Source organism: Rhizomicrobium sp. (genome assembly GCA_037200045.1).
In the GTDB taxonomy this organism is placed as follows: Bacteria; Pseudomonadota; Alphaproteobacteria; order Micropepsales; family Micropepsaceae; genus Rhizomicrobium.
In genome coordinates this window covers 57,157-114,827 of the sequence record JBBCHM010000002.1, presented here as the reverse complement: position 1 = coordinate 114,827, position 57,671 = coordinate 57,157, and the positions used below count along the sequence as shown (strand labels likewise).

Annotated in this window: 55 protein-coding genes and 1 pseudogene (2 of these 56 only partly in view); 38 read left to right on the top strand and 18 right to left on the bottom strand. The window is 61.4% G+C overall.

What is annotated here, in order from left to right:
- The 4 genes from ssb to WDM86_15830 all read left to right on the top strand — a co-directional run.
- On the top strand, window positions 1-27 hold the end of the coding sequence (gene ssb / locus WDM86_15845) for a single-stranded DNA-binding protein (protein ID MEI9991502.1). 423 nt of this gene lie to the left of the window's left edge; only the last 27 of its 450 coding nucleotides appear in the window; its start codon lies off the left edge, out of view; it ends in the stop codon at window positions 25-27.
- 13 nt (window positions 28-40) lie between these two features.
- Window positions 41-682: a hypothetical protein gene (locus WDM86_15840; protein MEI9991501.1), complete on the top strand. Its 642-nt coding sequence runs from the start codon at window positions 41-43 to the stop codon at window positions 680-682.
- Between the two features lie 65 nt (window positions 683-747).
- Complete coding sequence (locus WDM86_15835; protein ID MEI9991500.1) at window positions 748-1,779, top strand: acyltransferase; 1,032 nt, start codon at window positions 748-750, stop codon at window positions 1,777-1,779.
- A 58-nt stretch (window positions 1,780-1,837) separates the two neighbouring features.
- On the top strand, window positions 1,838-2,290 hold the full coding sequence (locus WDM86_15830) for a DUF192 domain-containing protein (protein ID MEI9991499.1): 453 nt from the start codon (window positions 1,838-1,840) through the stop codon (window positions 2,288-2,290).
- 15 nt (window positions 2,291-2,305) lie between these two features.
- On the opposite strand, the gene WDM86_15825 is transcribed toward WDM86_15830, so the two are convergent.
- Window positions 2,306-4,069, bottom strand: coding sequence for an ABC transporter ATP-binding protein (locus WDM86_15825; protein MEI9991498.1), 1,764 nt, complete (start codon window positions 4,067-4,069; stop codon window positions 2,306-2,308).
- A 138-nt stretch (window positions 4,070-4,207) separates the two neighbouring features.
- Here WDM86_15825 and queA point away from each other — a divergent pair, with 138 nt between their 5' ends.
- Window positions 4,208-5,281: a tRNA preQ1(34) S-adenosylmethionine ribosyltransferase-isomerase QueA gene (gene queA / locus WDM86_15820; GenBank protein MEI9991497.1), complete on the top strand. Its 1,074-nt coding sequence runs from the start codon at window positions 4,208-4,210 to the stop codon at window positions 5,279-5,281.
- A gap of 255 nt (window positions 5,282-5,536) precedes the next feature.
- Window positions 5,537-6,399, top strand: a pseudogene (gene tgt, locus WDM86_15815) (tRNA guanosine(34) transglycosylase Tgt).
- 30 nt (window positions 6,400-6,429) lie between these two features.
- Here tgt and WDM86_15810 read toward each other — a convergent pair.
- Entirely contained in the window at window positions 6,430-6,570 is a 141-nt protein-coding gene (locus WDM86_15810; protein ID MEI9991496.1) for a hypothetical protein, read from the bottom strand.
- 328 nt (window positions 6,571-6,898) lie between these two features.
- The gene (locus WDM86_15805; protein ID MEI9991495.1) at window positions 6,899-7,678 is read right to left on the bottom strand and encodes a hypothetical protein; all 780 of its coding nucleotides are present in this window, start codon (window positions 7,676-7,678) and stop codon (window positions 6,899-6,901) included.
- On the opposite strand from WDM86_15805, the gene WDM86_15800 reads away from it, so the two are divergent.
- The 6 genes from WDM86_15800 to WDM86_15775 all read left to right on the top strand — a co-directional run bounded on the left by WDM86_15800 (window position 7,677) and on the right by WDM86_15775 (window position 13,470).
- The gene (locus WDM86_15800; GenBank protein ID MEI9991494.1) at window positions 7,677-8,231 is read left to right on the top strand and encodes a hypothetical protein; all 555 of its coding nucleotides are present in this window, start codon (window positions 7,677-7,679) and stop codon (window positions 8,229-8,231) included. The genes WDM86_15805 and WDM86_15800 overlap by 2 nt on opposite strands.
- Before the next feature lie 346 nt (window positions 8,232-8,577).
- A complete protein-coding gene (locus WDM86_15795; protein MEI9991493.1) occupies window positions 8,578-9,486 on the top strand; it encodes a DNA gyrase subunit A in 909 nt (302 codons plus the stop codon).
- Window positions 9,487-9,535: 49 nt separating this feature from the next.
- Complete coding sequence (locus WDM86_15790) at window positions 9,536-11,101, top strand: DNA gyrase C-terminal beta-propeller domain-containing protein (GenBank protein ID MEI9991492.1); 1,566 nt, start codon at window positions 9,536-9,538, stop codon at window positions 11,099-11,101.
- A 1-nt stretch (window position 11,102) separates the two neighbouring features.
- Entirely contained in the window at window positions 11,103-11,645 is a 543-nt protein-coding gene (gene coaD / locus WDM86_15785) for a pantetheine-phosphate adenylyltransferase (GenBank protein ID MEI9991491.1), read from the top strand.
- Window positions 11,645-12,130, top strand: coding sequence for a peptidylprolyl isomerase (locus tag WDM86_15780; GenBank protein ID MEI9991490.1), 486 nt, complete (start codon window positions 11,645-11,647; stop codon window positions 12,128-12,130). Before coaD ends, WDM86_15780 begins: the two co-directional genes overlap by 1 nt.
- Before the next feature lie 209 nt (window positions 12,131-12,339).
- On the top strand, window positions 12,340-13,470 hold the full coding sequence (locus WDM86_15775; protein MEI9991489.1) for a DegT/DnrJ/EryC1/StrS family aminotransferase: 1,131 nt from the start codon (window positions 12,340-12,342) through the stop codon (window positions 13,468-13,470).
- Between the two features lie 31 nt (window positions 13,471-13,501).
- Here the strand turns inward: WDM86_15775 and wbaP are convergent, their stop codons facing one another.
- From wbaP to WDM86_15745, 6 genes are all read right to left on the bottom strand, one after another.
- Window positions 13,502-14,974 carry an undecaprenyl-phosphate galactose phosphotransferase WbaP gene (gene wbaP / locus WDM86_15770; GenBank protein ID MEI9991488.1) on the bottom strand — a complete coding sequence of 491 codons (1,473 nt, stop codon included), beginning with the start codon at window positions 14,972-14,974 and terminating at the stop codon, window positions 13,502-13,504.
- A gap of 707 nt (window positions 14,975-15,681) precedes the next feature.
- Window positions 15,682-16,563 carry an NAD(P)-dependent oxidoreductase gene (locus WDM86_15765; protein ID MEI9991487.1) on the bottom strand — a complete coding sequence of 294 codons (882 nt, stop codon included), beginning with the start codon at window positions 16,561-16,563 and terminating at the stop codon, window positions 15,682-15,684.
- Between the two features lie 22 nt (window positions 16,564-16,585).
- A complete protein-coding gene (locus WDM86_15760) occupies window positions 16,586-17,338 on the bottom strand; it encodes an aldolase/citrate lyase family protein (GenBank protein MEI9991486.1) in 753 nt (250 codons plus the stop codon).
- A 4-nt stretch (window positions 17,339-17,342) separates the two neighbouring features.
- Window positions 17,343-18,341: a phosphoglycerate dehydrogenase gene (locus tag WDM86_15755; protein MEI9991485.1), complete on the bottom strand. Its 999-nt coding sequence runs from the start codon at window positions 18,339-18,341 to the stop codon at window positions 17,343-17,345.
- 67 nt (window positions 18,342-18,408) lie between these two features.
- Window positions 18,409-20,160 (bottom strand): ABC transporter ATP-binding protein, encoded by a 1,752-nt coding sequence (locus tag WDM86_15750; GenBank protein MEI9991484.1) that lies wholly within the window; start codon window positions 20,158-20,160, stop codon window positions 18,409-18,411.
- Between the two features lie 89 nt (window positions 20,161-20,249).
- Window positions 20,250-20,900 (bottom strand): acylneuraminate cytidylyltransferase family protein, encoded by a 651-nt coding sequence (locus WDM86_15745; GenBank protein ID MEI9991483.1) that lies wholly within the window; start codon window positions 20,898-20,900, stop codon window positions 20,250-20,252.
- Here WDM86_15745 and WDM86_15740 point away from each other — a divergent pair.
- From WDM86_15740 to WDM86_15725, 4 genes are read left to right on the top strand one after another with little or no spacing between them, the layout of a single operon-like run.
- Window positions 20,869-22,005 carry a glycosyltransferase family 8 protein gene (locus tag WDM86_15740; GenBank protein ID MEI9991482.1) on the top strand — a complete coding sequence of 379 codons (1,137 nt, stop codon included), beginning with the start codon at window positions 20,869-20,871 and terminating at the stop codon, window positions 22,003-22,005. The genes WDM86_15745 and WDM86_15740 overlap by 32 nt on opposite strands.
- The gene (locus WDM86_15735) at window positions 21,999-22,889 is read left to right on the top strand and encodes a glycosyltransferase family A protein (protein MEI9991481.1); all 891 of its coding nucleotides are present in this window, start codon (window positions 21,999-22,001) and stop codon (window positions 22,887-22,889) included. Before WDM86_15740 ends, WDM86_15735 begins: the two co-directional genes overlap by 7 nt.
- Window positions 22,886-23,671 (top strand): 6-hydroxymethylpterin diphosphokinase MptE-like protein, encoded by a 786-nt coding sequence (locus WDM86_15730; protein ID MEI9991480.1) that lies wholly within the window; start codon window positions 22,886-22,888, stop codon window positions 23,669-23,671. The genes WDM86_15735 and WDM86_15730 overlap by 4 nt, the downstream gene beginning before the upstream one ends.
- Before the next feature lie 57 nt (window positions 23,672-23,728).
- Window positions 23,729-24,622, top strand: a complete 894-nt coding sequence (locus tag WDM86_15725; GenBank protein MEI9991479.1) for a 6-hydroxymethylpterin diphosphokinase MptE-like protein — start codon at window positions 23,729-23,731, stop codon at window positions 24,620-24,622.
- A 209-nt stretch (window positions 24,623-24,831) separates the two neighbouring features.
- Here the strand turns inward: WDM86_15725 and WDM86_15720 are convergent, their stop codons facing one another.
- A complete protein-coding gene (locus tag WDM86_15720) occupies window positions 24,832-26,025 on the bottom strand; it encodes a glycosyltransferase family 4 protein (protein ID MEI9991478.1) in 1,194 nt (397 codons plus the stop codon).
- 694 nt (window positions 26,026-26,719) lie between these two features.
- On the opposite strand from WDM86_15720, the gene WDM86_15715 reads away from it, so the two are divergent.
- The 3 genes from WDM86_15715 (at window position 26,720) to WDM86_15705 (ending at window position 29,876) form a co-directional block, all read left to right on the top strand.
- Window positions 26,720-27,814, top strand: coding sequence for a hypothetical protein (locus WDM86_15715; protein ID MEI9991477.1), 1,095 nt, complete (start codon window positions 26,720-26,722; stop codon window positions 27,812-27,814).
- A 65-nt stretch (window positions 27,815-27,879) separates the two neighbouring features.
- The gene (locus WDM86_15710) at window positions 27,880-29,163 is read left to right on the top strand and encodes a hypothetical protein (protein MEI9991476.1); all 1,284 of its coding nucleotides are present in this window, start codon (window positions 27,880-27,882) and stop codon (window positions 29,161-29,163) included.
- Between the two features lie 53 nt (window positions 29,164-29,216).
- Window positions 29,217-29,876, top strand: a complete 660-nt coding sequence (locus WDM86_15705; protein MEI9991475.1) for an HAD-IIIA family hydrolase — start codon at window positions 29,217-29,219, stop codon at window positions 29,874-29,876.
- 29 nt (window positions 29,877-29,905) lie between these two features.
- On the opposite strand, the gene WDM86_15700 is transcribed toward WDM86_15705, so the two are convergent.
- The 5 genes from WDM86_15700 to WDM86_15680 form a co-directional block, all read right to left on the bottom strand.
- Window positions 29,906-30,847 carry a UDP-glucuronic acid decarboxylase family protein gene (locus tag WDM86_15700; protein ID MEI9991474.1) on the bottom strand — a complete coding sequence of 314 codons (942 nt, stop codon included), beginning with the start codon at window positions 30,845-30,847 and terminating at the stop codon, window positions 29,906-29,908.
- Window positions 30,848-30,953: 106 nt separating this feature from the next.
- Entirely contained in the window at window positions 30,954-31,820 is an 867-nt protein-coding gene (locus tag WDM86_15695) for a hypothetical protein (GenBank protein MEI9991473.1), read from the bottom strand.
- Complete coding sequence (locus tag WDM86_15690) at window positions 31,817-32,572, bottom strand: FkbM family methyltransferase (GenBank protein MEI9991472.1); 756 nt, start codon at window positions 32,570-32,572, stop codon at window positions 31,817-31,819. The genes WDM86_15695 and WDM86_15690 overlap by 4 nt, the downstream gene beginning before the upstream one ends.
- A 147-nt stretch (window positions 32,573-32,719) precedes the next feature.
- On the bottom strand, window positions 32,720-33,934 hold the full coding sequence (locus WDM86_15685; protein ID MEI9991471.1) for a glycosyltransferase: 1,215 nt from the start codon (window positions 33,932-33,934) through the stop codon (window positions 32,720-32,722).
- 178 nt (window positions 33,935-34,112) lie between these two features.
- The gene (locus WDM86_15680) at window positions 34,113-34,328 is read right to left on the bottom strand and encodes a hypothetical protein (GenBank protein MEI9991470.1); all 216 of its coding nucleotides are present in this window, start codon (window positions 34,326-34,328) and stop codon (window positions 34,113-34,115) included.
- A 681-nt stretch (window positions 34,329-35,009) separates the two neighbouring features.
- Here WDM86_15680 and WDM86_15675 point away from each other — a divergent pair.
- The 16 genes from WDM86_15675 (at window position 35,010) to WDM86_15600 (ending at window position 50,008) form a co-directional block, all read left to right on the top strand.
- A complete protein-coding gene (locus tag WDM86_15675; GenBank protein ID MEI9991469.1) occupies window positions 35,010-36,053 on the top strand; it encodes an SDR family oxidoreductase in 1,044 nt (347 codons plus the stop codon).
- Window positions 36,043-37,626 carry a PfkB family carbohydrate kinase gene (locus WDM86_15670; protein MEI9991468.1) on the top strand — a complete coding sequence of 528 codons (1,584 nt, stop codon included), beginning with the start codon at window positions 36,043-36,045 and terminating at the stop codon, window positions 37,624-37,626. The genes WDM86_15675 and WDM86_15670 overlap by 11 nt, the downstream gene beginning before the upstream one ends.
- An 11-nt stretch (window positions 37,627-37,637) precedes the next feature.
- Window positions 37,638-38,243, top strand: a complete 606-nt coding sequence (locus tag WDM86_15665; protein ID MEI9991467.1) for an SIS domain-containing protein — start codon at window positions 37,638-37,640, stop codon at window positions 38,241-38,243.
- Between the two features lie 18 nt (window positions 38,244-38,261).
- Entirely contained in the window at window positions 38,262-39,260 is a 999-nt protein-coding gene (locus tag WDM86_15660; GenBank protein MEI9991466.1) for an SDR family oxidoreductase, read from the top strand.
- Window positions 39,261-39,284: 24 nt separating this feature from the next.
- Window positions 39,285-40,121 carry a transketolase gene (locus WDM86_15655; GenBank protein ID MEI9991465.1) on the top strand — a complete coding sequence of 279 codons (837 nt, stop codon included), beginning with the start codon at window positions 39,285-39,287 and terminating at the stop codon, window positions 40,119-40,121.
- Window positions 40,118-41,068: a transketolase C-terminal domain-containing protein gene (locus WDM86_15650; protein MEI9991464.1), complete on the top strand. Its 951-nt coding sequence runs from the start codon at window positions 40,118-40,120 to the stop codon at window positions 41,066-41,068. Before WDM86_15655 ends, WDM86_15650 begins: the two co-directional genes overlap by 4 nt.
- Window positions 41,065-42,105: a zinc-binding dehydrogenase gene (locus WDM86_15645; protein MEI9991463.1), complete on the top strand. Its 1,041-nt coding sequence runs from the start codon at window positions 41,065-41,067 to the stop codon at window positions 42,103-42,105. The genes WDM86_15650 and WDM86_15645 overlap by 4 nt, the downstream gene beginning before the upstream one ends.
- A gap of 13 nt (window positions 42,106-42,118) precedes the next feature.
- Entirely contained in the window at window positions 42,119-42,748 is a 630-nt protein-coding gene (locus tag WDM86_15640; protein MEI9991462.1) for a hypothetical protein, read from the top strand.
- A complete protein-coding gene (locus WDM86_15635) occupies window positions 42,745-43,794 on the top strand; it encodes a phosphotransferase (protein MEI9991461.1) in 1,050 nt (349 codons plus the stop codon). Before WDM86_15640 ends, WDM86_15635 begins: the two co-directional genes overlap by 4 nt.
- Before the next feature lie 12 nt (window positions 43,795-43,806).
- The gene (locus WDM86_15630; protein MEI9991460.1) at window positions 43,807-44,799 is read left to right on the top strand and encodes a GDP-mannose 4,6-dehydratase; all 993 of its coding nucleotides are present in this window, start codon (window positions 43,807-43,809) and stop codon (window positions 44,797-44,799) included.
- A 14-nt stretch (window positions 44,800-44,813) separates the two neighbouring features.
- Window positions 44,814-45,473: a class I SAM-dependent methyltransferase gene (locus WDM86_15625; protein MEI9991459.1), complete on the top strand. Its 660-nt coding sequence runs from the start codon at window positions 44,814-44,816 to the stop codon at window positions 45,471-45,473.
- Between the two features lie 154 nt (window positions 45,474-45,627).
- Window positions 45,628-46,158, top strand: coding sequence for a class I SAM-dependent methyltransferase (locus WDM86_15620; protein MEI9991458.1), 531 nt, complete (start codon window positions 45,628-45,630; stop codon window positions 46,156-46,158).
- 1 nt (window position 46,159) lies between these two features.
- Window positions 46,160-46,993: a sugar nucleotide-binding protein gene (locus WDM86_15615; GenBank protein ID MEI9991457.1), complete on the top strand. Its 834-nt coding sequence runs from the start codon at window positions 46,160-46,162 to the stop codon at window positions 46,991-46,993.
- A gap of 56 nt (window positions 46,994-47,049) precedes the next feature.
- Window positions 47,050-48,147 carry a class I SAM-dependent methyltransferase gene (locus WDM86_15610; protein MEI9991456.1) on the top strand — a complete coding sequence of 366 codons (1,098 nt, stop codon included), beginning with the start codon at window positions 47,050-47,052 and terminating at the stop codon, window positions 48,145-48,147.
- A 29-nt stretch (window positions 48,148-48,176) separates the two neighbouring features.
- Window positions 48,177-49,130 carry a glycosyltransferase family A protein gene (locus WDM86_15605; protein MEI9991455.1) on the top strand — a complete coding sequence of 318 codons (954 nt, stop codon included), beginning with the start codon at window positions 48,177-48,179 and terminating at the stop codon, window positions 49,128-49,130.
- 47 nt (window positions 49,131-49,177) lie between these two features.
- A complete protein-coding gene (locus tag WDM86_15600; GenBank protein MEI9991454.1) occupies window positions 49,178-50,008 on the top strand; it encodes a methyltransferase domain-containing protein in 831 nt (276 codons plus the stop codon).
- Window positions 50,009-50,031: 23 nt separating this feature from the next.
- Here the strand turns inward: WDM86_15600 and WDM86_15595 are convergent, their stop codons facing one another.
- Window positions 50,032-50,784 (bottom strand): TylF/MycF/NovP-related O-methyltransferase, encoded by a 753-nt coding sequence (locus WDM86_15595; GenBank protein ID MEI9991453.1) that lies wholly within the window; start codon window positions 50,782-50,784, stop codon window positions 50,032-50,034.
- A 170-nt stretch (window positions 50,785-50,954) separates the two neighbouring features.
- Here WDM86_15595 and WDM86_15590 point away from each other — a divergent pair, with 170 nt between their 5' ends.
- From WDM86_15590 to WDM86_15580, 3 genes are all read left to right on the top strand, one after another.
- Window positions 50,955-52,466 carry a hypothetical protein gene (locus WDM86_15590; protein ID MEI9991452.1) on the top strand — a complete coding sequence of 504 codons (1,512 nt, stop codon included), beginning with the start codon at window positions 50,955-50,957 and terminating at the stop codon, window positions 52,464-52,466.
- Between the two features lie 8 nt (window positions 52,467-52,474).
- On the top strand, window positions 52,475-53,701 hold the full coding sequence (locus tag WDM86_15585) for a glycosyltransferase (GenBank protein ID MEI9991451.1): 1,227 nt from the start codon (window positions 52,475-52,477) through the stop codon (window positions 53,699-53,701).
- 211 nt (window positions 53,702-53,912) lie between these two features.
- Window positions 53,913-55,105 (top strand): IS3 family transposase gene (locus WDM86_15580; protein MEI9991450.1). Its coding sequence is split into 2 segments (ribosomal slippage): window positions 53,913-54,162 and window positions 54,162-55,105, totalling 1,194 coding nucleotides; the frame shifts between segments, so codons are not numbered across the junction.
- Between the two features lie 163 nt (window positions 55,106-55,268).
- Here the strand turns inward: WDM86_15580 and WDM86_15575 are convergent.
- Both WDM86_15575 and WDM86_15570 read right to left on the bottom strand, forming a co-directional pair.
- A complete protein-coding gene (locus WDM86_15575) occupies window positions 55,269-55,907 on the bottom strand; it encodes a YjbF family lipoprotein (protein ID MEI9991449.1) in 639 nt (212 codons plus the stop codon).
- A gap of 22 nt (window positions 55,908-55,929) precedes the next feature.
- Window positions 55,930-57,671: the 3' portion of a YjbH domain-containing protein gene (locus WDM86_15570; protein MEI9991448.1), read on the bottom strand. 709 nt of this gene lie beyond the right edge of the window; only the last 1,742 of its 2,451 coding nucleotides appear in the window; the start codon falls outside the window, past its right edge; it ends in the stop codon at window positions 55,930-55,932.

Below are 57,671 nucleotides of genomic sequence, written 5' to 3'. Positions count from 1 at the left end.
GAGATGGACGACGAGATTCCGTTCTAGCCCGGTCCGTCGCATGCGATTTGCACCGGCGGCCCTGCTTGCGCTTGCGCTCGGCGGCTGCGCCACGGCGTCGGGCGAGCCGTCGGCGAGCTTCGTGAATTCCGAAGTGGCGCGCTCTTACATACCGCTCGAAGGCCGCACCTATGCGGTGATGGAGAACCGGGGCGCCGCGTTCGTCCTGGCGCCGGGCATCGCGGTTACCAACGCTCACAATGGCGATTTTCTCGGCGACGCCGCGGTCATCGGGACCTCGCGCAATTACGATCTGCTGTTCTTCCGCGTCGATCGCGCGGCCTCGCCGGTCTATGGCCAGCCCATAGTCGGCGAGCGCGTCATCGCCTACGGCCAGGGCCCGCATGGCGAGGTGCGCGAGGCGCGCGGCGTGGTCAGCCTGCTCGACCGCGCGGTCGAGGCGCGCTGCGAAACTTGTATCGTGCAGGGCGCCTTTATATACGAGGGCAATGCCGGTCCGGGCTTCAGCGGCGGGCCGGTCGTCGACGCGATCAGTGGCGCGATCGTCGGCGTCACCTTCGGCTACAATGACGAGAACGGTCATCGCTTGATGTACGCCTATCCCATGAGCCGCGTGCGCAACGAGCTGGCGGCGATCCAGGGCCGGCTTCCCACCGAGATCGACGGCGGCGGAGCCAGGTGATGGGTCGCGCGTTGCCGGGTCGCGGCTGATTGTCCATGGCGCAGATGCGGACAGGAACCACGACAGTGGCCGGCGCGTCCAGCGCGCTCAGCCTGTTCCGTTTCTCGCTCGCTTTGATGGTGATGTCGGAACATCTGTCGGGCCTCGTCCCTCCACAGACCGGCCGGCTGGCGGTGGAGGCGTTCTTCTGCATCAGCGGGTTCCTGATCTCCATGGTCGCGACGACGCGCTATGCCGGCCGGCCGGCGGCGTTCCTGGCCAACCGGTTCCTGCGCATCTATCCGACCTATTGGGCCTGCCTCGCCGTCGGCGTCATCGTGGTGCTGCTGGTGCCCACCAGCACGGCGCTGCATCCCTCGCTCCTGCTGCCGGCCACGGCCGCCGACTGGATGGCCAATCTCGCGGTGTTCGGACTGACGCAGCAGACCGTCAGCCGGCTTTTGCCGGCGGCGTGGTCGCTGCACACCGAATTGTGGTTCTATCTCGTGGTCGGGCTGCTGACGGCGGCGCGGCCCAGGCTCACCTATTTCCTGCTGCCGGTGTCGCTCGCCGTCTCGGCCTATTGCGCCTTCTGGTGGTCGCCGGTGTCGTTCTACGGCACGCCGATCGGCAACGCGGACGCCTTCTTCATCGGCTCGACGGTGTTTCTGCTGCGCGACCGGTTGCGGCCGGTCCGCCCCCTGCTGGTCGCGGGGATCGGTTTCGGCCTGTTCGAAGTCCTCGCCTGGGGCCCGTTTATCGGGTCGCAGACCGTGAACGAGTTTCTCGGCGCGCCGGCGGCCGGCATCCTCATGCTCGGCCTGTGGAACAGCCGGCTGGACGAGGCGCTGCGGCCCGCCAAGGCCCTGGCCGGTGCGCTGGGCCGGCTCTCCTATCCGCTCTTTCTGCTGCACTGGCCGCTGGGGGCGCTGGCGATCCGGATCGCCGGGGTCGGGCAGAGCCTGGAATTGCTGCTGATCGCCGGTGTGTTGTCGCTTCTTGCGTCCCTGGCGGTGCTGCGGTTCGTCGAGGACCCGCTGGTGCGCGTTCGCGCCACGATCCGCAAGCCCCGGCCCGAGGCCGCCCTCGGCGAAGCCATGTCGGCGATCAGCGACTGACCGTTCCGCGCGAACGCTGGTATACAGGCATGCCCATGCGAAGATGTGAAAGGCCCTCATGCGTCGCGCCGCAGTCCTGATCGCCTTCGTTTTGCTGGCGCTTACTCCGGCCGGCGCGGCGGCGCTTCCGACCGAAGCCATCGCCATCCAGGCCCACAACGGCCGGCATGTCTTTCATGTGGAGCTTGCGGCCGACGATGCCGCGCGCGCGCTGGGTCTGATGCACCGGACCCATCTGGCGCCGGACGCCGGCATGCTGTTCGACTTCGGCGCGCCGGTGATGACGGCGTTCTGGATGAAGGACACGCCCTTGCCGCTCGACATGCTCTTCGTCCGGCAGGACGGGACGATTTCGACCATCGCCGCCAACGCCGTCCCTTATTCGACCGCCGAGATCTTGGCCGCCGAGCCGGTGCGGGCGGTCATCGAGATCAATGGCGGGCTTGCGAAGAAGTTGGGAATTGTGCCGGGCGACCGCGTCCGGGCCTCGATCTTTCCGAAGCTTCGGTAATCCCGCGCGGCCTATCTATTGGGTCGGCGCATCGTCGGCCAATGATCCATCCGTCATGCGAACGACACGGTCGCACAGCGCGAGCGTTTCGGCGCGGTGTGCGATCATGACGATGGTGGGTCGCGGCTGCATCTCAAGCAGGCGCTGCAAAAGCGTACGTTCGCCGTCGATGTCGATCGCATTCGTCGCTTCGTCCAGGACGAGCAGCCGCGGCTCGCGCAGGAGCGCGCGGGCGAGCGCGATGCGCTGGCGCTCGCCGCCGGAGACCAGCGTGCCGCGCTCCCCGACGACGGCGTCCAGCGCGCCGTCCATGCGTTTGACGATCCCGTCGGCGCCCGCGAGCGCAAGCGCCTCCCACATGTCGCTCTCGCTCGCGTCGGGCTTTGCCCAGAGAAGATTGCGCCGGACGGTATCGTGAAAGAGAAACGGGTCCTGGGAGACATAGCTGAGGCGCGACCGCCAGGCCGCGAGCGTGGCGTCGTCGAGCGCGACGCCCCCCACCAGGACACGGCCCGCCTGCGGCCGGAGCAGCCCGACCAGCAGATCGGCGAAGGTCGTCTTCCCGGCGCCGGACGAACCGGCGATGCCGAGCACCGTGCCGGGCGCGATCGTCAGGTTCACCGCCCGCACGCCCTGCGCCTTGAGATCGTCCGCCTGGGGATGGCGGTAGGTCACGGCCTCGAACACGATCTCTCCCTCCAGCGGCCGCCGCGTCGCCGCGATTTGCGGGCGCGGCGGCGGCCGCAACTCGGCGAGAAGCTCGGTGATGGATTCGAAGGCCGGCAGTCCGTGCGCGAGCTGCTGGAATCCCTGCTGGATCTGCATCGCCGGGCCGCTCATGCGTCCGATCACCAGCACGAATGTGATGAGCACCGGCGCCGGCAGGTTCAGCACGGCAAATCCGACCAGCACGACGATCATGCCGACCAGCGCGGACAGCGTGACGAGCGCGGAACGCGTCGCCGATTGCCGGCCGAAATATTCGAGCTGAACGGACGAGAGATCGGCCAGCGTCGTGCGAAACTCCGATACGAACCCGCCTTGCAGATCCTGGCTGACGGCCAGCTTGAGGCCGTCCAGGAACTGGCTGGCATTGTCGATCAGGGTCAGATTGGTGGCGCCGACGAAGCGGCCCAGCGCGCGGGCGCGGCGCAGGACCGGCACCATCGCAATCGCGCCGGCGACGAGGAGCGCGAAGGAAAACAGCGCCAGCAGCGGCGACAGCGCGAACGAAATCGCGCACTGCGCCAGCAGGATCACGCTGGCGATGACGGCCTGCAGCAGAAAGTTCATGGCCGCGGAAATGCGCTGGATGTCGTTGCTCATGATGGTCAGGACCCGGGCATGGCGCAGCCGCAGGACCTGGTCCCAGCCGGCTCCGGCCAGGGCCTCGGCGACCGCGCCGCGCAGATGCTCGACGAAGCCGATCTGCAGGGACATGACGGTCCGGTCGCGCAGCGCGATCACGACGCCGCGCACGACCATCAGGATCGCGAATCCGCTCATCAGGATCGCGAGCCGTCCCGAGGCCGTGGCGGTGCCCAGGACGGCGAATAGGTCCGCGACCGCGCGCTGAAACCCGCCGGCCGCGCCGCCCATGCCCATGACCAGCGCCAGGAACGGAATGATGAGCAGAAGCCCGACGCCCTCGAACACCGCGCCCAAGCCGATGTAGAGCAAAGCGAGCAAACCCCGCGACCCGGCGAAGTCGGCGATCGCGCGGACGAGCGACAGAAACGCGCGGCTGCCGGCGCGTGCCGATGCAGGGTCTGTTTTCATGGCTCTGGCGGTTAGAGGTCGCGGCGGGACACTATAGAGCGGAGATTGCTCGCGAAAGCGCCGGGCCGCCCTTTGACACCGAGAGACCGGCTGGCGTAGGTCGAGCCGCCGATCCCTGCCGCCCTTGGTTCGTCGAGAATGGATGTCGCCCAGTTCGATTTCGACCTTCCGCCCGAGCGCATCGCGCTTCGCCCGGCGGCGCCGCGCGATTCCGCGCGCCTGCTGGTGGTCCATCGCGACGGCCGGCTCGAGCATGCGCGGGTCCGCGACCTGCCGGCCTATCTGCGCGCGCCCGACGTTCTGGTGGTCAACGACACCAAGGTGGTTCGCGCGCGGTTGCGCGGCCATCGCAAGGGCCGCGGCGAGGCCGAGCCGAAGATCGAGATCATGCTGCACAAGCGTGTCGCGCCCGATGGTTTCCTCGCCTTCGCGCGCCCGGCGCGCAAGCTCGCGGTTTCCGATCTGCTGCTGCTCGGAACGGATCTGGTGGCGAGGATCAAAGCGCGCGGGCCGGGCGGCGAAATCGAACTCGGCTTCGAAAAATCCGGCGCGGCGCTGGACCTGGCGATCGCGGCGCAGGGCGAAATGCCGCTGCCGCCCTACATCGCCGGCAAGCGGCCGGCCGACCGGCTGGACGATGCGGACTATCAGACGATGTTCGCCGCGCAGGAAGGATCGGTTGCCGCGCCGACCGCCGGACTGCACTTCACGCCGCAGCTCATCGCCGGCCTCGAGGCCAAGGGGATTTCGCGAGAGGCCGTGACGCTCCATGTCGGGGCGGGGACGTTCCTGTCGGTCAGCGCCGACGACACCGCCGATCACCGCATGCATTCCGAATGGGCGTCGCTCGACGTCGACACGGCCAGCCGCCTCAATCGGGCGCGCGCGGAGGGCGGCCGCATCGTGGCCGTCGGCACGACGTCCTTGCGGACGCTCGAAAGCGCGGCTGATATCGATGGCGCGATCCATCCGTTCGCAGGCGAGACCGACATTTTCATCACGCCCGGCTATCGCTTCAGGACCGCCGAGGTCCTTCTCACCAATTTTCACCTGCCGCGCTCGACCCTGTTCATGCTGGTGAGCGCCTTTTGCGGCCTGGACAGGATGCGGGCCGCCTATGCCGAGGCGATCCGCGAGGGCTATCGCTTCTATTCCTATGGCGACGCCTGCCTGCTTTTCCGCTCGGCGGACGGTGACCATGCCGCAGACTGACGATGCGTCCGTGACGGATTTTTCCTTCGCGCTGCAGGCGACATCCGGCGCCGCCAGGCTGGGCGTCATCCGCACGCCGCGCGGCGAGATCCGCACGCCGGCCTTCATGCCGGTCGGCACGGCGGGCACGGTGAAGGCGATGCTGCCGCAAAGCGTGCGGGAAACCGGCGCCGATATTCTTCTGGGCAACACCTATCATCTGATGCTGCGGCCTGGCGCCGAGCGCATCGCCCGGCTCGGCGGCCTGCACAATTCATGGACTGGAACCGACCGATCCTCACGGATTCGGGCGGCTTCCAGGTCATGTCGCTCTCCAAGCTGCGGAAGATCACCGAAGAGGGCGTGCGCTTCGCCTCGCATATCGACGGCCATGCGGAGTTTCTTTCGCCCGAGCGCGCCATGGAGATCCAGCGCCTGCTCGGCTCGGACATCCAGATGGTGCTGGACGAATGCCCCGCGCTGCCGGCCGCCCATGCGGACATCGAAAAGTCGCTGGCGCTCTCGATGCGCTGGGCGCGGCGATCCAAGGCGGTGTTCGGCGAGCAGCCGGGGCGGGCCTGTTTCGGGATCGTGCAAGGCGGCACCTTCGCCGACCTGCGCGCGCGCTCGGCGCAGGAACTGACGACGATCGGCTTCGACGGCTATGCGATCGGCGGACTGGCCGTCGGCGAGCCGCAAGCGGAGATGTTCGAAACCCTCGAAGCGACGGCGCCGCTTTTGCCGCGGGATCGGCCGCGCTATCTCATGGGGGTGGGAAAGCCGGACGATATCGTCGGGGCAGTCCTGCGCGGGGTCGATATGTTCGATTGCGTGATCCCGACACGCTCGGGCCGCAACGGCCAGCCTTCACACGCGAGGGGACGTTGAACTTACGCAATGCGCGGCATGCGGACGATCCGGCGCCGCTCGATGCGCGTTGCACATGCCCGGCCTGCCGCCAGTTCAGCCGCGCCTATCTGCATCACACGGTCAAGGCGAACGAGATCATCGCCTCGATGCTGCTCACCTGGCACAATCTGACGTTCTATCAGGACTTGATGCAGGGCTTGCGCGACGCCATCGCGCGCAACGATGCCGCCGGCTTCGCGGCGCGGTTTCTGGGCGAATATGCGGACTGAAAACGCGCCGGCTCGGACCGCGTCCGCCGCTCAACCGGCGTCGTGCCGCGTCTCAGCCTCCAGGCCGATCTCGAAGGAAACGGCTGCCTGCATCTCTTGGCCGTCCTCGAGCCAGGCATCGGTCGCGCCCCAAAAAATGAAGTTCGCCGCATTCGCTGCATCCCACGGCATTCTTCCCGGCCAGGACGGTGCCGAAATCGATCGGCGACGCGAAGCGGCCGGTGAAGATGGATTTCATCGATTGAGGACACCTGATCATGACGCGTTTTATCGGTCGGTTCCCCATGTCATTCCCCATTTGACGCACTGCAAAAGTCTAGCAGGCCTGGCGATAGCGGGTGTGCCCCTAGGGCAACTTTGGGGACTTTTGTACAGTTTTGTTTCCGAACCGGGTCGGAACCGACAGGCGGCAATCACGCTTCCGTTGTGCCCGCTGATGCTGCATGACACGATGATCCTCCCTGATCGTGAGCCGGAGCATGCGCAAGCGGGGAGGCCATTAACCGGTAAACCATGGCCAACGCCGTTGCGCGCGCGTGCCGCCAGGGGATGGAACGGGGAGCCGCCATAGATGGCGCAGGACGACCTCGCTTTCGGCCGAATTCCGTCTGGTCGCCGCATGCTGCATCTGGCCGCCTTCGCCGAGGCGGGCGGATGCGATCGCGCAAACGATGTCCGCCGGCATCGATTGGCCGAAGCTTGTCGGATCTCGAACCGTCAGCGAGTCGAGGGGCTGGTCGCCGACGGCCTGAGAGGCGTTCAACAGGCCGTTCCGGAGTCGATCAAATCCGCCTTGAACGCAAGCGCCACGGCCAATACCCGCCTCAGCCTGCTGCAAGCCGCCGAATCCCTTCGCCTGCAGCAGCTTTTCGACGCGGCCGGTATCGAGCTTACCTTCGTCAAGGGCACGGCGCTGGCGATCCTCGCCTATGGCAATATCGGCATCAAGCATTCCTGGGACATCGATATCCTGGTGGATCATGCCGACATCTTTTCCGCTGCGGCGCTGCTGCGAGAGGCCGGCTATGTCCGCGAGAGTCCCGACGAAAGCGTCGACGACCGGCAATTCCTGGAATGGTCGTCCTTCGCCCATGAGTGCGTGTGGCGGCATCCTGGCCGGGGCCTGTTTGTGGAACTGCATTGGCGGTTGTCGCGAAACCCTTCCCAGCTTTCGCGACTCTCGCCCTCGCGCCGCGTGGCGGTCTCGGCCGGACAGGCCATCAGCACCCTCGGCGACGAGGATCTCTTTGCCTATCTTTGTCTCCACGGCGCGCGCCATGGCTGGTCGCGGCTCAAATGGCTCGCCGACCCTCGCGGCCTGGCTCGCCCCCATGCCGCCGCGGGACGTGGAGCGCCTCTATCGGTCGGCGCAAGCGGCCAAGGTCGGCCGGGCGGCGGCGCAAGCGCTGCTCCTGTGCGAGCGCCTGCTGAAATTGCCGCTCGCGCCGGCCCTGGCCGACGAGCTTCGGTCGGACCGATCCACGCGCTGGCTCGTCGCAATCGCGCTTCACGCCATGGCCGGCGACGACAGGATGCGCCAGACCGAGGACAGGCCGGAGGGCGATCTGACGATCCAGATCTCGCATTTCCTGCTCGCGCCCACGCCCGGCGCCTGGTTCGCGGAATTGCAGTCGAAATCGATCGGCTGGACCGATTTCAGCCGCATAAGGCTGCCGCGGCCTCTGTACATCCTCTATCCGCTGATGCGCATTCCATCCTGGCTTTGGCGCCGCGTCGCGCACGTCGTCGGTCGGGGCGTGAAGGCGTCGGCGCTTGGTCCTTGGTCGCCGCAATCGGCTGGACGCGCCGCGAGCGGGGCTTTGCGGAAATGAGCGGGCCAACGGTCCTTAAGTGCCTATCGCGTAAGGGAAATTTCGGGCGCGCAGGGGCGAGGTTTTCCTAGCCGAATCGCGGCGCAAATGCTACCTAGCGCCCCAGGAGTGGGACCCTTCAGGTCCCCTCGTCAAGGAACCGGTTTTTGAGCGATACAGTCCCGCCAAGCGGCGCGCAGCCGGGCGGCTCCAACATCAACCCGATCGCGATCGAGGAGGAGCTGAAACGCTCCTATCTCGACTATGCGATGAGCGTCATCGTGCAGCGCGCGCTGCCCGACGTGCGCGACGGGCTGAAGCCGGTGCACCGGCGCATCCTCTTTTCGATGCACGAGAACGGCTATGACTGGAACAAGCCGTACCGCAAATCCGCGCGCGTCGTCGGCGATGTGATCGGCAAGTACCATCCGCACGGCGACCAGTCGATCTACGACGCGCTGGTGCGCATGGCGCAGGACTTTTCGATGCGGGTCCCGCTGATCGACGGGCAGGGCAATTTCGGCTCGGTCGACGGCGATTCGCGGCCCAGATGCGCTACACCGAGGTGCGCCGCTCCAAGATCGCGCACCAGCTCACCGAGGACATCGAGCAGGACACGGTCGAGTGGAAGGACAATTACGATTCGTCCGAGCGCGAGCCGACCGTCCTTCCGGCGCGGTTTCCCAACATCCTCGTCAACGGCGCCGGCGGCATCGCGGTCGGCATGGCGACCAATATCCCGCCGCACAATCTGGGCGAGGTGATCGACGCCTGCCTCAAATTCCTCGACGATCCGTCGATCGGCCTGGAGGAGTTGACGGAAATCGTGCCGGGACCGGATTTCCCGACCGGTGCGCTGCTGATCGGCAAGCAGAACGCCCGCGCCGCGCTGGCGCGCGGCCGCGGCTCGCTGCTGATGCGCGCGCGCTGCCATGTCGAGGAGCTGCGCAAGGACCGCGAGGCGATCATCGTCACCGAGCTGCCCTATCAGGTGAACAAGGCGCGACTGCAGGAGAAGATCGGCGAACTGGTCCGCGACAAGCGCGTCGAAGGCGTCAGCGACATCCGCGACGAAAGCGACCGCCACGGCATGCGGGTCGTGATCGAGCTCAAGCGCGATGCGTCCTCGGAAGTCGTGCTGAACCAGCTCTACCGCTTCTCCGAACTGCAGACGACCTTCGGCGTCAACATGCTGGCGCTGAACGGCGGCCGTCCGGAGCTGATGAACCTCAAGGCGATGATCGGCGCCTTCACCGCCTCCGCGAGGAAGTCGTGACCCGGCGCACGCGCTTCCAGCTCGGCAAGGCGCGCGACCGCGGCCACACTTGGTCGGCCTCGCCATCGCCGTCGCCAATATCGACGAGGTCATCGCGCTGATCCGCGGCGCCGCCGACGCCGCGACGGCGCGCGAGCAGTTGATGGCGCGCAACTGGCCGGCGATGGACGTCGAGCCGCTCATCAAGCTGATCGCCGATCCGCGCCATCTCATCCAGGAAGACGGCACGATCCGGCTGTCGGAAGAGCAGGCCAAGGCCATCCTCGACCTGCGCCTGCAGCGCCTGACGGCGCTGGGACGCGACGAGATCGGCGACGAAGTGAAAAAGCTCGCCGAAGCGATCGCCGACTATCTCGACATCCTGCGCTCGCGTCCGCGCGTGCTGGAGATCGTGCGGAACGAGCTTCGGGCCATCCGCGAGGAATTCGCCACGCCGCGCAAGACCGAGCTGGTCGATGCCGACGTCGAGGTCGAGGACGAGGCGCTGATCGAGCGCGAGGACGTCGCGGTCACGGTCACCCATGGCGGCTACATCAAGCGCACGCCGCTCGACGAGTATCGCGTGCAGGGCCGCGGCGGCAAGGGCCGCTCCGGCATGGCGACGCGGGAGGAGGATTTCGTCACCTCCCTGTTCGTGGCCAGCACCCATGCCTGGCTGGTGTTCTTCTCCTCCACCGGCATGGCCTACAAGCTGAAGGTCTGGCGCCTGCCGGAGGCCCGCATCCAGGGCAAGGGCAAGGCGATGGTGAATCTCTTGCCGCTGGCGGAAGGCGAACGCATCACCACCATCCTGCCGCTGCCGGAAGACGAGACCCAGTGGGACAAGCTCAACATCGTGTTCGCCACCAAGTCCGGCGACGTGCGGCGCAACGAGCTGTCGGATTTCGCCAGCATCAACCGCAACGGCAAGATCGCCATGAAGCTGGAACCGGGCGACGGGATCGTCGGCGTGCAGACCTGCACCGACGGCGACGACGTTCTGCTGACCACCCACAACGGCAAGTGCATCCGCTTCGGCATGTCGGACCTGCGCGTCTTCGCGAGCAGGGCCTCCACGGGCGTGCGCGGCATCAAGCTGGCGCCGAGCGACGAGGTCGTGAGCCTCGCGCTGCTGCGCCATACCGACATCACGCCGGCCGAGGCCGCCGCCTATCTGAAGCAGTCGCGCGCCGCGCGGCGGGCCGCGCTGGGCGATGACGGCGACACCGACGCGCCCATCGAGGATGCCGAGGACAGCGAGGAGAGCCGGGAAGAAATCGCGCTCACTACGGAACGCTATTCCGAACTCGGCGCGCGCGAGCAATTCGTCCTGGCCGTATCCGAAAGCGGCTTCGGCAAGCGCACCAGTTCCTACGAGTACCGCGTCATGGGCCGCGGCGCGCAGGGCATCTGGGCGATGAAGAAGAACACCGCCATCGTCGCCGGCTTCCCGGTCGAGGAGAGCGACGATCTGATGCTGATCTCCAACCAGGGCCAGACGATCCGCGTGCCGGTGTCGTCGATCAGCGTCCAGGGCCGGGGATCGGGCGGCGTCACCGTGTTCCGCGTGGACGAGGGCGAGCGCGTCGTCTCGGTCGAACGGATCGAGGACGTCTCGGGCGAAGGGGGCGAGTGACGTGGCTGAGGTGGGCAAGAACGATATCGCGCGGCGTTTCCGCGTCGGCCTTTATCCGGGCACCTTCGATCCGGTCACGCTCGGCCATCTGGACATCGTCAAGCGCGCGCTGAAGCTGGTCGACCGGCTGGTGATCGGCCTGGCGACCGGCACCGGCAAGGCGCCGCTCTTCTCGCTGGACGAACGCGTGGCGATGTGGCGCCACGAGGCCCAGAACATGACCAAGGACGGCTCCACGATCGACGTGGTTCCGTTCAGCGACAAGCTGCAGGTCGAATTCGCCCGCGAGGTCGGAGCCACCGTGATCGTGCGCGGCCTTCGGGCCGTGTCGGACTTCGAATACGAATTCCAGATGGCGGCGATGAACCAGCGCCTGGCGCAGGACATCGAAACCGTCTTTCTCATGGCCGATCCGCGGAACCAGGCGATCGCCTCGCGGCTGGTCAAGGAAATCGCCATGCTCGGCGGCGACGTGAGGGCCTTCACCAGCCCGCACGTGGCCGAGCTTCTCGTGAAACGCTGCAAGGAACAGGCAAAACGCTGATGGCCCGCGACAAGGAAAATACCCTGATCATGGAATTGAAGACCGGCCCGGTCGTGATCGCGCTCAGGCCCGACCTGGCGCCCGGCCATGTCGCCCGCATCAAGGAGCTGACCCGCAAGGGCTTCTACGACGGCGTCGTCTTCCACCGCGTCATCCCGGATTTCATGGCGCAGACCGGCGATCCGACCGGCACCGGCTCGGGCGGCTCGGACCTACCCGACCTGAAGGCGGAATTCTCCAACGAGAAGCACAAGCGCGGCACGGTCTCCGCCGCGCGCACCAACAATCCCCACAGCGCCAACAGCCAGTTCTTCATCTGCTTCGCCGACGCGCCCTGGCTCGACCGGCAATATTCGATCTGGGGCGAGGTGGTCGAAGGCTTGGAACACGTCGACGCGATCAAGAAGGGCGGCGACCACAACAACGGCCAGATCAGCGGCGCGCCGGACAAGATCCTGCGTATGCGCGTCGAGGCCGACGTCTAGCCTTGCCGTTCGGTCGGCGGTCTGCCCTCGCATCGACAGCGGTGACGGACGTCGACATCCGCCTGTTCGGACATGCGCGTTTCCGATTGCTCGTTCGCGCCTGCTTGCGGCGATGCCTTGACGCATTCCGCAATATATTTTGTCTCGCGCCGCCGCGGCTTGCCCGCCTACAAGGCGGGCTCCCGATATTTGGCTTTGTGGAGTGAGCTTTGGCCGAACCGATCGCCTTCATCGACCTGCAGGCCCAGCGCAAACGTCTCGGCGAGCCTCTGAATCGCGCCATCATGGCCGCGGTCGAGGGCGGGCAGTGGGTCCTGGGGCCCCAGGTCGCGGAACTGGAGCAGAAGCTCGCCGCGTTCGCCGGCGTGAAGCACTGCGTCGCCTGCGCCAACGGCACCGATGCGATCGTCATCGTGCTGCGCGCCTGGAACATCGGGCCGGGCGACGCGGTGTTCGTTCCCGCCTTTACCTTCGCGGCGACCGCCGAGGTCGTGGCGCTGGTCGGCGCCACGCCGGTCTTCGTCGACGTGCTGGCCGACACCTACAACATGGATCCCGCCAGCCTCGAAGCGGCCGTCGCGATGATCGAGCGCGAGGGCAAGCTGGCGCCGCGCGTCGTGATACCGGTCGATCTGTTCGGCCAGCCCGCGGACTATCGCATCCTGGCGCCGATCGTCGAACGCCATGGGCTCAAGATGCTGTGCGACACGGCGCAGGCATTCGGCGCCACGCTGGACGGCAAGCGTACCGGCGCGATCGGCGACGCCGCGACCACGAGCTTTTTCCCGGCCAAGCCGCTGGGTTGCTATGGTGACGGCGGCGCGATGTTCACCGACGACGACGCGCTGGCCGCGCTATTGCGCTCCATTCGGGTCCATGGCGAGGGAAGCCATCGCTACGAAAACGTCCGGATCGGCATGAACTCGCGCCTCGACACCATCCAGGCCGCGGTCCTGATCGAAAAGCTGAAGATATTTCCGGACGAGATCGCGGCGCGCGATGTGATCGCCAAGCGCTACAACGCCGCGCTGGCCCGTTCCAACAGGATTCGCGTGCCGCATGTCATCGACGGCGCGCTATCGACCTGGGCGCAGTACACGATCCAGGTGCCGGATCGCGCCAAGCTGCAGGGCGAGCTGAAGGCGGAAGGAATCCCGACCGCCGTCTATTATCCGATCCCGCTGTCGCGGCAGAAGGGCTACGCCGCCTATCCGTCGGCGCCCACGCCCAACAGCGAGCATCTGAGCGGGACGGTCGTCAGCCTGCCGATGCATCCCTATCTCGACGAAGCGGCGCAGGACCGCATTGTCGAAAGCGTCCTGCGGGCGACGGCGTCCTGATCGCGGTTCCTTCGCCAGGTGGTGGGGCGGGTTAGTAGGCGCCCCGGCCGGTCAGCATGATGCCGGCGGTCTGGATGAGGATCACGATGTCGTACCAGAACGACCAGTTGAGCACATACCATTCGTCGAAGATCACGCGCTCTTCATAGCTCGTGTCGCTGCGTCCGCTGACCTGCCACAGGCCGGTGAGGCCGGGCCGCACGCGAACGTAGAGCTGCGCCGCCGATCCGTAATAGTCGCGCAGTTCCTGCTCCACGACCGGCCTGGGGCCGACCAGGCTCATTTCGCCGCGCAGCACGTTCACGAGCTGCGGCAGTTCGTCGAGACTGGTCTTCCTCAGCCATTTGCCCGGCGCGGTGATGCGCGGGTCGTCGCGCAGCTTGAAGGTCTTGGCGTACTCTTCATAGAGTTCCGGCTGCTCGCGCCGCCATTTTTGCAGGCGCTCCTCGGCGTCGGGCGCCATGGTGCGAAACTTGATGATGCGAAAGGTCTGGCCGTTCTGTCCGACGCGCTTCTGGCTGTAGGTCACCCGGCCGCCGTCATGGCGCTTGATCGCCGTCGCGATGAAGAGGAACAGCGGCGAGAACAGGATGAGCAGGGAGAGCGCGCCGACGATGTCGAATACCCGCTTCTCGAGCTTCTGCGGGAAGCGGCGCAGATTGCTGCGCACCTGCAGCAGCAGGACGTCGTGGCCGAAGAAGTAGTTGGTCGTGGCCCCGACCAGCGGTAGGCGCTGGAACGACGGGACGATCGCCACCGCGATACCCGCTTCCATCAGGCGGCGCACCACCTCGGTGTATTCCGTCGAATTGTTGGACTCCGTCGCGACCACCGCTTGGGCGCATTCCGCCCGCAAAAGCTGCTCGGCGATCTCGCGCGGCTCCATCGTGCCCGACCGGATGACTTTCGGCAGGTCGTGCGCGGTGTCGTTGCAGACGTCGGACACGCTCCAGCGGACCTCGAACCCAAGCGAAAGCGACCGCGCCAGCGCGTTGTAGATCGTCGTGATGCGCGCGCTCGAGCCGATCAGGGCGGTGGGGATGTACCACACGCCGGCCTTCGCCAGCAGCTTGCGCGCCAATTGCCGGCCGAGCGGAATGGCGACGATGAGGAATATCCAGCTGGCGACGATGTTCGCGACGGCGAAGACGCGAAAATTCAACGACGTCAGGAACAGATCGGGCAGCGCGGCGATGGCCAGCGCGACCGTCGACTGCCGCGTATTGTCCCAGAACAGCTGCCGGCGGCTGTAGTCCCCCGAGAGATAGCGGAACACGATGAACACGACGGCGATCAGCGCAAAGACATCGATCGACGTGGCGCCGTCGAATGACGGCCGTCCGCCGGCCAGGATGATGGTGGGGACGGCGCGCCCCATCCGGAAAATGATATTCGCCAAAGTGAAGACAAGAACATCGGCGAACGCGAGGCCGGCTAGACAGGTCCAGTGCGAGTTGGATCGCAGATAGGACACTGCATGAGCAGCCTCTGCGCGTTCGGCCATTGATGTAATCGTCATGCGTCCCCACCGCGCCCCACGGCGCTCTTTTTCTCGACTATTCGGATGGTTAATGCAATATCTTGCGGTCCGCCGTCAGCGAAGGACTAACTTTTGCCGGTGGCTGTGAAGCCCTCGTGACTGCCCAGCGAATGCTCAGACCGGATAGTGTCAACAATCTAAACGACGATTCGTGCCGCGTCTGTCTCTGAATTCGCTCGCCATGCCTGCGGCAAATTCCGGCTGTTGATCTTCCGGCGCTGCCTATGGCACGCGGCATCCTGGCGCCGCCACGCCTGGGCGACCCAATTGCCTCCAGCCGCCGGAATCGGCGAGGGCTTTGCGTAGCTTTTCCGGCGGGACGCGTGATCCGAATGTTTCGGAGCGGCGGCCACGCCCCATAAGCCGTTGAATAGGCGGCGTTACTCGACCGGCCGATCTGTTCACCCCGGCCGTGGCCGCATTTGATGCATCCAGTAGTAACATGCTGGCGTGTGATAGATCAAAAAAAGGCGGTCGGCTGCATTTCGCGCGAAGCTGTGCGCGCCCGTGTTGGGGCATTTCGCCGCGAGCCGCCGAAGACGCGGCGAAACGCACGCGATATAGGCATGGCTGATTTCAAAAACGGCAATGCGGCGGCTGTCGCGTGAAGCGTGATCGAAACGGAATTATTGCCGCATGCATCGGCGAAAACGCGCAGCGCTCGCGACCGGCTATTCCTCGACGGTCGAAGCATCGATCGACAGTTCTTCGACCTTCATCAACAGACCCTGGCCGAGATCGATGTGAAGCTGCGGCGCATATTTCATTCCGATCCGCGAATCGAAAGAATATGGCGTCGTGACATAGTGGGGAACGCCGCTATCGGCGACGTAGTCGAACGCCACCGGCTTGCCGACGATCTCGGAGATCATCTGGAACAGGTCCGCGACGCGGACGCTCTGGCTGCCGGCAAGCACGATGCTGCGGTTCTCGAACCGGGGGTGCAGGATATCGACGCTCGCCTGCGCGGCGTCGCTGACGTGAATATAGTCGCGCAGCGCCCTGGGGTTTCCGAAGTAGGTGATGCGGCCCTTGGCCATCGCCTCATGGATGAAGCGATGTATGCCGTTCGTCATCCCCGACCGCGGACCGTAGAGCGAGCCGTAGCGCAGGATCGTGCAGCGAAGCCCGCGCGTCGCCTGATAGTGAAAGATGTAGTCCTCGCAGGCGCGCTTGCTGCAGCGGTAGGCGCCGCCGACGCGGCTGTGGACGTAAAGCGAGCTCGCGAACACATAGCGGTTCACGCCGTGGCGCACGCAGGACTCGCAGACGTTGAGATTGCCGATGATGTTGATCGTGGCCGACCGCACCGGCGCGGCGTCGGCGTCGTCGAGATCCGCCACGCCGGCGAAATTGAAGACGGCCTCGCAACCCTCGGCCGCCCGGGACACCGCCTCGCCGTCGAGGATGTCGCCGATCATCATCTCCTGGTCGGGCCTCAGCCATTCCGACGGCGCGCGGTCGAACACGATCACCGAATGTCCCGCGGCGCTGAGCGCGTCCGCGACGTGCGAGCCGAGAAATCCCGAGCCTCCGAATACCGCGACGCGCACGTGTGAAATCCTTGCGATGACCTCAGGCGATGTCCGGGCGAACGGCGCTTTTCCAGAGAAAGACGGCGTCGGTTCCATAGGCAATGAACCGGTGCCCCTCCGCGACGGCGGCGCGCAGGCGCTCCGGTTCGGGCAGGACGATGTGCACGCCCGAGGCAATGCCGTGCCGGCGGCAGGCCGCGGCGACGGTCGTCATGGCGCGGCGGAATTCCGGATGATCGAACTCGCCCGTCACGCCGAGCGACGCCGACAGATCGTAGGGGCCCAGCATCACGGCATCGAGCCCAGGCGTTTCGAGAAGCGCGTCGATGCACGCGACGGCCTTCGCGTGCTCGATCTGGGCCACGACGAGCGGGCCGGTCCCGTCGAGGTCGCGCTGCAGTTCCTTTCCGAACAGGTTCGCCGCCGCGTATCCGACGCCGCGGGTGCCGCGCGGCGGATAATTCGCCCAGGCGATCGCCTCGCGAAGCATCTGCGCCGTCTCGATCATCGGCAGGATCACGCCGGAGGCGCCGCCGTCGAGCGCGGCCTTGATCGCATAGGCCGTCACCTGGCCTACCCGCGCCAGGGCGACCGTGCCGCGGGCAGCGACAGCGCGGAACAGCGAAGGCAGTTGCGCCTCGGAAAACCTACCATGCTCCAGATCCAGCGCGACCCAGTCGAAGCCGGCCGCGCCCATGATGGTGGCGACGCCGTCGTCGGGGATTTGCATCCATCCGCCGATCGACGTCTGGCCTCCGGTCAGCGCGGTCCTGATCTGCTCTGCGTGCGTCATCGTCTCAAGCTTGGTTGGCGTATTCGTCGTCGGGCACCGGATAGGCCAGGGCGTCGCCGGAGAAGAACCGCACGATTTCGGCCGTGGCGTCGCGTTCCATCCTGGAACGGCAATCGATGGAACAGGATCCCATATGGGCCGTCAGCACCACGCGGTCGAGTTCCCGCAAGGGCCCGGTATAGGGTTCGCGCCCGAACACATCCACGGCGGCGCCGCCGAGATGGCCCGACCGCAGCGCGTCGTACAGCGCATCTTCGTCGACGATGCCGCCGCGCGCCGTGTTGATCAGATAGCTTCCGCCGCGCATGCGCCGCAACTCCCTGGCGCCGATCAGGCCGCGCGTCGATTGCCGCAACGGCACATGCAGCGAAACGATATCACAGGTTTCCAATATCTCATTCAGGCTCGCCTGCCGGGCCGCGGCGCCGGCCGGGAGCGCCGCGATGTCGGCCCGCTTGTCGAGCACGTCATGGACCAGAAGCGCCGCCGGCGCGAAGCCGGCCAGGAGCCGTCCCACCGTGCTGCCGATCCGTCCGAACCCGACGATTCCGATCCTGGATTCGCCGATGCGGATGCCCTGCGTGCGGCGCCAGCCGCCACCGCGCATGTTCCTGTCGGCTCCGGGGATATCGCGGCAGGCCGCGATCATGGCTCCGACGGCGAATTCCGCCACCGCGGGGGTCACCGCATCGGGCGTATAGGCCACCGCGATATTGCGTTCGCGGCACCGTTCGAGCGGCACCGAGTCCAGGCCCACGCCGACACGCGCGATGATCTTGAGGCGACGGTTGGCGTCGAGGAGCGCGTTGAGATCTTCGGTGCCGGCAATGATGGCCTCGCAGTCGCGCGCCCGCTCGGCGACTTCCTGGGAGGTCAGCTTGCGCCGCGTGTCGTTCACGCAAACGCGCCAGCCGGCCGCGTTCATCCATTGTGTCGGCGTGCGGTCGTGCTCCGCGAACGGTGTCGTGGAAACGAAAACCGAAATTCCGCGCGAATTGCCCATGAAGCGCGTCTCCCCAGGCCGCGCACGAGATTATGCTACGGAGGCGCGGCCCATCCTGCAATCGAATCTAGTGCGAAGCGACGGCGTTGGCCCAAGCCGTTTGACCGTGGCTCGCCTCGATGACGCTGCCATGCTCGACCGCGAAACGACGTTCCAGGTGCCGGGTGGCGGACATCCGGTGGGTCACCATGACGAGGGTCAAATCGGGATTGCGTTCCATCAGGTCCGCCAGGATGGCGTCCTCGGTCGGCGCGTCGAGTTGCGATGTCGCCTCGTCGAGAACCAGCATGGCGGGGTTTTGATAGAAGGCGCGCGCCAGCGCCAGGCGCTGCCTTTCGCCGCCCGACAGGGCGATGCCGTTCTGGCCGATGCTGGTGTCCAGACCGTTGGGGAATTTGCGCACGGTCTTGTCGAGATGCGCGCAGCGCAACGCCTCCCATACGCGCGGATAGTCGATTTCCGTGGCGGCGATCGCGAAAGCGACGTTTTCCGCGACGCTGCCATCGAGCAGGAACGTATCCTGCTGAACATAGGCGACGCTGCTTTGGCGCAGCAGCACGAGAGGCTCGACTTCGACGCCGTCGAACAGGATACGGCCCGAGGTCGGCCGGATCACGCCCAGCATGACGTTCAGGAACGTGGTCTTTCCCGCTCCCGTCTTGCCGATGATCGCGATCTTTTCGCCGCGGCCGATCCGGAGCGAGACGTCGTGCAATATCGGGGCGCCGCGCGAATAGTCCACGCCGACACGATCGAAGACGAGCGTGTGCTCGAAGGGCGGTCCGGCCGGCGCATGGGCACGGTCGGGCAGGACCTCGACCTGCTGTTCGAAATCGGCCGCGATGGCGGCAAGGCCGGGATAGTCGAACGCCAGCACGTGAAGTTGCCCGATGATGCGCTGGGCGGCGGGAAGGAGACGCACGGCGGCGGCGGCATAGAGCGTGAGATCGGCCAGGGTGCGCGCCTGCGTTGCATGGCTCCCGATCAGGATCAGGTAAAGCACGAGCAAGCCGCCGATGAGCACGGGTTCGAACACGAAGCGCGGCAGCTGAACCATCAGGCGATCGTCGGCCAGATAGCGCGCGAGGGCGAAGACGTTGCGGCGGAAAAGTTCGACGAAGAAGTCCTCGCTCGCCGACAATTTGATCGACTTGAAGCTCCCGAAGGAGTCGTGCGTGAGGCGCAGGATCCGCTGCGAATCGGTGTCGCGATTCTTTCCGGCCAGGCGCGAAGTGCGCGCGGACTTAATGCGGAAAATAACCATCGTCCCGGCGAGCCAGAGCGCGAGAAGCACCGTGACGGTGGGCGCCTTGATCAGGAGAAAGATCAGGATGCCCGTCAGCACAAAGATCTCGGAGAGCGCGAGAAGCGAGGGAAAGACGAGGCGGCCGAAGATCTGATTGCCGATCAGATTGAGATTGTGCTGCAGCGTCGACAGCGACCGCGTCGCATGCACTGCGTATGGCGCGCGCAGATAGCGCTCGAACAGGCGCCAGGCGGCGCTGGACGTCGCGCTCGCCAAGCTGCGAAGCGTGGCGCGCCAAAGAAGGGCGAGAACGGCGTTCTTGACCAGGATGAACAGGAATGTACCCACCAGCATCATCAGCAGGATATTGGTGGCTCCGTTTCCCGGGAGGAACGGCGGCAGTGCGGCCAAGGCCTTGGCGATGGGGTTCGGTTGGCTCAGGCAAGCCAGCAGGAGGTTGCGCAATATCCAGACCGAAAGGACTTCCAGAGACGCCGATAAAAGCGTGAACACCAGGACGTCCGCCGCAAGCGCCGGCGTTACCTGTGCCGCAATTTTCTTAAATACGCCCACGCATCCCCCTCGCAGGATCCCCCGGTGCCGCCGGCCCGAGCGGACAAAGTCGTCTGAATATGACACGCCTTGCGTGGCTGGCGACAGCGCTAGTGCCGGCCGTGCACGGCGATCGCTTCCGCGATCATCCAATCCTCGGGAACGTCGATGTCGCACGATTCGCTTTTGGGCGTCTCGAACAGAACGGGCCTCGCGCCGATGCGCGCGCCCGTCATGCGAAAGCTCTCCGGCGTGAATATGTAGAGATTGGAGTTTTCCTCGAACCAGGGTTCGAGGTCCTGGGTCCGGATCAGATTCGCCGGATCGTGGTTTATGGGGCTGGCGTCGGCGCGATAGAAACGGGTCTGGTGCTTTCGCACGGTAAAGAGCGAATCGCCCCGGCCCGCGTCCGCCGCGTCGCGGAACGCGGCCAGCGCGGCGCGGATGGTCGCCGGCCGCAGCAGCGGATTGGTGGTGTGGGTCATCAGATAGGTATTGGCCGCGATCGCGGCGATGTCGTCGGCGATGATCGCGTTCATGCTGACCCGGTCGCCGCACAACGCCGCAGGGCGGTCCCGAATCAGGACGCGGCCGCCGCTCTCCAATCCGTTTTCCTTCAGGATCGCGCGCGCATCGGTGTTGACGACGACGAGGCCGATCTCGTCCAGCGACAGCAGGGTGTCCAGGATCCAGCGGAACAGAGGCTTGCCGGCAAAGGGGCGGAAGTTCTTGCCCCTGATCCGCTCGCTGTTGGCCTTCATGGGGAGCAGGGCCACCACGCTTTGTCCCATCGTCCTGATCCCTCGGCTTGCAGACTGGGGCATTATTCGGTTTGCGGGCCGATGTCCAAAGCTTGGTTTTGTGGCCGATTGCGGCAAACTAAGCCGGGGGCGTTTCGCGGCCGGAGGAATGGTGGGACGTATACAAGTCGCATTCTCGACCGACGAGCGGTTTGTCGCGCAGACCGGGGTCGCTCTTCACACCCTGCTGAAGCGGGCCTCGCGGCCCGTCGCGGTGACTGTTCTCTCCAGCGGCCTGGCGGAGGCGGATCGTCATCGGCTCGAAGCGGTTGCCCGCCGTTTCGGGGCGATGATCCGCGTGATCGCGGTCGATCCGAATCTGGCCGCCGATCTTCCCATCCTTCACAGGCGCATGTCTCCGGCGGTCTATTTCCGGCTCTGGCTGGCCGATTTCCTGCCCGGCAACATGGATCGGATTCTCTATCTGGATTCCGACATCATCTGTCGGGGCGATATCGCGCCTCTGTTCGATGCCGATCTGGGCGGCGCGACCCTTGGCGCGGTGCGCCAGTTCCGCACCAGCCGCTGGGGCAGCGTGCTGCTTCGGCCATCCTATCGTGCCAGCCTGATGCGGGCGGATCTGTTCAATTCGGGCGTGCTGCTGATCGATCTCAAGCGATGGCGCGCCCGCGGTATTGCGGACGCCGTGCTGGCGTGGCGCCGCGCCAGCGGCCAGCTGACACGCCTGCACGACCAGGACGCCTTGAACGCGATTTTGCGGGACGACTGGCACCAGCTATCGGCGCGATGGAATTTCGGCAACTGGTTCTACCGCCATACCGGCTACTGCTTCGCCCGGAACCGCGCGCGGTTGGCGCCGATGATCGTTCACTATTCGCACTACCTGCGGTCGGACCCCTATCGTGCCGAATATGCGGCCGCGCTAGCGGAATGCGTGCGGGACTATGGGTTCGCCCTCAAGGACGTGCCGCCGCTTACGCTGCTGAGCCGGGCGAAGCGTCTGATACGGCAACTGCATGTCTTCTGCATGCCCTTTGGATATGCCCCCGCCCGTCCGTATGGCGAAGGCCGGACGATCGCCCGGACCGTGGGCGATCCATGCTGAGGATCCTTCGGCGGGATTTAGGCCGCGCCTGGCGCGGCGTCGTGGCTCTTGCGATCGGCTATATGGCCATGACGGTTCTGGCATGGGAATGGGCCTTTCGGCGCTATCGGAGGCGGGAATCGCACGGCCTTCCGGCGCCGCTGCTGGTCTCGCTGACATCGTATCGCGCACGCTTTCCCACCCTGGCGTTCACGCTCAGGTCGCTGTTGCTGCAACGCATGGCGCCGGATCGCATCATCCTTTGGATTGCAGATGCAGATATATCCCTGCCGGCCGCCGTTTTGCGTCTGGCGGAGCGGGGCGTGGAGATACGCCGCACGGCCGATTTGGGGCCTTATACGAAACTGATCCCGGCCATCGCGGCGCAGCCCGGCTGGTTCGTCGTTACCGCCGATGACGATACGTACTATCCCTCCGACTGGTTGGCCGGCCTGGTGGCTGCTTTTGATGCCGAGCACCCCGCAGTCATCTGCCATAGGGCGCATCGCGTCGGGTTCACTCCATCGGGGTTGATCCAGCCCTATGCGCAATGGGAGAAAGATGTGGCAGGACCGCAGGAGGGCATTGACCTGTTACCGACCGGGGTAGGCGGCGTCCTTTATGCGCCCGCGGTGGCGAAGGACATGTCCGCCACGATCATGGATATCTACGCTCTGGCGCCAAAAGCCGACGATCTGGGGCTGTTCTGGGCGAGCCGGCTCATCGGCCTGCGGACGCGCAAGACAAGCTGGCGCCGGTCCTTCGCGAGTTGGCCCGGCTCCCAGCGCGTCGGGCTGTTCCGTCGGAATAACCGCGGCGACGCGCGCAATGATTTCTATCTTGCACGTCTTATCGACGTCTTTGGGCTGCCGTCGTCGCTGGCTGGCCGTGGCACTCGTTCATGAACAAGACGGCGTGCACGATAAATCCATATGCCGTGGCGGGTCGGGAAATCCTGCATCGGCTGCGTTGGGATCTGCGTGCCGAATCCTGGCGCTCGCGCCGCGGACTGGTCGCCCTCAAGGATTCGCACCGCGACCAAATGGCCTTGATCCTGTGCAATGGTCCATCCCTGAACAGCGTTGATTTCGAATGCCTGAAAGGAACCTTCTGTTTCGGACTCAACAAGATACACCTGTTGTTCGACCGTACTGGGTTTCGCCCTTCCGCCATCGTCTGCATGAACTACCGCGTGATCGAGCAGACCGCCGATTTCTACAATCGCACCGACATCCCCCTGTTCCTCAACCGCACCGGCATTCATCTGGTACGCGGCGGGCGGGGGCGGATATTCCTGCACGCGACGTCGTTGTCGCGCGCCTTTGCCCGCGACTGCTCGATCTCCATTCATCCCGGCTATACCGTCACCTATGCCGCGATGCAGCTCGCCTACCACATGGGCTTCAAGCGGGTCGCATTGGTGGGTTGCGATCATCATTTTAACCGCCAGGGTCCGGCGGGCATGCTTGGCATGGCGGAGGGCCGCGATCCCGACCATTTCGATCCTCGCTATTTTTCGGATGTACCATGGATTCTTCCCGACCTCGCGGAGAGTGAAATCTCCTATCGCATGGCGCTGGACGTCTATCGCGCGGCGGGCCGCGAACTGGTCAATGCCACCGTGGGTGGCAAGCTGGAGATATTGCCCCGCATGCCGCTGGAGCAGTTCTTGCGCGAGTCCCGATGAGTGCGCATGATCGAATCTGTCACATGATTCATGCGGTCGGTGTCGGGGAGCCTTTATGTGAACGAACGCGTGCAAAGGTCCGGCCCGACTCAAATGTTTTCCTGGGGACAACCGGTGGCCTCCGGCGCGCAGGTGTCGCCGGATACCTTGCCGCTGGTCGTGCTGGGTCGAAACATCCTGCGTACGCAGTCCGTCAACCCCTACAGGATTGCCCTGGTCGAGGTCGCGCGCCGGCTGCTCTGGGACCTCAATCCGGAATCGTGGCGCTCGCGCGCCAGGATGAAGGCGCTGCGCAATAGCCATCGCGGCGAGAAGGCCGTGATTCTCTGCAACGGCCCGTCGTTGAACGGCGTCGACTTCTCGCTTCTCGAAGGCGTCTACTGTTTCGGCTTGAACAAGATCGACTTGCTGTTTTCCAGGCACGCGTTCCGGCCGTCCTGCATCGTCGCGACGAACCTGCTGGTCATCGAACAGCAGCGCGAATTCTTCAATCGGACCGATATCCCCCTGTTCCTCCATAGCCTGGCAACCGTTTCCATAAAAAAGTCGCCAAGCCGGATCTTCATTCCAGCCACGGTCACGAACCGGAAGTTCGCCCGCGACTGCTCGCTCTCGGTCTATCACGGGGCAACGGTCACCTTCGTCGCGCTGCAATTGGCCTACCACATGGGATTCACATCGGTGGCGCTGGTGGGCTGCGACCATCACTACGAAACGGTGGGCCACCCGAACCAGCGCGTGGCCTGCGGCGCCTCCGATCCCAATCACTTCGATCCGACCTATTTCGCCAATCAGACGTGGCAACTGCCGGATCTATTGGAGAGCGAATACGATTATCGCATGGCCCTTGATGCCTACGGACGCGGCAGAAGGCTGCTCGTGAACGCGACGGATGGAGGAAAGCTGGAGGTCCTGCCGCGACTATCGCTGCGCGAATTTCTAGCCTGCTGAGTTCGTTTAACCGGCAGTGTCGGCTCTGCATCAGCCGAGGTGCGGAGCGATCGGGCCAGCAAGGCGCGAGAATCTGATATTGACATTCAACGAGGGACGGCCCGACGACAGTTTCTCCGCTGAGACTCGCTTGGTGCGCTGCGTATGCTGTGGCGCACGGACATCATGATGAGGCCGGTCAATTTTCTTTGCTTCCGATACAAAGCCTTTCACGTCCGCAGCAGAATTTTCAAAAACCGGTCCGTGATGCTCTGAATGTCGAAGGCTTCCTCGGCGTAGCGGCGCGCATTGCCCGCGTACCGTGCGCGAATGCTCTCGTTGGCCAGTAGCCTGCGCGCCGCGTCGATCGCCGCGTCCGGCCGCTCCGGCGGTACCACCAGTCCTGCTTGCACGCGTGCGATGTGCTGCGCATTGACGTTGTCTTCCGGCATGGCCGCGAGAATCGCTCGACCGGCGGCCAAATAGCTGAGAATCTTGGAGGGGACGGAGTAGAGGTGGGCAGACTGCTCTATGATGCAGATAAGGACGTCCCCGCTCGCCAATGCATTTGAAAGTTCGGCGTAGGGTTGGAACGGCATTTGCTGAAGCCCGGGCAGATCGCGCAACGTCTTCTGCTCGGCCAGCCAGTCAGCGCCCTGACCTTCGGCTATCACGAGGACTATGACATTGGGGTCTGTGCGAAATTCTTCCGCCAGCGCCAGAAGTAGCTTGGGATTGTGCTTGAATCCCAAACGGCCGGAGTAAAGAAGGACATGCTTGTCATGCAATCCGTTTGCACGTGACCAGGAATTGTCCTTCGACCCCGGATGAATGTCGTCCTTCGGCGCCCAATTTTCGATGACATGGCATCGCTCGGATGCAACGTTCCAACACTTCAAGACCGGTAGGAAGTCTTCTGCTATTGCGATGACGGAATCGCTGCGGCGGGCGATGTCCGCCTCGACCATTCTGTAGTATCGCGCAACCAGCGCGCCTGCTGCGCCGAGTCGTTCCTTCAGAATTACGCTCATCGCAACACTTATGATGTCTTGCAGCCAGAACGTAAACCGTGCCTTGATGGCGTGGCTGGCCGCGATGGCGCGGCGCTGTACGTCCAGCGGCGCATTCGCCGACAATACGATATCGGGCTTCCACTCGGCGATGTGGGCGCCCAGTCGCCGGCCATACGCGATTTCCTGAGCCCGCCTGCGAAAGAGAGAGGCGTATTTCGCATACTGCAATTCCGTACCCAGTGGGACGATTTTCAGCGTCGCGGGGTCGGACGCACGGGCGTCCATGTTGTGAATTGAGGTGCAGGCGGCAGGGAAAAAGACGTGTTGCACCTGATGGCCGCGCGCCGCAATTTCCCGACTCAATTCCAGACAAAAGGGATAACCGCCATAATCGTGGACAAGTATGCGCATCTTGGCTCTGCTTCAGGACATCGTCTGCGTTTTGACGAGGGGCGCGGCAGGTTTACCGAATGGCGCGATGCGCCTCAACCAATGGCGGAACGGGTTCTCGATCCGGTGACGGGACAGGCGATCCGTGGCCCGTCGACGAAGCAACGATATCGTGCAGGGGCCCGAGCGCGGTGAAATGGGGGGCGAGATTTTTATCCATCCGCGGCGCAATCGGCGTCACTTTCTCGGTCAATGATGCCCCTACTAATAGCGCCGAGCCGGGCGAAGAGGCGTCCAAGCAATCGCCGCGCCTGTCCGAATTCTAGAATATTCACTCGTTTCTGCTATAGCAAGGCGGACACTTTTTGGGCTTGTGTCGTGCGTAGTACACGCGGCCTGTCGTTAGTCGACGGTCGCGTCTCGTCCAGTTGACCTGACGGGGGGCCGCCCATATGGTCTGGTAAATACCCGGGTTTAGCGCGAAATTCTGGATGAGAGCCCGCAAGTCATCAAATCAAGCGGACAGAGGGCCGTCGACTCTGCGCAAGTCGGGCCTGCAATGTGTTTCGGCGATGGTGATGCCTGATGGCGTCGATGCGACAGCGGGGTTGAGTTGGTCACGCTCCGCGGGCGGATGAGCTGACTTGATCCGGGACAGGGATGGAAGCGAGGCGAGCGAGTGTTGGCCTAACGTAGGAAATGGTGGAAGACGCACATGTCTAACGAAGCGATCACGCCGCTGCGTCGCAACGAAAGGTCGATCGCCAGCGAAGCCCAACTCGACATTGCGACGGTCCTGAGCTTTGCCGCCGGCGTCGCACGCAGGTTACCTTTTTACGTTCCGCTCCTCTTGCTGTTATCCATTCTGATCGGCTCCATCTGGCTGTTGTCCTACCTCTGGACGCCTCCCATCTTTGTGGCTCGTGCCACGATCGGACCGCCCAATCCCTCTCCTGTAAGTTCTATGATGTCTTCGATGGGCGGTAGCCAGATCGGGAACAGCGCGGCGCGGCGTTTGTTGGGGGGGGGGGGCGGCACCAGCAGCGACCCGTTTCAGGAATACCAGCAATTGATGCTGTCGCCGCGTCTTGCTGTCGAGTTGGCGCAGAAAGACAATTTCCTGCAAACCATCTTCGAAGCAAGCTGGGATTCCGCTGGCAAGAGATGGAAGCCGCGGGGATCGCTCCATGCATTCTCGTCGGCGATCAACCGTTTTCTAAATCGCCCCGTCTTGGATCACCCCGATGTCGACTCGCTCGTGTCCTATCTCCAGACACACTTGCAATTCGCCCAAGCACAGGATGCGGGGAAAACCCAAGTCGCCAGCCTGTCGGGTGGAAACAGTCCCTATCTGACGGTAAGTTTTCAATCCAATACGCCCGAGCGCGCCGAGGCGTATCTGGACACGATCCTGCGACGCGCGGACGATATTATCCGCCAACAGCACATGCGGGACGTCGACGCCAGGATACAGTATATATCGAATGAATTGGCCCGGATCACGTTGTCGGAACAGAAGGAAGCCCTGATCGATACCATGGCAAGTCAAGAAGAACTGAAAGTCATGATGGTGGCTGACCAGAGATTTTCCTATGTGTTGGTAAGCATGCCATACGCCTCGCCAACGCCGATATCGCCGATGTCGCCGTTCACGGCTCTGATATTCTCGTTCGTCGCCTCCACAGTTGCCTGGATTTTTCTCGTCGCTGCCGCTTCGTACAGTGGCGTCCTCAAGAGGTGGATTGATGTGTTCCGCTGGCCCAATCGCAAGGCGCCGGCCGGCGCGGCGCTGATGCCGCTGGCGAGGTAACCAACGGTGTTTTCTGCATACATCTCGTTGCTGATCGATTGCGCCGTCTCGCGGGATGACCATCTATGCAGTCTGCCGTTTCGCAGGACCTAGTCCTGTCGCGCAATCTGCGCATCTGGCTCTGGATACTCTGCATTGGGATGCTGTTCCTGACGCAGATCGCGTACATGATCGGCTCGTTTCCGGTCGCGGTTCCGCTAATCCTGTATTTCGCGACGATCGCATACTTCGCCGCGCAAAATCTCCTGACGATCCGAATCGTCCCGCTCACCATGCTGACAGTCGCCGGCGTGATCGGCCTGCTTGGGCTTCGTCACGGGGAACTAGTGTCTTCCAGTTCCTTCCTGATGACGATTACGCTGTACCTGCCCTTTGTCTTCGACTGCAAGGACGAGGAGAAAGTCCGCCGGATTCGGAACTACTTCTGCGAGGTCTACATCGCTGGCGTGACAGTGATAGCTCTCGTCGCGATCGTGCAATTCGCCCTGATGAACGTTGTAGGCTTAACATCTCTCGTCAACGTCTATTACGTTCTTCCCGCGGGCCTGCATGAGGCGGGCGGATATGCTTACTTCCGTCCGATGGCCGGGCTGCTCAAAGCCAACGGATATTTTCTCCGGGAGTCGTCGTTCCTTTCGATGTATTCCGCCTTGGCCCTCTTGATGGAGTATTTTGGAAGGGCCCGTTTCAGAGCGCTCGCCATTTTGGCTCTCGCGCTCTTCCTTTCGTTTTCCGGGACCGGTGCTATGATCATTATATTCGCCGTTCTTGTTCCACGCTCCCGCCAATCCCTTCGCATCGCGGGTCTGCTTGGCGTGGCTGCCATCAGCGTATATTTTTGGGGCGATAAAATCCCGGGGGTCGGCTTCTGGGTCGCCCGCCTGGCCGAATTCCAGGCTGCCGGATCCAGCGGCTATGCCCGTTTTGTTGCGCCGTTTCTGATGCTTCAGACCACATTGGCGAACAAATACCTGCTTTTCTTCGGGAACGGACCCGGAAGTTACGATCGGACCGTTCGTCCGCTATCGTTGCTTCTAAATTTCCAGATCGCCGGTGCGAGTCTGCCGAAGAATTTTTACGAATATGGTCTCATCGGCTGCGCAATGATCAACGGCCTTGTGGCGCGGCGCGTGTATCGCAGTGATTTGCGCTGGGAATTGAAGAACGTGTTGTTTCTTGTGTGGTTGCTGTTCGTTGTGAATCTCGGCGAGGATTTTCTCTTGGTGTGGCTGTTGACATCGTGGCAGCGTCGCTTTGACCTTCCCTCTCGGGTAAGCCGGGTCGTGGAAACGAAAGTCGAGAACACGTTGCCAGCCGTTTCGGATGCCTCGGTTGGCCAGACGGGCTGAGACTTTACCATGCGCTGTTCTATGCCACGTGGAACGAAGACCGGGAGGCGGCGGTGTTTGGACGATTGAACGCGGATGGAATTTGGCAATTCCCTCCGGATGCCGCTCCCGGACCGCGACGGCCGGGCGTCCTGCTGGATCGCGACGGGGTCCTGGTGAAGGAAGTTCACTATCTTCGCCGCAAAGAAGATGTTGTGCTGGAAAGCGGCGTCGGCGAACTTCTGCGGTTTCTCCGAGGGAATCGTATTCCCACCGTGGTGGTCACCAATCAATCCGGAATCGCTCGCGGCTATTACGACTGGCCGGCATTCGAAATCGTGCAGCAGGAAATTGCCGACCAATTGCTACAGGAGAACTGTGGTGTGGATGTGGTTCTTGCCTGTCCCTTTCATCCGGACTTTACGCCAGGCTATGAGAACAGGCATGCACGCTGGCGAAAACCGGGGCCGGGCATGCTGAAACTTGGTGCTGAGTTGCTGAACCTCGATCTGAGCCGGAGCTGCATGATCGGTGATCATGTCAGCGATATCGAAGCCGCGAAAGCGGCAGGGCTGCCCATGGCAATTCATCTGATGACCGGCCACGGAGCACGGACCCGCGCGGCAGCGTTGCGTCTGGCCGATAATGACTTTCGGATCACAATCTCAGATGACTTAAATCAAGCCAAGCAATGCCTGGCATCATTCTTCAAGCTACCGCAACTTGGGATCTGACGTGGCGCATGCCGTCGCCTTGGCGCCGATCAGGAAGATTTCAGCAACTGGTCGAAATAGGCGATGGTTTTGACCAGCCCGTCCTTCAACGCAATGTTCGGCTCCCAGTTCAGAACTTGCCGGGCGCGGGAGATGTCGGGCTGGCGTTGCCGCGGATCATCTTGCGGGAGGGGCTGGTAAATCAGCTGGGACTTGGACCCCGTCAGCATCAATACCTGTTCCGCGAGCTGAAGCATGGTGAATTCGACGGGATTGCCCAGGTTGCATGGGCCGGTAAAATCGTCTGGAGAGTTCATCAGCCCGATCAAGCCGCGCACGAGATCGTCCACGTAGCAAAATGACCGCGTCTGCAGGCCTTCGCCATAGATGGTAATCGGCTGATCGGTCAGCGCCTGAACAATGAAGTTGGAAACCACCCGCCCGTCCCTCGGGTGCATATTCGGGCCATAGGTATTGAAGATACGCGCCACCTTGATGCGCAGATTGTGCTGGCGCTTGTAGTCGAAGAACAGCGTCTCCGCGCAACGCTTGCCCTCGTCATAGCAGGAGCGCGGGCCGATCGGATTGACATTGCCCCAATAACTCTCGACCTGGGGGTGGATGTCGGGATCGCCATAGACCTCGCTGGTCGAGGCTTGCAGGATCGGCACCTTCACCCGTTTCGCCAGCCCCAGCATGTTGATCGCGCCGATCACGCTCGTTTTGGTCGTTTGCACCGGATCGAACTGATAGTGGATCGGGGAAGCGGGGCAGGCCAGATTGTAGATCTGGTCCACTTCGACATAGAGCGGGAACGTCACATCGTGGCGCATTGCCTCGAAGACCGGATTGGACAGCAACCCTTCGATGTTTCGGCGTGTCCCGGTGAAATAATTGTCCACGCACAGTACTTCATTGCCCTGATCGAGCAATTGCTTGCACAGATGCGAGCCGATAAAGCCGGCGCCGCCGGTGACAAGGATACGTTTCATTTCCATTTTCCCTCGTGGACTGGAGGCAACTCGCCCCCGGGTTGGGTCGCCACGGAAGGCGGCCACAGACGTCCGTCGGCCAACCTCGGCCAAAAAAAGCGCCGCGTCACCACGTTTCGTTCTTTGCCGGCACGCGTTCTTTGTTGCGTTCGAAGTCCGCAAAATGCGTCGGCCAGTCCTCAAGCACGGCCAGTCGGGTCGATTCCATATGCGTCGAGAGAGAGGGTAGGGGCATCCATAGCCGGTGATAGCGTCCGAACAGAAGCCTTGGTGTCCCATACATGAACGTCTTCACCCAGATCTTTAGGTGATGAATATCGTGCCAATAGATTCGCAGATCCGCCAGGCTCAATTTGCGGGTCAGGGCGATCCAAACAGAATAGTCCCAGTTTTTATAGCAAAAGGTGCGAAAGATGCCCTTGGTGCGGATCAGCGTGGCGCGGGTCGTGAGGAAGGTGAGACAAGTGAAGCCGGCGCTCCGCCAGTAGCGGTCGCCGAACGGTCGGATGAAGTGGCGCTCGACCTTGAATGCAGTGTCGTAAGCATCGGGATGGTCGTAGGGCGAAACGAAGTCGGCGTCCTTGTTCGCCCGTATGAAGTCAACCATCTTCGTCAGGGCGCCGGGCAGATAGAAATAGTCGTCTTCCGCGAAATAGACCAACTCGGCATCCGTCTGCTCGGCCAGGATGTCGATCTGCATGGAAAAGGTCTTTAGGTTGCCCAGCTTATCTAGGTTGAGCACTTCCAGCGTGTCGTCGGCAAATATCTCACGGAACAGCGCTTCATATTCCGGCGGGCAGCCGTCCAGCAGGGCCCAGATCTTCACCTTGAGGGTCCCGAGCGAAGCCTTAAACGACCGCAGGCATAGCTCCGACATCTTGTACTTGTTGTCGGCATGGTAGGGCGGAATTTTCGAAACGCCTGGATAAATGCGATAGGCAACCGCAAGGTCGTATGGGGCTGCATGTGTCATAGCGCGGGCTCCGCATGTTTGCCCACGTTCAGCAGCGAATCGGAGCGCACGAAAAGCAGGTTGGGATTGATCCAAGAATAGAGACTATAGCCCCTATCCTCCAAATAGCGCACCACGGGATGGTTCGGCAATTCTGCGAGGTTCAAGTCATGAACTTCGATCAGGATCAGGCGTGGAGAATAGCGCGCGAAGTCGTTCGAGCGCAAAATCTCGACATCATAGCCCTCCGCATCAATTGTGAGAATCTCGAACGAATCCTGCACCAAGTGGTGGTCCAGAATTTCATCCAGCCGGCAAATCGTGACGGTGATGCGCTGCGGGGCTTGACCCGTCTTTGCCTCGGCCTCGCGGGCTGCCGCTTCGTCCATTGTGTTCCAGACGGAAGGTTGGCCGAACAGATAGAAGGTCCCTTGGCCGGCCTGGGGGGCGATTGAGACTTCGAGATTGGTGTCTTTCGGCCGGACCCGGTCAAAGATCGCCTTTGTACCGGGCGTCGGATCAATGTTTATGGACCGCCAGCCGCGTTTGTAGAAAAAATACGTATTCGACATGGAAATGGGACGGAATGCTCCCACGTCGACGATGCAGCCCTTGCGGACGACTATCCCTCGATCAAATGCCAGCCGATTGTAATAAGATGCGATATGGACGTCTTCACCAAATTGGGAATAGCTAGTTTGGCGGTCGACGAGCCCTCGCATCTGTTCGAGCACGCGCGTCCTTCTCAATAGGCGCTTGGCAAACCTCTTCATGATGCTCACGACGTCCTCCCCCGGCTACGGCATTCCATGACACGTCTCGCATGCCGCAGATATTCTCCGCCGATCCTATTGCGTGATCCGGACTGCTGCCTGGAATGCGCAGGCTCTCCGGCGCTTGAGCGACCGAGACTAAAACGGTCAGAGCGGCGTTTTTTCATCATCATCCACCCTTTTTTCCGTCATGACTTCTTCAACAAGGGCCAGGAATTTCCTGCGAAATCCTTCGCTGGAATGGAGCTTCGCCCCCTCTGCGCCAAGTGCAGTCAGTGCCTCATGCCTCGATGTGTCTCGCATGACGGTGTCGATCTTGCGCACGGCGTCATCGATATCGCTATAGCGTTGCTCGGCATTCAATATGATCTCCCGCTGTCCGCCGGAATCGTGGATGAACGTTATACAGCCCAGCGCCTGCATTTCCCCCGGCGCAAACCCGTAGTGCTCATGCTCGCAACAATGAAGCCCCCATTTGTTGCCGACGATCAGTTCTTCCATCTCGGTTCGGTTGAGCGACTGGTGCCACTTGACCCATGGCTTGTCTGTGATCGCGCGTAGCAAGGCATCGGCATACAGGCCGGAGCCACTGCCGATGATGTGCAGACCGACATCGTGGCCCAGCCCCCTCAAGCGCGACACAATCTCGACGGCGTCCAGCGTCCTTTTTCCGGGTGAGATTCGGCCAACAATTGCGAAATTGTTCGCGCGCCGCTCGAAATCCACCCACGCCGCCGAATCGGGCTTAAGTTCGACGGCAATTCCAAAATGAATCGGGTGAACGTCCGCTTCTGGATAGTTTCGGAGGAATTGCTCGGCCGTCCAGCTCGAGTTGGTTACCGTCACCAAGCTGCTGATATAGTTCTTGTTCCATCGCACCAGTCGCCGAAGCAGCAGGATATAGGCAATTTTTGCCGCGTACTTCAGATTATTGTCGGTCTGCCAGCCTAGATACTTCAGGCTCTCCCGGTCGAAAATGAGCTGCGGGAAATGTATGCACTCAATGATGTGCCTTGCACGCAGGGTGCATTCCAGGCCGGTCGTGACCAGCAGATCCGCATCGGCCACGATGGGACGGACCTGCTCGCACATGAGAGCAGATTTGAGTTGCGAAAAGGAACCTGGCCGATACCGCTCGGTGAGACGTGTGACGGCACCGAACGGCATGGACCGGAAGCATACCTTGGTGCGGTCGAATGAAAGCTTTGCCCATTTCTCGACCTGATCCAGATCGACCGGCCTGCCGTGGTGAAGAACGAGCACCTCATCGAAGCGCTGTTGCAGCAGTTCGACGACGCGAAAGCAATAAGCCTCAGCCCCCCCCAATTCCACGAAGGTGCTATGAACTACGACCGCACGCATTGGAAACTTGTCTCTGTCCGAGAGGCTGCTGGAATTTTTGAGGGCGGCAAATCAAGCCTCGCGCAACATGTCGCTTGGAGCGGCTTCCGCGCTGTTTGCCAGAGATAAGGCCACGTGGAATTGAGCCCGTCTGTGCCCATATACACGGCGACGGCCTGTTTGGCGCCAAAGTGGCCGTTCATCGCGGCGCATTGGTGTCGACCCCGCCATGGAAATCGACCGGCCACCACGCTCGCGACAGGTTTTTCGGCTCGATATCGACGCGACGAAATAGCAGGCCGTCCATTTCGCCGAGCGGGCGGTCGCCGGATGTAGTCTTCATCTTCCTACCGATCAATTGCCTGTAGCGCTCGATGAAGTCAGCAACCACGCAGGTTCTCCAGCTTGTCGACAAGCAACCTTCGACCTGGTGACCCGGAAGCGAGTGCCAACCATGAGCCGTCGGGAAAAAGGATCGTTTGATGACCCACCCTGGCGAAGGATTTATCAGCAATTCCATTCCTGACAAACACATTCTGGCAATGATCGGCCTGTGGCCGGCTTCATTGTCGAATCGCCCGGCAACCTTCGCTCGCCGGCAACTAGATTGCGTCGTCCTAGCGCGTCCGTTCGATCACGTTCTGCACAAGCGTCCTTATTCACGAATATTTTCAAGAAAGCATCTATTTTCGACACGGTCTTGAAGGCTGGAACCGATTGCCACCTGGATGGGGGCTCGCAACACTGGCAACGCGTGGCGTCACCCGCCCAGGGACGATCATCGTCCAGGATGCAGTCTTGGGGTGTGGAATAACGCGCCTTCGACTGGCGATGCCACGACATGCATTTACCATCGCGCCACATCCCATTTACGGCCGGCGTTTCTGCCCCCTGAGGAGGTGCGCCCGGCCGTGCGGTCCAGTACGATGAATTGCGCTGAGAGCGGCCGCATTGCCTCAAATGACGGGTTTTTGGCGAGCGGATTCGGCCATTCAAACTTGTGTGCCTACCGGAATGAGGCTATTAAACCCTTAAGCTATAAGAATTCTAGACTTCGTGGAAAATTGAACGGGGCTTGGTCAAAAGTGAGTTGGCAGTGGGCAACATTTTGAGCGGATTCGATGTCGTAACCGGCGGGGCCGGATTTATCGGAAGTCATCTTGTAGACTCACTTATCGCCAAGGGCCGGCCGGTTCGTGTCGTGGACAATTTGGCGGTCGGTCGGCGCGCGAATTTGGCGCAACATGACGGCAACTCCAGCTTCGAATTTCTTCACGCAGACGTCGCCGATAAAGCGGCGATGGTATCGCATCTGCGAGGCGCCGATCGCGTGTTTCACTTGGCCGCCATGGCCGACATCGTGCCGTCCATTCAGAATGCCGAGGCGTACTTCCGAGCGAATGTCGACGGCACCTACTCGGTCGTCGAAGCGGCACGGGAAAACAAGGTGCGCCGACTGATCTATGTCGCGTCGTCCTCATGCTACGGCATTCCGGACGTCTATCCGACGCCGGAGACCAATCCGATGGATCCGCGCTATCCTTATGCGCTGACCAAGCTGCTGGGCGAACAGATCGTCATGCACTGGGCACAGCTCTATCAGCTACCGGCGTTGTCGCTGCGATTCTTCAATGTCTACGGCCCTCGCGCTCGCACGTCCGGCACCTATGGCGCCGTTTTTGGCGTTTTCTTGGCGCAGCTCCTGGCCGGCAAGCCCCTGACCATCGTGGGCGACGGCGAGCAGAAGCGCGATTTCACCTATGTCTCCGACATCGTAGACGCCCTGATCACGGCAGCCCAGAGCGACAAAACTGGAGAAATCTACAACGTCGGCACCGGCAATGCCCAGAGCGTCAACCGTTTGGTTGAACTTCTGGGAGCCAAGGAAACTGTGCACATTCCCAAGCGCCCTGGGGAGCCCGATATTACATTGGCGGACACGACGAAGATCCGCAGAGAACTCGGCTGGGCGCCCAAAGTCTCGTTCGAGCAGGGCGTACAGAAGATGTTGGAGAATATCGACTATTGGCGCACCGCTCCGGTGTGGACCGTCGACGGCATCAAGGAGGCGACTACCGATTGGTTCAAGTATTTGAGCCCGGAGCGGGAAAAGCAGGGGGCCGAGGCGCATGTCCAATAAGCCGAGACTGATCGTAGGCGGGGGCGCGTCGCGCGTTTCGAAATTTGGAATTCGCGACAAGATCAAATCGCTTGAAGAAATGTCCGCCGCCGTGCGGCAGGCCAAGCTGTCGGGCGAAACGGTCGTACTGTGCCATGGCGTCTTCGACGTGCTGCATATGGGTCATGTGCGCCATCTCGAAGCCGCGCGCCAGGAGGGCACGCTGCTCTGCGTGACCCTCACTGCCGATCGCTACGTGAACAAGGGTCCCAATCGACCGGTCTTTCCCGAACAGTTGCGCGCTGAAATGCTGGCGGCGATGGAGTATGTTGATCTGGTTGCGATCAATCATGCGCCCACCGCCGAGACGGTTCTCAACGCCGTGCAGCCATCGGTATATGTTAAGGGATCCGACTATCGAAATGCATCGGACGACGTCACCGGCAAGATCGACAATGAGCGCGCCGCCGTTGAATCCCACGGCGGACGCATTGTCTTTACCGATGATATCACCTTTTCCTCGTCGAACTTGATCAATCGGCATTTCAACGTTTATCAGCCGGAACTGGCGAATTATCTGGAAAGCATGCGTGACGGCGGCGCGCTGGAAAGGCTCACCGCGATCATCGACAAGATTTCGGACTACAGGATTCTGATGGTCGGCGATGCCATCATCGATGAGTATCAGTTCGTCGCGCCCCTGGGAAAATCTCCCAAGGAGAACATGATCGCGACGCTTTATCAGAATCGCGAGACCTACGCCGGCGGCGTGTTCGCCGCGGCCAATCACGTCGCCAGCTTCTGCAAGTCGGTGGATCTGATCACCTGCTTGGGTGATTCCGACCGTTATGAAAAGCTGATTCGCGATTCACTGCGCTCCAACATCCATCTCCATCCATTGACCAAGCCGTCGTCGCCAACCACGCGCAAGACCCGGTTTGTCGAAAGCTATTCGTTGCGCAAGCTGTTCGAAGTCTACTCGATGGACGACAATCCCATCAGCGGCGATGTGGAGTTCGACCTGCATGAGATGATCCGCAGTCGGGCCAAGGACTACGATCTGGTGATCGTGACCGACTTCGGACACGGCCTCTTGGGCCGCAAGACGCTTTCGGTGCTCGCCGAACACGCGCGATTCCTTGGTGTGAACGCGCAAAGCAACAGCGCAAATCTCGGCTATAATCTGATTACCCGCTACTCGCGGGCCGACTATATCTGCATCGACTCTCCCGAGGCTTTCCTCGCCGCCGGCGACAAGCATGTCGATCTCGCGGAAATCGTGCAGAACCGCCTGCCGCAAAGCGTCAACTGCCCAAACGTCATCGTCACGCGCGGCAAGTATGGCTGCATGACCCGTTCGCCGGACGGCACTCTCGCCGGCGTGCCGGCTCTCACCAGTACGATCGTCGATACGGTTGGTGCCGGCGATGCGTTTTTTGCCGTGACCGCGCCGATGGTGGCGTCGGGCGCACAAATGAGCGATGTCGGATTCCTGGGAAATGCGGCGGGCGCGCTGAAGGTCGGAATTGTCGGTCACCGCGCCGGCGTGGAGAAGGCGTCTCTCATCAAGTTCATCACGTCGATGCTGAAATAGGGGTTGCCACGATGAAGCGCGCTCCAAAATACCTGGATGAGCTCCACCGCCTGCTCAAAGAGACCGCGGTCACCGGTGCGGTCGGTCAGGATCTTGATCTCGACGATTCGGCGCTCAAGGCGGGCGAGATGGCGCGCACCGCTACCGCGGCCGGCGGCACGATTTTCTTCATAGGCAATGGCGGTTCGGCCGGCATCGCGAGCCACATGGCGATCGATTTCACGAAGAACGGCGGCATGCGGGCACTGGCGTTCAATGACGGCGCCTATCTTACCTGTCTGGGTAACGATCTCGGGTTCGACAAGGTTTTCGCCAAGCCGCTCGAAATGCATGCACGCAAGGGCGATCTCCTCCTTGCCATTTCGAGTTCGGGCCGATCTGCCAATATCCTGAACGGCGTCGAGGCTGCACGGGCGCACGGTTGCGGCGTGCTGACCTTCAGCGGCTTTGATCCTGCAAATCCGCTACGCAGGCGTGGCGATATCAATTTCTACATCGAATCGGGCGAATATGGTTTCGTCGAAATCGGTCATCTGGCGCTGATCCACACCATCCTTGACCTCTCTATGGGTTGGGGTAAGGACGTTGCGGGCGCGCAACTTCAAGCCGCAACCTAGAAAGAGAGCAGGAAGCCCGTGAATCGTTTCAATCAGGTCTTGGTCATTGGCGGCGGCGGATATGTCGGCGCGGTTCTGGTGCCTAAGCTGCTGCAGCAGGGTTATCGCGTAACGGTGTTCGACCTCTTCATTTATGGTGAAGACGTTTTTGATGCGGTTCGGAGCAATCCCGGCCTCAAGCTCGTCCGGGGCGATATGCGTGATATTCCGGCCGTGGAGCAGGCGATCGAGGGTTGCGACGCCGTCATTCACCTCGCCTGTATTTCCAACGATCCTTCCTTCGAGTTGGATCCGGAGCTGGGCAAGTCGATAAACCTCGATTGCTTCCGTCCGACCGTGAAGGCGGCCAAGAAGGCTGGCGTAAAGCGGTTTATCTATGCTTCCTCATCCTCGGTCTATGGCGTGAAGGAAGGCGTAGAAGTCACGGAAGACCTGTCCTGCGAGCCGTTGACCGACTATTCCAGATTCAAGGTCGCGTGCGAAAAGATTTTGACGGAAGAACGTGAGCCGGGCTTTGTCACCACGATCATCCGGCCCGCGACGGTGTGCGGTCCCTCGCCGCGCCAACGCCTGGACGTGATCGTCAATATCCTGACCAGTCACGCCTATCACAACAACAAGATCAAGATAATGGGCGGCAACCAGCTGCGGCCCAATATCCATATCGACGACATGTGCCGGGTCTATCTCAAGGCGCTCGAACTGCCGGACGAGATGGTGGACGGCGTGGTGGTCAATGCCGGCTACGAAAACCATTCAGTGGAGCGTATCGCCACCATGGTGCGCGACGTGGTCGGCCCGCAGGTGACGATGGAGTATGTTCCGACCGACGACCCGCGCTCTTATCACGTGTCGTCCGAGCGAATAAAGAAAGCCTGGAATTTCGCACCAGCCCATACGATCGAGGAGGCGGTTCGTGGTCTTGTCGATGCGTTCAAGTCGGGCAGGCTGCATGACCCCATGAAAAATCCAATGTATTACAACATCAAGCGGATGCAGGAACTCCGTCTCAAGTAAGTGTTTGCGGGCAAGGACAGTCTCATGGATGTTTCGAAGGCGACGAAAGACGTTTCCGAGCTGGGCCGAATCGCGGCCGCGGTGCGGGGACAGATCGTCACCATGTCGCACGAAGCTGAGACACCGCATCTGGGGTCCTCGTTGTCGTGCACCGACATCGTTACGGCGGCCTACTGGGCGGTTCTGAGGCTGGATCCGCGGCGCCCGGATGCGCCGGATCGCGACCGTTTCATTCTCTCCAAGGGACATGCCGCGACAGCGCTCTACACAGCCTTGTGCTTCCGCGGCTTTTTCCCGCGCGAGATCCTCGACAACTACAATCACAACGGATCGCCGCTGGCCGAGCATCCGGGTCCGGGTTCCGTGCCCGGCGTGGAAGCCGCAACGGGTTCGCTGGGCCATGGTCTACCCATCGCGGTCGGTCTTGCGATGGCCAGCCGCATCAGAAAAATACCGTATCGAGTCTATGCGTTGTTGTCCGACGGCGAGTGCAATGAAGGCTCGGTGTGGGAGGCGGCAATGATGGCGCCGGCTCAGAAGCTGGGCAATCTCTGCGCCATCGTGGACTACAACAAATGGCAGGCGACGGGGCGAAGCAACGAAACCCTGGCGCTGGCGCCTTTGGCCGACAAATGGCGCGCCTTTGGATGGGAAGTGCACGACATCGACGGCCACGACATGCCCACGCTCGTGCGGCTGATGGATCAGCTTCCGGACGGCAGCGGCAAGCCGGTGGCTATCATCGCGAACACCGTAAAGGGCAAAGGCGTCTCCTTCATGGAAGATGACAACAACTGGCACTATCGCATTCCGACCGCCGAGGAGGTAAAGGCGGCATATCGGGAATTGGGGCTGTCGTGAGAAACGCGTTTGCCTCGGAAGTCACCGCGCTTGCGCAGGGCAACCCAAATATCGTCCTGCTCTCCGGCGATATCGGAAATCGCTTGTTCGACAAGTTCAAGGATGCCGCGCCGGAACGCTTTCATAATGTCGGTGTTGCCGAAGCGAACATGATCGGCGTGGCGGCGGGCATGGCGATGGCCGGTTTGCGCCCGATCACCTACACCATCACTTCCTTCACGACGGCGCGTTGCCTCGAACAGATTCGCGTCGACGTTTGCTATCATAATCTGCCCGTCGTGATCGTCGGGGTCGGATCGGGTCTCGGCTATGCCTCGCTGGGCGTGACGCATCACTCCTGTGAGGATGTCGCTTTCCTGGGCGCCCTCCCCAATATGACGGTGCTCGCGCCCGCCGATGCATTTGAGACGCGCGCGGCATTGCGGGCGGCCGTCGCCCATGACGGACCGGTCTATATCCGGCTGGGCAAGAAGGGCGAGCCGAAGGTCCACTCTTCGGTGCCGGAGGATTTCAAGATCGGCAAAGGCATCGTGATGACCGAGGGCGATGCGGTGTGCATCATCGCCAGCGGCACGGTGCTGCCGGTGGCGCTAGAGGCCGGCAGGCGGCTAACGCAGGCAGGCCTTCCCGCCCGCGTCGTCAGTCTGCATACGGTCAAGCCGATGGACGAGGACCTGCTCGCGCAATGCGCGGCGCGGTTTCCCGTGATCGCCACGGTCGAAGAGCACAGCATTCTGGGCGGTGTGGCGGCCCGTGTGTCCCAGTGGATGACGGCCAACCAGATCACCACCACTCGCCATATTCCATTCGCCACCGGCGACTGGTTCCTGAAAACCGCAGGCGAACAGGATTATGCGCGCGAGCAATACGGCATCACCACCGACGCCATTTTCGAAAAGGTGCACGCCGCCGCCGCGGCCCGCCAAAAGATCCAGAGGACTGCGTGAAAACCGAGGCTGCCCTGCTGGTTGAGACCGGCAAACCCCTTGTTCTGGCCGAAATCGAAATCCCGGTCCTGAAGCCGGGCCAGGTTCTGGTCGACATCGCTTTTTCCGGCGCGTGCCATACGCAGGTGCTGGAAGCCCGCGGCCATAAGGGCCCGGATCCCTGGGTGCCGCACTGTCTAGGCCATGAAGGCTCCGGCACGGTGCTGGAGATCGGTCCGGGCGTCACGCGCGTCAAGGCGGGCGACAAGGTGATCCTGTCCTGGCTGAAGGGCGCGGGGCTGGAAGCCGGCGGCACCGTCTATAGCTGGGAAGGCAGGAAGGTGAATTCCGGCGGCGTCGTGACGTTCGGACGCCAGATGGTGGCCAGCGAAAACCGCCTGACGCCCTTGCCGGAGGGCATGGATATGCGAGCCGCCATCATGATGGGTTGTGCGCTCCCGACCGGCATGGGCGCCGTGCTGAATGTCTGCCAGGCGCGTCCCGGCCAGTCCGTCGCGATTTTCGGCTCGGGCGGCATCGGCCTGTCCGCCATCCTGGGCGCGGTGGTTTCGGGCTGCGTTCCTGTGATCGCGGTCGATCTCAACAAGGACAAGCTGGATCTGGCGCGCAAGCTGGGCGCCACCCATGTGGTCAACGCCGCCGACGGCGATCCCGTCAAGGCGATCAACGAGATTGCGGCGGGCGGCGTGGATTTCGCCGTGGAAGCCACCGGTGTTCCGGCGGTCATGCTTCAGGCGATGCAGTCGGTCCGCAAACAGGGCGGCCGCGCCGTGGTTTGCGGTAACGCGCATGCCGGAACCACCGTCAATATCGATCCGCGCCTGTTCAACGACGGCAAGAGCATCATGGGCACTTGGGGTGGCGACAGCGTGCCGGAGCGTGATTATCCGCGCTATGCGCGCCTGCTGATGGCGGGAAAGCTCGATGTAACGCCGCTGCTGTCCAAGCCGTACCGGCTTGCCGACATCAATGCCGCGCTCGACGACCTTGAGGCCGGCCGCGTGGGACGGCCTCTGATCGACATGCACGCGAACTAGAAGGGCTGGGCGAGTGCGGATCGGCGTTGATTTCGACAACACGATCGTTTCCTATGACGGCGTCTTTCACCGTATCGCGGTCGAAAACGGCCTGATTCCGCCCCATATCGAATCCAGCAAGGACAGCGTGCGCAACTACCTGCGCAAGGTCGGCCGCGAGGACGAATGGACCGCCTTGCAGGGACATGTCTATGGTGCGCGCATGGATGCGGCGCAACCTTATCCGGGCGTGCGGGAGTTCTTCCGGCACGCCGTCGCGCAAGGCATCTCCATCGCCATCGTGAGCCACAAGACGCGCCATCCCTTCCTGGGCGAAAAGCACGATTTGCACCTGTCGGCGCGCCGCTGGCTGGAGGCGCAGGGCTTCTTCGATCCGGCCCAGATCGGGCTGGACGAGTCCCATGTGTTCTTCGAAATGACGAAGGAAGACAAGATGGCGCGCATCGGCGCGCTCGGGCGCACGGTCTTCATCGATGATCTGCCGGAATTCCTTGGTGAGCCTGCTTTTCCGGGAAATGTCGAGCGCCTTCTGTTCGATCCCAAGGGCGAGAATGCCCACGTGACGCAATTCACGCGCATGCGTTCCTGGGCGGAGATCGCGGCACGGCATTTTCCTGCATCGGCCGAAGCGGTCGGACGATGATTCCCGACGCGATACGGCCGGCCGCAGAAGCGCTTCTGGAGAAGGCGGGCTTTCCTTCTCCAGTGCACTTCGTGCGCATCGACGGCGGCGGCAATAACCAGGTTTATCGCGCTGAAAGCGGCGGCCGCTTGGCGGCGCTCAAGGTCTATTTCCATCATCCCCAGGACCAGCGCGACAGGTTGAACGCCGAATATTCTTTTTCCACGCTGCTGTGGCAGCACGGCGTGGAAAACGTGCCCAGACCGCTCGCGATCGACCGGACGGCGCGGCTCGCACTTTACGAGTTCGTAGCCGGCAACAAACTGCTGCCGGAAGAAGTGGATGCCTCGGCCATCGATGTGGCTTGCGATTTTTTTGCGTCCATCAACACGCCGGCGTTGCGGGCCGCCGGAAAGGGCCTGCCGCCGGCATCCGAAGCCTGTTTCTCCACCGTTGCACACCTCACGACCGTGCGCCGCCGGCTTGATCGGCTGGACGGACTTTCCGGCGCCACGCCGGTGGATCGCGAAGCAGGAGACTTTGTGCGTGGCCAGGTGCTGCCCTTCTGGCACGCTTTGGAGGCAGACGTGCTGGCGACGACCGCGCGGCTCGGACTAGCGCCCCAGGAGGAGATCGCGGCCGGGGCGCTCTGCATTTCGCCGTCCGACTTCGGTTTTCACAACGCCTTGCGCGAGGCCGCCGGACGCTTGCGTTTCATCGATTTCGAATATGCCGGCTGGGACGATCCGGCCAAGCTTGTCGGCGATTTTTTCAATCAGGTGCAGGCGCCGGTGCCCCGCGTCCTGTTCGGCACCTTTGCGCGGCGCGTCGCTTCCCTGTTTCCGGAAGACGGCCATATGCTGGCGCGGTTCGAAATCCTACTGCCGGTCTATTCGGTCAAATGGATAACGATCATGCTGAACGACTTTCTGCCCGTAGGCGAAATGCGCCGCAGCTTCGCCGGCGACACCAGCCAGGCCCTGGCGCGCAAGCGGGGCCAGTTGGCCAAGGCGCGTCAGGCATTCGCCCGACTTGCCGTCGACGCATCGCTGCCGGCGCAAGCATAGCGGAGAAGAACAATGGCAAAATACGTCGTCATCGGCAGCAACGCCTTTTCGGGGCAGGACTTCGTCGACCTGCTGCTCGACGATTCCTCACGCGAGGTGATCGGCATCAGCCGCTCCGAAGAGAAGCCAGACTTCCTGCTGCGCTATAAGAGCCGCAAGGATTTGTCGCGGTTCCGGTTCAAACGGTTCGATACCAACAAGGACATCGAGCCGATGCTGGTGTTCCTGGACGCCGAGAAGCCGGAATACATCGTCAATTTCGCGGCCCAAAGCGAAGTCGGGCCAAGCTGGATACATCCCGAGCACTGGTTCGAGACCAACACGGTGGGGTTGGCGAAATTCGTCAACCACATGCGCAAGCAGGATTATCTCAAGCGCTATTTGCATGTCTCGTCGCCGGAAGCTTATGGAAACTGTGTCGGCACGGTGGTGGAAACCACGCCCGACAACCCTTCCACGCCCTATGCTGCGTCGAAGGCGGCCGCCGACATGATCAATTCCGTTTACCAGAAGACCTTCGGCTTTCCCGCCATGAACGTGCGCGCCACCAACGTCTATGGCGCCCGCCAGCAGCTGTTCAAGATCATCTGCCGCACCGTGATCTATCTGAAACTGGGTAAGACGATCAGGCTCGACGGCGGCGGCGTCGCCGTCAAATCCTACATCCACGTGCGCGACGTCTCGACCGGCGAACTGGCCATGCTGGAAAAAGGACGGGTGGGCGAGCGCTATCATCTGTCGCCCGACGCTGGCATTGCAGTAAAAGATGTCGTGCGGCTGATCTGCGAGCGGATGGGCAAGGATTTTGCCTCGGCGACCGAGATCGGCCCCGAAAGGCCCGGGCAGGACGCAGCCTATGTCATCGATTCGACCAAGGCCCGGACCGAACTGGGCTGGAAGCCTGTGATATCCATCGAGGACGGTATTTCCGAAGTGGTCGACTGGATCGAAAAAAACTGGGGTGCCATCAGCCGGCAGCCATTGGAATATCAGCACAAACCCTGAAGGCAGAAAGAACCATGGCCAACGTCGATTTCATCTCCAAGATTCACAAATCCACCAAGCGCGACTATCTCGCCCGGGTGAACCAGCGCGACAAAGCCGAAGTGGCGGAACTGGCGGTCAAGTTCGACTATGACTATTGGGACGGCGGCCGCGATACCGGCTATGGCGGCTACAAGTATGACGGTCGTTGGCGCGTAATGGCCGACGATCTGGTCGCGCATTACGGCATCAAGCCGGGAATGAAGGTGCTGGATGTCGGCTGCGGCAAGGGTTTCATCCTGTACGACTTCGCCCAGGCAGTGCCGGGAGTCGAGGTGCGCGGCATCGACATTTCCGAATATGCCATCGCGCACGCCAAGGAAGAAGTGAAGGACAGGCTGTCGGTCGCCAATGCCGCAAAGCTGCCTTTCGGAGACAAGGAATTCGACCTCGTCATCTCGGTCAACACGCTGCACAATCTCTATCTGCCCGACCTGTGGTCGGCGCTGCAGGAGATGGAGCGTGTCGCCAAGAACAAATATCTCATCGTGGAGGGGTATCGCAACGAGCGCGAGAAGGTGAACCTGATGTACTGGCAGCTCACCTGTCGCGCCTTCCATACCCCGGCCGAGTGGGAGTGGCTTTTCCAGCAAACCGGCTATACGGGCGACTATTCTTTTATCTATTTCGAATGAGGCCAGCATGACGTCCAAAACGAAAGATCCCGTGAATCAAGTCACAGTCGATCTGGCAGAGAGTGTCGGAGTGGCCAGGTTAGGCCTCATGAACAACCAAGTGTGGCACGACGATCCTCGTCGGCTGGTATTCACTCTGGCACGATATAAATTCGTGTCCAAGATGCTCAGCGGGCGCAGGAATGTTCTGGAGGTCGGCTGTGGTGATGGATTTTGCGCGCGCGTCGTGCGTCAGGAGGTCGCCGCGCTGACCATCACCGACTATGATCCGCTTTTCATTCAAGACATTGAAAGTCGCGCCGTCGAGCGGTGGCCGATTTCCGCAAAGACGCATGACATGCTCGCCGGACCAATGCCCGGCAGCTTCGATGCGGCTTATTCCTTGGACGTTCTTGAGCACATTCCGAAGGCGCAAGAAGACATATTTATCGACAATATCAAGGCATCACTTACGCCCAATGGCATTTTGATCGTTGGCATGCCGTCGCTGGAATCTCAAGTTTATGCGTCCCCCCCCAGCAAGGAAGGTCACATCAATTGCAAGACGGGAGCGGATTTTAAGTTGGTGATGGAGAAGCATTTCGAGAACGTCTTCCTGTTCTCCATGAACGACGAAATAGTCCACACGGGATACGCCAAGATGGCACATTATCTCCTTGCCATTTGCTGCACAAAAAAAACCTGAGATGAAGGACCTGCTGGTTGTCGGCGAGAATAGCGTTATCGGTTCGGCGTTGCTGGACGCGGCGAGCGCGCGATGTCTTTCCGTTGAAGGCACCAGCCGTCGGAACGGTGGACTGGACCTGGCGGATGCCGCCAGCGTGGCGCGTTTTCATCTACAGGCCACTCGTACCGCTGTGATCTGCGCTGCAGTCGCCTCGCTATCCGCCTGCGAAAGGGCGCCGGAGCGCGCCCTGGCAGTGAACGTTACTGGCACACTTGCGCTGGCGCAGCGCCTCAGGAACTTTGGGATTCATCCGATCGCCCTTTCCACAAACCTCGTGTTTGGGGGTGACAAAGCGTGTTGCGGAACCTCCGACGTGGTATCGCCCAAAACCTCATATGGCCGCCAAAAGGCAGAGATGGAGCGCGGCATTCTCGCGCTCGGGGGAACGGTGCTGCGCCTGACCAAGGTCCTTTCGCAGACCTCGGTGATGTTTCGTCAGTGGCGGGACAATCTGGCTCTTGGACAACCCATCAACGCGTTCTGCGACATGTACATGGCGCCGATCCCGTTGCCGCGCGTTACAGCGGCTTTGTTGGCTCTTATACGCGCCCCGCGGCCAGGTCTGGTTCAATTGTCTGCCGATCGCGATATCAGCTATGCTCAGGCCGCCAGTTTTATTTGTTGCGGGGTTGGGGCCGATCTAGCCCTGGTTCGGCCGGTGAGCGCGCCGACCGAGATTGCACTGGAAGCAAGGCCGCAGCATACGACGTTGGACACCACGGAAGCCACGGTCTGGTTGGGATGGCGGGCGATTGCGCCGGAGGACACTTTGGCAGAGGTATTCCTTGTATGATACCGCCTTGTCATCTGTGCGGTAGCAGCCTTGATCCGCTCGAGGGATTTTCCGACTTGAAACGCGTCACGTCGGACAGCAGGCCTTGGCCGTCCGGGGGCGCGTTGGCGGTTTGCAGCTGCTGTGGGATCGTACAGAAGCCCGCCGACGACAAGTTCCGTGAAGAGATTACGGAAATCTACCGCACTTACCAAATCTACCACCAGTCCAGCGGCAACGAACAGATGGTATTCGGTGAGGCTGCGGAGCCGCGCTCGCTTGATCTGCTGCGCCGGGCTATGAGACACCTTTGTGTTGCAAGTGAAGGACGTATGTTGGACGTTGGATGTGGCAACGGAGGATTGCTGCACTCATTCGCGCAGTTGCTGCCGGGGTGGCGCTTGGCAGGAAACGAATTGTCCGATGTTCACCGGGCGCGCGTTGAAAGCATTCCCGGGGTGGAAGCGCTTTATGTTGGCGGCATCGCCAGCGTACCGGGAAGCTTCGATCTCATCACCATGCTTCATTCGCTGGAGCATTTCATAAATCCGTGTGCGTTCCTGCCGGACTTGGCTTCTCGTCTGAACAGTGGCGGTCATCTGTTGATCGAAGTGCCAGATTTTCGCCAGAATCCGTTCGATCTTCTCATTGCTGATCATGTGACACATTTTTCGCCCGGCGCGTTGGGACGGACGTTAACGGCATCCGGCTGCGAAATAGAACAGCTGACAGGGACGTGGATCGCCAAAGAGATTTCAGCATTGGCCCGTAGTGGCGGAAACCGAAGCCCAGTAGTGAAGGGAAGTCCCGAAGACGGCGATGCCGCGCGCGGAGCGATCGCATTGCTTCACGCTGTCATTGACGAGGCACAGTCTCTCGCCCGCACGCGTCAAATAGGCCTTTTTGGCACCTCCAATGCTGCGACTTGGCTTGCCGGAGAGCTGGAAGCGCGAGACCTGAAGGTGCCCTTCTTTGTGGATGAGGATCCCGCACGAATCGGGCGCTTGCACATGGGCGTGCCAATCCTTTCTCCCGATGAATTGCCCGGCGATGCGCTGGTGTTTGTCCCCCTGGCACCTGCCGTTGCGCGGAAGTTGGCAGATCGATTGGGGAACGAGCGATTTTTCTTGCCCTCGGCGCTCGCATCATCGACCAGTTTCTCTCCAATTATTTGACGCGCCCCCCAGTCTGAGCGGAACTTCGCATGCCAACACTATCGGCCTTCATCATATGTTACAAACAGGGCCACCTCTTGGGACGGCAGCTCGCTGCTTTTTCGCGTCAAGACGTCCAGCCAGACGAAGTGATCCTCATTGATGACGCGTCTCCCGACAATACGGCCGAGCTGATGCAGCGCTACTGCGAAAGCCACTCTAATGCGCGCTTTATTCGCAATCAGCAGAACATGGGCGTTATCGAGACCATCAATATCGGCCTGCGCGCCGCGACAGGGGACTTCGTCTACTGCGCTGCCGCGGACGACGAAATCCAGCCGGGTTTTTTCGCCGCCATGATGGAGATCATATCTGCGCACCCCGAATGCGGTCTGGCGTTTTGCGATCCTATTTGGGAGATTGCCGGGCATGCCAGAGAGGAGCGGTATGGCCTTGCCCCGTCATCGCGCTACTTCTCGCCTGACGAACTTGTAGCGCTGTTTCGTGCCCTTCTTCTTCGCTTCCTGCCCGGACATTGCACCATATGGCGGCGCGCGGCGTTCGTGGAGCAGGGGCTTATGCGGCCTCTCTTGGGGGGTGTGTGTGATTCACTCCCCATGTGGTCCGTGGCGCTTCGCTATGGCGCCTGCTATGTGCCCCGGCCGCTGGCCCTGGCATTACTTTCACCGGATACATGGGGACAGCGCCAAGGGCGGGACAGGCGTAAGGTTTTTCAGGACTATCTGGCGCTCGTCGATGCTTTGATGGACGACGAGTTCGCCGACATTCGCCCTCGCTTGCGGGCTAGCCGGATACTAAGCCGCAATTTTCGCGCGCTCCGCCCGCTGCTTGCTCGCGGTAAGTTGTTCACGTTGTTGGACGGGATTGGCGCGGCGCGTCTTTTCCTCAGTTGGTTCCGCGCGGAATTGCGCCGCATGCAGGATACGTTGCTCGGATTTGGCCCGGCGCGTGTCGCCGCGAAGGCGGATAGAATCGCAGGGTGAGGGGGCGTTCCGCTGGTTGCGGAGAAACGCCAATAGTGCGATTCTCCATGCGCTTTGAGCGGGAGCGGATGCGGACCATCCCTAAGGCGCGATCTGGTGATATGAGTCAATCAACTGCCTTTACCGCCGAATATTACTCGGATAGCGCAAGCACGGATTCGAACTGGCGAAGCGCTTACCGTAAGCGGCGGGGCCACTACACGACGTTCATTCGACGGTTGCGTGGGGCCGCTCCTTTGGCCCATGACATAGTCGAGGTGGGCTGCGGCGTGGGGCTTTTCACATATGCCCTGTTGAATAGCTACCCGCGAAATACGCGCATCGTTTCAGGGGATATTTCCGAATACGCGGTCGGCGTCGGCAAGGAAAAGACCAAGGCCTTTCCCAACGTGGAAATGAAGATTCTCGACGCACAGGAATTGCAGATACCGGCTGCATCGGCCGATCTGCTGATTTCGCTTGATGTAGTCGAGCACCTTCCCGATCCGAAGCGGTTTTTTGCTGAAGCCTCTCGCGTATTGCGTCCCGGCGGGGTGCTCTTTTTCTCCACGCCGAACACCCGCTCGCTGGGTAGTCGCCTGAAGGAGAAGGACATCTCAAACGGCTGCACCATCCATACCTGGACCGCGCTTCGCGATCCCACACATATCGGTCTTCGCCCTATCGGAGAATGGCAGACGATGTGTCGCGACGCCGGTTTCAGGCCGCATCTCGAAGGAACGGACTTCCTATGGGACCCGCCTTATTTCAAGCGCCTGCCGATTTTCCCTCAGAAACTGCTGTTTACCGGATCCAGCAAGCTGCTGTCGAAAATGTTGGGTTTCACCAAATGGCGCATGGGTGAAAACTACTACGGCATCTGGCGGAAATCATCGTAATCGCAACAGACCAGACTCTACGCTCAACTGCTTGAGCCGATTGCGCTAGAATATGCGTGCACGATGACTTTCGTACATCCCCAGGAATAATCCCCACTCATGGAAAACTGTATTTTGTATTTTGAAACAAGTTCTTCCCAGGCACGCCGTTCGCCATACTTGTTGCTCGCACGGTTGCAATTCCAGTCATCAAAACAAATCATCGCACCCTCGCTGACGAAACCTTTCGCGAAGCACGGATCAAGCGCATCTATCATCGATTGATATAGATCGCCGTCAAAATGAATCAGGCTGAATCTCGTGTTGTTCGGCAAGACATTGACGGTGTCAGCGAACCAACCTTCATGCATCTCGACGCGCCTTGCAGGAAGGACGCGTTCAACAACGCGCTTCAGCTCTTCGAAGCTTAAAAATTTGCATGTTCCGCGCGCCCAGACGCCTTTTTGAACGTGCGGGGAGGACATGTCGACCTGCGCATTGATTTCGGGAAATCCCTCGAAACTGTCGAAAAGATGAAGCCGCTTGAACGACGGTCCGACCCAGCGCTCTGCAGCGAGCATGGCTGTCGCTAGCGCTTGGGCAGTAGAGCCGGACATCGTACCAAATTCCGCTATATCGCCTTCAACGTCGGCGCCGTAGGTATAAAGCACCGCCAGCGAAAGGGATTTTGCAGTCTCCATCGCGGATAGCGCATTGACATCATCTATATCGAGAAGCAATTCCGGGCCAGGATTTCCCACTATGCTGCGTCGCATTTTGCGAGCATAGACCGTCAAAGTCGGTCCCAGTAGCCTTCTGGTAGCGCGCTTCAACGCGCTTGCAAGCGATCGTGACGAAGCCATTAGAACAACACCTGATTGAACTGCGATCTAGGATCAATGAGCCTTGTCCGCCAAGGTCTTTTAAACGAGCATTGGATTTGTTTTAGGTGTTCATTCTCCAATAGGTGGGCCTCAGCAAGCAAGCTGCAATTTTCGATTTCGCTGTGATCGTCGACGTCCCGATCGGGCGACAGGCGGCGGAAGCGCCCTATGCGCGAGTGACAATGGGCACTATGCTCCAATATGAGCTTTTCCAAAATCCGTCGGTGCCAATGTTTGCGAGCAATGTAACTAGATCAGCCGTGATATTTGTTAAGTGGGGGGTTCATATCGCGGGGCTGGATCGGGCGTCTTTCTATGGCGGCCTCGGCCGTGTCTGGAACATAGCGCAAAGCGCGGTGTCGTTGCTCCTGATTGCCCGCTTCTTTTCCCTGGATGTACAGGGGTTCCACTACACGTTCATGAGCCTGATTGCGCTGCAGGTATTTGCCGAGCTTGGGTTAGGCCAAGTGCTAATTCAATATGTCAGCCACGAATGGATTCATCTGCGCTTGGGAGGCGATGGAAGCGTAGAAGGCAACGATCTCGCGGCCGACAGACTAGCCGGGTTAATGCACTTCGCCATTCGATGGTTCGGGACTGCATCACTTCTATTTTTTTTAGGAGCCGAGGTCGCGGGATATATTATTTTCCACCATTCAAATATCCATATAGGCTGGATTTGGCAATGGACGGCGCTTTGCCTCGCCGTGGTTGCTGACCTTTGTTTGCTCCCGTTCTTCTGTGTGCTCGATGGCACGAACCAAGTTATCTCCAGTTATCAGATTCGATTTATTCGTGGTATTAGTACCGGTTTGGCGCTATGTATCGCAATTTACTTTGGCGGAGGATTGTGGTCTTCCGCCATAAGTCTTTGGGCCGGCGTCTTAAGTATGGGGCTAATGGTGCTACTGAGACACCAGGTCTTCTTCGTTTCTTTGTTCAGGCGCGACTATTCGAAATCGGGATGGCTCACCGAATTATGGCCGATGCAATGGAGAATAATGCTGAGTTGGATAAGCGGCTATCTTTCTTTTTCCCTTTTTACGCCGGTCCTATTCAAATTTCAGGGGCCTATGGCGGCGGCTCAGATGGGAATGACGTGGAGCATAATACAATCTCTAAGCGGCATTACGGGAACTGTCGTACAAACCAAAGTCCCCTTATTTGGAATGCTTGTCGCGCAACGCAACTGGGCAGAGTTGGATCGTTTGGCGATTCGGCTGAGCGCGAGTTCGGGCGTGTTGCTCCTGTTTGGTGGCGCGGTCTTGCTCGGCGGTGTTTATCTCTTGCATCTCTATCAAGTCCCATTCGCGCGTCGGCTGCTGCCTTTGACCCCGCTCGCGATTTTTCTTCTGGCATCGGTCGTCATTCAGATAATGATGCCGATTGCATTTTATCTGCGTGCACATAAGCGAGAACCGCTCTTGGCGATCTCGCTCATCATCGGTTTTCTCACCGCGTTGAGTACGCTTGTGCTCGGCTACTATTTTGGAGCTGTGGGCATTGCTTGGGGATATCTGGCCATTACGGTGCTGATCGCGTTGCCGGGTTGTCTCTTCGTGTTGATGAGATTTCGCCAAGCTTGGCATACCTAAAACCTGCCATGCGCCTTCTCTGGCTGACCAAAACGCTTCCCTATCCCTCTATCGCCGGGGATTTGCTCTATTCCCGCCACCTGATCGAAGCGTGCGCGCGCCAGGGCATCGAAATCCACGTACTTTGCCACCCCGGCCCGAACGACAACGTCGCGGCACTGGACCAGCCCAATGTGACATGGCAAATCGTCGGTTCCGACTACAGGGGGCGCTTGCGATCCCTGTTCTCGCCGCTGCCCAATATCGCCTCGGTCTTCGACACGCCGCAACGCCGCGAGGCGATCCGGCGTGCGCTGGCGCAGACCTGGGATGGAATCGTTTTTGACGCCTTGGGCTCTCTTGGTGCCTTCCGACTGGTGCGCAACGCGCTGAAGGGCAGGGCGCACAGGCCGTTCCTAGTCTATCTCTCGCACAACCATGAGACTACGACCCGGCGCCGTGTCGCCGAGCAGACCGCCGGACTTGCAATGAAGATGGTGCAGCGCTTCGATGCGTGGAAGACCGCGCAGCTTGAGAGAAAGTCGCTTGCGGCCGTCGATCTTTTGACCACCATAACCGAAGACGACTGGCTGCAGTTCCAGCCAGACTTTTGCGGCAAGCCGCATCTGTTGGTTTCTCCCGGCTATGAAGGGCCGCGCCAAGCAAGGCGGTCATGGAGCCGGATTCCGCGCACGGCGATCGTCGTGGGTTCCTATCAGTGGGTGGCCAAGCGCATGAACGTCGAAGCGTTGCTGGATGCCGCGACACCCGTTTTTCCGGCAGCCGGAATCCGATTACGCATCGTAGGCCATATGGATGAAGCCTATCGAGCGCAATTGGAAAGGAGGTTCGCCTGGGCGGAGATTGTCGGTCCGGTGAACGATGTGATGACGGAGCTGGCAACGGCCCGGATGGGAATCGTCCCCGAACGGGCGGGCGGCGGCTTCAAGCTCAAACTGCTGGATTATATCTTCGGCCGGGTGGTCGTCGTCGGACTGGAGAGCGCGATGGGCGGCACGGGCCTCCAGGCGGGGCGCCATTACCTGGCGGCGCACGATATGGCGGCTCTGGTGCGATTGGTCGTGGATCGCATTGGGGACGATGCCGCGCTGGAATCCATGACCGATGCGGCTTTCACGCGATGCGAGATGCTGTTTGATTGGGCGGAGCGCGGCGCGCTTCTGCGAGCGGCATTCGAAGCGGTGATGCAATCGAACAGAATGGGCCTGCGGGTGCCGGGATCGTCCGAAGGATGAATTGTAGCCGATCGGCGGATAGTTATCGTCCAGGGAAAGACTCGTTCCATCAGGCTTTGACATTGGGGATGTTGCCGCGTCGCGCTTGCGCTCGTGAGCACCTCACAGGTGCCGCAGGGAAATAACCACTGACAAGCTGGCGGGTTCTGACCTGAGCCCCTGAACTTCCTCCAAATTTGAGTAGAGTCCGGCCTCTGGAGGGAGACGGACGATGAAGCATTCGAGGTTCACGGAAGAGCAGATCATTGGGATTCTGCGCGAGCACGAGGCGGGGATGAAGACGGCCGACCTGTGCCGCAAGCACGGCGTCAGCAGCGCGACCTTCTTCAAGTGGAAGGCGAAGTTCGGCGGGATGGACGTGTCGGACGCCCGGAAGCTGAAGGCTCTCGAAGACGAGAACCGCAAGCTGAAGAAGTTGCTGGCCGAGACGATGCTCGACGTCGCCATGTTGAAGGATCTCAATTCAAAAAAATGGTGACGCCCGTCGTGAAGCGGCAAGCTGCGGCCCATCTCTGCCAATCCTATGAGGTGAGCCAGCGCCGGGCGTGCCAGGTGATAGCAGCGGATCGGGCCTCGATGCGGTATCGCAGCATCCGGCCCGACGATGCGGTCCTGCGCGCCCGGCTGCGCGAGCTTGCCGCCATCCGCCGCCGGTTCGGCTACCGGCGGCTGCTGATCCTGATCCGCCGCGAGGGGACACATGTGAACCACAAGAAGCTGAGACGCCTCTATCGCGACGAACGACTCCAGGTTCGCCGGCGTGGCGGTCGCAAAAGAGCGCTGGGAACAAGGGCTCCGATGGCGATCCCGCAGGGGCCGAACCAGCGCTGGTCGCTGGACTTCCTGAGCGACCAGCTCAGCGACAGCCGCCGGTTCCGCATCCTCGTGGTGGTGGACGACTTCACACGAGAGTGCCTGGCGCTGGTGGCCGATACCTCGCTCTCGGGCATGCGTGTTGGGCGCGAACTCGATGCCATCGCCGCACGGCGCGACAAGCCATTGTCGATCGTCAGCGACAACGGCACGGAGTTCACCAGCATGGCGATCTTGAGCTGGTCGCAAGAGGCGCAGGTCGCGTGGCATTACATCGCGCCCGGCAAGCCGACCCAGAACGCCTTCATCGAGAGCTTCAACGGCCGTCTGCGCGATGAACTGCTCAACGAGACACTCTTCGCATCGCTCGCTGGCGCTCGCGTGGCACTGGCCGAGTGGATGGAGGACTACAACACCGTCAGGCCGCACAGTGCCATCGGCAATGTGCCGCCAGCGATCTACGCCAAACTCAGCGATCCCGCGATGCAACGGGACGGGTCGCTGCGCTTCTGGGGCTCCGCGCCCCGTCCCGTTGCATCACCGAGCCAGCAAGGCTCAAATGAAGGTCAGGCTCTACTTCCAACTGGATGAAAGATGGGGCTCAGGTCAAGTTGAACATTGTCCATATCACTCAGGCCGGGAATCGAGACGAGCTATCGCTGGTCATTGTCCATCGCGCCTGAACCGGCCCCCGGGGGGAGCGTCCGGCCGCGAATGGACGACAAGGACCGACGCCGAAGACGTGCTTCGCCGCCTATTGCGGACTATCTGGCGGGCGAAGCAATTCGATCTGGATTTCTGGTCCTTTCGGATGGATGTGCTGGATAGCCTTCCAGATACGATTGGTGTTGGGCGTCAGCCAATAGCTGTTCGTGAATCGCCACTTCAGATGGTCGCTCTGACAGCTTTCGTCGATGCGCAGCGTCTGAAATTCCGCCCCTAGGATTGAGATCGGATCGGGCACCCCGGGCGACACAATGCATTGGATCTGGACGGAGTACTGGCCGATGTCCGCAAAATCCCCCGTCCAGACGTGATTGCCTGGCGACAAAGCGTTGTTGGCGTCCGGCGCGGACGGGTGGTAGGCGGTGAGATCTGTGCCAAATCCCGATGTGCTCACGATCCGTCCGCTTTTGGTCAAGATCGCCACTTTTGCCGACGATGCCCAAAGACGCTCGCCTGCCACGTCTGTCGCCAGCACAAGGATCTGTTCCGGTCCCCCATCGATTCGAATTCCCAAGGTTGCATAGGGAATAGCCGCGGCCCGGTCCAGCGACACCGCCGCGTCTCGGGTCTTCCACGAATTGACGGCGATGCGGAAGAGATTCGACCAATCGGCATTGTCCGAACTACAGCCGGCCAGAATCGTGCCAGCCGCCAGAGCGGCTGCCAAGCGGAGACGAGAAGTGTGAATTCTAAGGCGAGACAATGTCATCGAGATGCGACGAATCCTCCGCAAAGCTAGTTGAATCCGTCTCCTTTATCAGGGAATCGTCGGAGTCCAGACGCTGGCCGCCATCTCTCGTCAACGAGCGAAGCAGGAAATCGATGGAAGACTGGCTCGGAAATGGCAAGCTCCACTCGAGCGGGATGTGGATAATTAGGCCTTTATCGAAGCTGCCTTCGCCGAATTTTGAGAATGGCACATTGGTAAAGGTCGCAAAGGCTCCGATTTCCACGCCTGTCGAGAACCGCCGCGTCACCTCGAACGTGGCGCCATAGTCTCCCGCGAGATAGCGCCCGCCGTGAACGGCGAAATTCAGTCCGTACCATGGCGAATTGTAATAGACCGAAACATGGCCGGTCAGAATATGATATTTTTGAAGGCCATAGAGTTCGTCGAAATCGCGCTGCCACACCTGATAGACATCGACCCCCAGCGCGATCCGGCCTCCGTCCGGCCGCCAAAGAGCTTGTGCCCCCGCGCCAGCGAACATCTGTTCGAGATATCCGGCCCTGGCCTCAAAAGTGACGTCTCGGGCAAGACGTGTTCGATAAACGAAATCGAGCTTGGTTACACCGTCGGAACCATCGCGCAGATAGCTGATGATATCGCTGCGAACGTGCGGCAGAAGGCTGTTGGAAGGTCGTGAAAGATTGAAGTTGTTGTAGATATTGGCTTCAAGCCGCGCATCAAGCGTGATGTTCGGCGTGAGCTGCATGGCTGCCTCGAGCGAAGCATATATTTGCACTTCCAATGGCTGGTCGGGATCGAACAGCCCTTCGCGAAGTCCCGGTCCCAAGTTCCAGCTAAACCGCGGGTAGCTATCTTCGAATGCGCGGTCGAGTACGGGATTGCTCAAAGGCGGCGCAAGCAACGCGATCGAATTGCCCAACTCCGCCGAGCCTCCCTCGACGGTGGCCGAACGCTCCAGCGCATTGCGCGAGATCTGGAAGTCGCGCATGGGAATTCCGTTCTTGACCGAGACGATATGCATTATCTCGACCGTGCTGGGCGCGTCTGCCATCAATATTCTGGCGATACGTCCGGCTGCCTCATCTTCCGACCGGTAGTGGTAGTTATTCATGAAAAGCCAGATAACGCTCTGCTGAATCGCGAGAGCCTCGATGCGGATGGACTGCGCCGCCACGTCTCGACGAATCTTCATCTCGGCATCGGACGTCTCGTCGATCTCCGCGTTTCCGGCGGGCGACGCTGCCTGAGACGTCTCGGAAGCTTGGACAACGTTGCAAAACGTCACCTGCCCCGAGGCGCCATCCAGATCAGAGAGCGCGATCGTGTCGACTCGGACTTCGAGGTTTGCGACAAGGCGCGCATAACCGTCGCACTGAGATTTCGGCGCACTGGCAAGGTCGGCATTGACGAGCAGGGTTCTCCCGGCAAGTTCCACGTCGCGAACATGTAAACCAATGCTCATGAGAGCCGAGGATATTGTCGAGTTATCCCGGTCGATAGTCGCGCTCGGCAATGTCACCCAAGGGCCGGACGTCGTTCGGACGTTTTTGCCCAGCAATTCCGTCAGCGAAGCTACCTGTTGCTGCGGCGAGCGGATGTTCGGCGGCGGTAATTCCGGAGCGAGTCTCTGTACCGAGAGGGGAATCGTAGGATCGGCGCTCAGAGTAAACGTTGCCCCGTAGGTTGTGCCGTATAACCAGCCAAGCGATACGGCCGCGGAATCGAAAAATCGATACGACA

What these genes read in the sequence shown, in the direction of transcription:
- WDM86_15745 (MEI9991483.1), bottom strand. Translation starts at nt 20,900, where the DNA reads ATGAAGGCCAACAGCGAGCGGATCAGGGGCAAGAACTTCCGCCCCTTT.
- WDM86_15810 (MEI9991496.1), bottom strand. Translation starts at nt 6,570, where the DNA reads ATGCCGTGGGATGCAGCGAATGCGGCGAACTTCATTTTTTGGGGCGCG.
- WDM86_15630 (MEI9991460.1), top strand. Translation starts at nt 43,807, where the DNA reads ATGGCAAAATACGTCGTCATCGGCAGCAACGCCTTTTCGGGGCAGGAC.
- WDM86_15825 (MEI9991498.1), bottom strand. Translation starts at nt 4,069, where the DNA reads ATGAAAACAGACCCTGCATCGGCACGCGCCGGCAGCCGCGCGTTTCTG.
- WDM86_15830 (MEI9991499.1), top strand. Translation starts at nt 1,838, where the DNA reads ATGCGTCGCGCCGCAGTCCTGATCGCCTTCGTTTTGCTGGCGCTTACT.
- WDM86_15730 (MEI9991480.1), top strand. Translation starts at nt 22,886, where the DNA reads ATGAACAAGACGGCGTGCACGATAAATCCATATGCCGTGGCGGGTCGG.
- WDM86_15805 (MEI9991495.1), bottom strand. Translation starts at nt 7,678, where the DNA reads ATGGCGCGCGCCGTGGAGACAAAGATAGGCAAAGAGATCCTCGTCGCC.
- WDM86_15700 (MEI9991474.1), bottom strand. Translation starts at nt 30,847, where the DNA reads ATGAAACGTATCCTTGTCACCGGCGGCGCCGGCTTTATCGGCTCGCAT.
- WDM86_15655 (MEI9991465.1), top strand. Translation starts at nt 39,285, where the DNA reads ATGGATGTTTCGAAGGCGACGAAAGACGTTTCCGAGCTGGGCCGAATC.
- WDM86_15690 (MEI9991472.1), bottom strand. Translation starts at nt 32,572, where the DNA reads ATGAAGAGGTTTGCCAAGCGCCTATTGAGAAGGACGCGCGTGCTCGAA.
- WDM86_15755 (MEI9991485.1), bottom strand. Translation starts at nt 18,341, where the DNA reads ATGGGCAATTCGCGCGGAATTTCGGTTTTCGTTTCCACGACACCGTTC.
- WDM86_15625 (MEI9991459.1), top strand. Translation starts at nt 44,814, where the DNA reads ATGGCCAACGTCGATTTCATCTCCAAGATTCACAAATCCACCAAGCGC.
- queA (MEI9991497.1), top strand. Translation starts at nt 4,208, where the DNA reads ATGGATGTCGCCCAGTTCGATTTCGACCTTCCGCCCGAGCGCATCGCG.
- WDM86_15585 (MEI9991451.1), top strand. Translation starts at nt 52,475, where the DNA reads ATGCGCCTTCTCTGGCTGACCAAAACGCTTCCCTATCCCTCTATCGCC.
- WDM86_15695 (MEI9991473.1), bottom strand. Translation starts at nt 31,820, where the DNA reads ATGACACATGCAGCCCCATACGACCTTGCGGTTGCCTATCGCATTTAT.
- WDM86_15760 (MEI9991486.1), bottom strand. Translation starts at nt 17,338, where the DNA reads ATGACGCACGCAGAGCAGATCAGGACCGCGCTGACCGGAGGCCAGACG.
- WDM86_15710 (MEI9991476.1), top strand. Translation starts at nt 27,880, where the DNA reads ATGCAGTCTGCCGTTTCGCAGGACCTAGTCCTGTCGCGCAATCTGCGC.
- wbaP (MEI9991488.1), bottom strand. Translation starts at nt 14,974, where the DNA reads ATGGCCGAACGCGCAGAGGCTGCTCATGCAGTGTCCTATCTGCGATCC.
- WDM86_15670 (MEI9991468.1), top strand. Translation starts at nt 36,043, where the DNA reads ATGTCCAATAAGCCGAGACTGATCGTAGGCGGGGGCGCGTCGCGCGTT.
- WDM86_15720 (MEI9991478.1), bottom strand. Translation starts at nt 26,025, where the DNA reads ATGCGCATACTTGTCCACGATTATGGCGGTTATCCCTTTTGTCTGGAA.
- WDM86_15600 (MEI9991454.1), top strand. Translation starts at nt 49,178, where the DNA reads ATGCGCTTTGAGCGGGAGCGGATGCGGACCATCCCTAAGGCGCGATCT.
- WDM86_15715 (MEI9991477.1), top strand. Translation starts at nt 26,720, where the DNA reads ATGTCTAACGAAGCGATCACGCCGCTGCGTCGCAACGAAAGGTCGATC.
- WDM86_15665 (MEI9991467.1), top strand. Translation starts at nt 37,638, where the DNA reads ATGAAGCGCGCTCCAAAATACCTGGATGAGCTCCACCGCCTGCTCAAA.
- WDM86_15635 (MEI9991461.1), top strand. Translation starts at nt 42,745, where the DNA reads ATGATTCCCGACGCGATACGGCCGGCCGCAGAAGCGCTTCTGGAGAAG.
- WDM86_15735 (MEI9991481.1), top strand. Translation starts at nt 21,999, where the DNA reads ATGCTGAGGATCCTTCGGCGGGATTTAGGCCGCGCCTGGCGCGGCGTC.
- WDM86_15685 (MEI9991471.1), bottom strand. Translation starts at nt 33,934, where the DNA reads ATGCGTGCGGTCGTAGTTCATAGCACCTTCGTGGAATTGGGGGGGGCT.
- WDM86_15800 (MEI9991494.1), top strand. Translation starts at nt 7,677, where the DNA reads ATGGCTGGTCGCGGCTCAAATGGCTCGCCGACCCTCGCGGCCTGGCTC.
- WDM86_15605 (MEI9991455.1), top strand. Translation starts at nt 48,177, where the DNA reads ATGCCAACACTATCGGCCTTCATCATATGTTACAAACAGGGCCACCTC.
- WDM86_15840 (MEI9991501.1), top strand. Translation starts at nt 41, where the DNA reads ATGCGATTTGCACCGGCGGCCCTGCTTGCGCTTGCGCTCGGCGGCTGC.
- WDM86_15780 (MEI9991490.1), top strand. Translation starts at nt 11,645, where the DNA reads ATGGCCCGCGACAAGGAAAATACCCTGATCATGGAATTGAAGACCGGC.
- WDM86_15615 (MEI9991457.1), top strand. Translation starts at nt 46,160, where the DNA reads ATGAAGGACCTGCTGGTTGTCGGCGAGAATAGCGTTATCGGTTCGGCG.